The sequence below is a fragment of the Zoogloea sp. genome (assembly GCF_017302315.1).
Lineage (GTDB): Bacteria > Pseudomonadota > Gammaproteobacteria > Burkholderiales > Rhodocyclaceae > Zoogloea.
Window position 1 is genome coordinate 1 of the sequence record NZ_JAFLDT010000035.1, and the last position, 40,488, is coordinate 40,488.

At 63.2% G+C, this 40,488-nt stretch carries 38 protein-coding genes, 2 tRNA genes, 1 other RNA gene and 2 pseudogenes; 22 read left to right on the plus strand and 21 right to left on the minus strand.

The window, feature by feature from the left end:
• Positions 1-446 precede the first annotated feature (446 nt).
• The 6 genes from J0L98_RS11790 to J0L98_RS11815 all read right to left on the minus strand — a co-directional run bounded on the left by J0L98_RS11790 (position 447) and on the right by J0L98_RS11815 (position 9,422).
• Positions 447-3,617 carry a type I restriction endonuclease subunit R gene (locus J0L98_RS11790; protein ID WP_296411986.1) on the minus strand — a complete coding sequence of 1,057 codons (3,171 nt, stop codon included), beginning with the start codon at positions 3,615-3,617 and terminating at the stop codon, positions 447-449.
• A 245-nt stretch (positions 3,618-3,862) separates the two neighbouring features.
• On the minus strand, positions 3,863-4,825 hold the full coding sequence (locus tag J0L98_RS11795) for an Abi family protein (protein ID WP_296411987.1): 963 nt from the start codon (positions 4,823-4,825) through the stop codon (positions 3,863-3,865).
• Positions 4,826-4,832: 7 nt separating this feature from the next.
• Positions 4,833-5,867: an SIR2 family protein gene (locus tag J0L98_RS11800; protein ID WP_296411988.1), complete on the minus strand. Its 1,035-nt coding sequence runs from the start codon at positions 5,865-5,867 to the stop codon at positions 4,833-4,835.
• The gene (locus tag J0L98_RS11805) at positions 5,864-7,168 is read right to left on the minus strand and encodes a restriction endonuclease subunit S (protein WP_296411989.1); all 1,305 of its coding nucleotides are present in this window, start codon (positions 7,166-7,168) and stop codon (positions 5,864-5,866) included. Before J0L98_RS11805 ends, J0L98_RS11800 begins: the two co-directional genes overlap by 4 nt.
• A complete protein-coding gene (locus tag J0L98_RS11810) occupies positions 7,158-8,897 on the minus strand; it encodes a class I SAM-dependent DNA methyltransferase (protein ID WP_296411990.1) in 1,740 nt (579 codons plus the stop codon). The genes J0L98_RS11805 and J0L98_RS11810 overlap by 11 nt, the downstream gene beginning before the upstream one ends.
• Before the next feature lie 141 nt (positions 8,898-9,038).
• On the minus strand, positions 9,039-9,422 hold the full coding sequence (locus J0L98_RS11815) for a DUF805 domain-containing protein (protein WP_296411991.1): 384 nt from the start codon (positions 9,420-9,422) through the stop codon (positions 9,039-9,041).
• A 123-nt stretch (positions 9,423-9,545) separates the two neighbouring features.
• Between J0L98_RS11815 and J0L98_RS11820 the strand changes: the two genes are divergently transcribed.
• The 3 genes from J0L98_RS11820 (at position 9,546) to J0L98_RS11830 (ending at position 13,112) form a co-directional block, all read left to right on the plus strand.
• Positions 9,546-10,742 (plus strand): MFS transporter, encoded by a 1,197-nt coding sequence (locus tag J0L98_RS11820; protein ID WP_296411992.1) that lies wholly within the window; start codon positions 9,546-9,548, stop codon positions 10,740-10,742.
• 83 nt (positions 10,743-10,825) lie between these two features.
• The gene (locus J0L98_RS11825; protein ID WP_296411993.1) at positions 10,826-12,754 is read left to right on the plus strand and encodes a radical SAM protein; all 1,929 of its coding nucleotides are present in this window, start codon (positions 10,826-10,828) and stop codon (positions 12,752-12,754) included.
• 49 nt (positions 12,755-12,803) lie between these two features.
• A complete protein-coding gene (locus J0L98_RS11830; protein ID WP_296411994.1) occupies positions 12,804-13,112 on the plus strand; it encodes a hypothetical protein in 309 nt (102 codons plus the stop codon).
• 135 nt (positions 13,113-13,247) lie between these two features.
• Here J0L98_RS11830 and J0L98_RS11835 read toward each other — a convergent pair.
• Positions 13,248-13,332, minus strand: a tRNA-Leu gene (locus tag J0L98_RS11835).
• Between the two features lie 193 nt (positions 13,333-13,525).
• Between J0L98_RS11835 and J0L98_RS11840 the strand changes: the two genes are divergently transcribed.
• Positions 13,526-14,080, plus strand: a complete 555-nt coding sequence (locus J0L98_RS11840) for a flavodoxin (protein ID WP_296411995.1) — start codon at positions 13,526-13,528, stop codon at positions 14,078-14,080.
• Between the two features lie 20 nt (positions 14,081-14,100).
• On the opposite strand, the gene J0L98_RS11845 is transcribed toward J0L98_RS11840, so the two are convergent.
• From J0L98_RS11845 to J0L98_RS11855, 3 genes are all read right to left on the minus strand, one after another.
• Positions 14,101-14,868 carry an ABC transporter permease gene (locus tag J0L98_RS11845; RefSeq protein ID WP_296411996.1) on the minus strand — a complete coding sequence of 256 codons (768 nt, stop codon included), beginning with the start codon at positions 14,866-14,868 and terminating at the stop codon, positions 14,101-14,103.
• Positions 14,869-14,881: 13 nt separating this feature from the next.
• The gene (locus tag J0L98_RS11850; RefSeq protein ID WP_296411997.1) at positions 14,882-15,661 is read right to left on the minus strand and encodes an ABC transporter ATP-binding protein; all 780 of its coding nucleotides are present in this window, start codon (positions 15,659-15,661) and stop codon (positions 14,882-14,884) included.
• Between the two features lie 191 nt (positions 15,662-15,852).
• Entirely contained in the window at positions 15,853-16,884 is a 1,032-nt protein-coding gene (locus tag J0L98_RS11855; RefSeq protein WP_296411998.1) for an ABC transporter substrate-binding protein, read from the minus strand.
• A 415-nt stretch (positions 16,885-17,299) separates the two neighbouring features.
• Here J0L98_RS11855 and J0L98_RS11860 point away from each other — a divergent pair, with 415 nt between their 5' ends.
• Positions 17,300-18,163, plus strand: a complete 864-nt coding sequence (locus J0L98_RS11860; protein ID WP_296411999.1) for a hypothetical protein — start codon at positions 17,300-17,302, stop codon at positions 18,161-18,163.
• A 52-nt stretch (positions 18,164-18,215) separates the two neighbouring features.
• Here the strand turns inward: J0L98_RS11860 and sfsA are convergent, their stop codons facing one another.
• Together sfsA and J0L98_RS11870 are read right to left on the minus strand one after the other, a co-directional pair.
• Complete coding sequence (gene sfsA, locus J0L98_RS11865; protein WP_296412000.1) at positions 18,216-18,935, minus strand: DNA/RNA nuclease SfsA; 720 nt, start codon at positions 18,933-18,935, stop codon at positions 18,216-18,218.
• Positions 18,936-19,010: 75 nt separating this feature from the next.
• On the minus strand, positions 19,011-21,605 hold the full coding sequence (locus J0L98_RS11870; RefSeq protein ID WP_296412001.1) for a chemotaxis protein CheW: 2,595 nt from the start codon (positions 21,603-21,605) through the stop codon (positions 19,011-19,013).
• Between the two features lie 224 nt (positions 21,606-21,829).
• On the opposite strand from J0L98_RS11870, the gene rquA reads away from it, so the two are divergent.
• Complete coding sequence (rquA, locus tag J0L98_RS11875) at positions 21,830-22,516, plus strand: rhodoquinone biosynthesis methyltransferase RquA (RefSeq protein ID WP_296412002.1); 687 nt, start codon at positions 21,830-21,832, stop codon at positions 22,514-22,516.
• 24 nt (positions 22,517-22,540) lie between these two features.
• Here rquA and J0L98_RS11880 read toward each other — a convergent pair whose 3' ends face one another.
• From J0L98_RS11880 to cbiB, 5 genes are read right to left on the minus strand one after another with little or no spacing between them, the layout of a single operon-like run.
• Positions 22,541-23,344 carry a cobalamin-binding protein gene (locus tag J0L98_RS11880; protein WP_296412003.1) on the minus strand — a complete coding sequence of 268 codons (804 nt, stop codon included), beginning with the start codon at positions 23,342-23,344 and terminating at the stop codon, positions 22,541-22,543.
• Between the two features lie 29 nt (positions 23,345-23,373).
• A complete protein-coding gene (locus tag J0L98_RS11885) occupies positions 23,374-24,399 on the minus strand; it encodes a hypothetical protein (RefSeq protein ID WP_296412004.1) in 1,026 nt (341 codons plus the stop codon).
• A complete protein-coding gene (locus tag J0L98_RS11890) occupies positions 24,396-25,280 on the minus strand; it encodes a cobalamin-binding protein (RefSeq protein WP_296412005.1) in 885 nt (294 codons plus the stop codon). Before J0L98_RS11890 ends, J0L98_RS11885 begins: the two co-directional genes overlap by 4 nt.
• Positions 25,281-25,301: 21 nt before the next feature.
• Positions 25,302-26,273 carry a threonine-phosphate decarboxylase CobD gene (gene cobD, locus J0L98_RS11895; RefSeq protein ID WP_296412006.1) on the minus strand — a complete coding sequence of 324 codons (972 nt, stop codon included), beginning with the start codon at positions 26,271-26,273 and terminating at the stop codon, positions 25,302-25,304.
• On the minus strand, positions 26,266-27,204 hold the full coding sequence (cbiB, locus tag J0L98_RS11900; protein ID WP_296412007.1) for an adenosylcobinamide-phosphate synthase CbiB: 939 nt from the start codon (positions 27,202-27,204) through the stop codon (positions 26,266-26,268). Before cbiB ends, cobD begins: the two co-directional genes overlap by 8 nt.
• 39 nt (positions 27,205-27,243) lie before the next feature.
• On the opposite strand from cbiB, the gene J0L98_RS11905 reads away from it, so the two are divergent.
• The 4 genes from J0L98_RS11905 (at position 27,244) to ssrS (ending at position 29,529) form a co-directional block, all read left to right on the plus strand.
• Complete coding sequence (locus tag J0L98_RS11905) at positions 27,244-28,755, plus strand: cobyric acid synthase (RefSeq protein ID WP_296412008.1); 1,512 nt, start codon at positions 27,244-27,246, stop codon at positions 28,753-28,755.
• A gap of 31 nt (positions 28,756-28,786) precedes the next feature.
• Positions 28,787-29,014, plus strand: coding sequence for a hypothetical protein (locus J0L98_RS11910; RefSeq protein ID WP_296412009.1), 228 nt, complete (start codon positions 28,787-28,789; stop codon positions 29,012-29,014).
• Position 29,015: 1 nt separating this feature from the next.
• Positions 29,016-29,312, plus strand: coding sequence for a cell division protein ZapA (locus tag J0L98_RS11915; protein ID WP_296407402.1), 297 nt, complete (start codon positions 29,016-29,018; stop codon positions 29,310-29,312).
• A gap of 35 nt (positions 29,313-29,347) precedes the next feature.
• Positions 29,348-29,529: non-coding RNA, 6S RNA (gene ssrS / locus J0L98_RS11920), on the plus strand.
• A gap of 101 nt (positions 29,530-29,630) precedes the next feature.
• Here the strand turns inward: ssrS and J0L98_RS11925 are convergent.
• A complete protein-coding gene (locus J0L98_RS11925; protein WP_296407406.1) occupies positions 29,631-30,014 on the minus strand; it encodes a c-type cytochrome in 384 nt (127 codons plus the stop codon).
• 212 nt (positions 30,015-30,226) lie between these two features.
• Between J0L98_RS11925 and J0L98_RS11930 the strand changes: the two genes are divergently transcribed.
• Positions 30,227-30,303: transfer RNA gene (locus tag J0L98_RS11930), tRNA-Arg, on the plus strand.
• A gap of 124 nt (positions 30,304-30,427) precedes the next feature.
• Here the strand turns inward: J0L98_RS11930 and J0L98_RS11935 are convergent.
• A complete protein-coding gene (locus J0L98_RS11935; protein WP_296412010.1) occupies positions 30,428-30,679 on the minus strand; it encodes a helix-turn-helix transcriptional regulator in 252 nt (83 codons plus the stop codon).
• Between the two features lie 136 nt (positions 30,680-30,815).
• Between J0L98_RS11935 and J0L98_RS11940 the strand changes: the two genes are divergently transcribed.
• From J0L98_RS11940 to J0L98_RS11955, 4 genes are all read left to right on the plus strand, one after another.
• Positions 30,816-31,049, plus strand: a complete 234-nt coding sequence (locus tag J0L98_RS11940) for a hypothetical protein (protein WP_296412011.1) — start codon at positions 30,816-30,818, stop codon at positions 31,047-31,049.
• Entirely contained in the window at positions 31,042-32,280 is a 1,239-nt protein-coding gene (locus tag J0L98_RS11945; protein WP_296412012.1) for a site-specific integrase, read from the plus strand. Before J0L98_RS11940 ends, J0L98_RS11945 begins: the two co-directional genes overlap by 8 nt.
• A gap of 115 nt (positions 32,281-32,395) precedes the next feature.
• On the plus strand, positions 32,396-33,244 hold the full coding sequence (locus J0L98_RS11950) for a metal-dependent phosphohydrolase (protein ID WP_296412013.1): 849 nt from the start codon (positions 32,396-32,398) through the stop codon (positions 33,242-33,244).
• A 140-nt stretch (positions 33,245-33,384) separates the two neighbouring features.
• Entirely contained in the window at positions 33,385-33,987 is a 603-nt protein-coding gene (locus J0L98_RS11955; RefSeq protein ID WP_296412014.1) for a hypothetical protein, read from the plus strand.
• Here J0L98_RS11955 and J0L98_RS11960 read toward each other — a convergent pair.
• A complete protein-coding gene (locus J0L98_RS11960) occupies positions 33,975-34,136 on the minus strand; it encodes a hypothetical protein (RefSeq protein WP_296412015.1) in 162 nt (53 codons plus the stop codon). The two genes, J0L98_RS11955 and J0L98_RS11960, sit on opposite strands and share 13 nt — an antisense overlap.
• Positions 34,137-34,147: 11 nt before the next feature.
• On the opposite strand from J0L98_RS11960, the pseudogene J0L98_RS11965 reads away from it, so the two are divergent.
• Positions 34,148-34,326, plus strand: a pseudogene (locus J0L98_RS11965) (IS3 family transposase); the annotation flags it as partial.
• 146 nt (positions 34,327-34,472) lie between these two features.
• Here J0L98_RS11965 and J0L98_RS11970 read toward each other — a convergent pair.
• Positions 34,473-34,706 (minus strand): helix-turn-helix transcriptional regulator, encoded by a 234-nt coding sequence (locus J0L98_RS11970; RefSeq protein WP_296412016.1) that lies wholly within the window; start codon positions 34,704-34,706, stop codon positions 34,473-34,475.
• A 180-nt stretch (positions 34,707-34,886) separates the two neighbouring features.
• On the opposite strand from J0L98_RS11970, the gene J0L98_RS11975 reads away from it, so the two are divergent.
• The 6 genes and pseudogenes from J0L98_RS11975 to J0L98_RS12000 all read left to right on the plus strand — a co-directional run.
• Positions 34,887-35,537: a hypothetical protein gene (locus J0L98_RS11975; RefSeq protein WP_296412017.1), complete on the plus strand. Its 651-nt coding sequence runs from the start codon at positions 34,887-34,889 to the stop codon at positions 35,535-35,537.
• A gap of 30 nt (positions 35,538-35,567) precedes the next feature.
• Positions 35,568-35,942 carry a hypothetical protein gene (locus J0L98_RS11980; RefSeq protein WP_296412018.1) on the plus strand — a complete coding sequence of 125 codons (375 nt, stop codon included), beginning with the start codon at positions 35,568-35,570 and terminating at the stop codon, positions 35,940-35,942.
• A gap of 150 nt (positions 35,943-36,092) precedes the next feature.
• Positions 36,093-36,752, plus strand: a pseudogene (locus J0L98_RS11985) (ISAs1 family transposase); the annotation flags it as partial.
• 113 nt (positions 36,753-36,865) lie between these two features.
• A complete protein-coding gene (locus tag J0L98_RS11990; RefSeq protein WP_296412019.1) occupies positions 36,866-38,074 on the plus strand; it encodes a DUF6361 family protein in 1,209 nt (402 codons plus the stop codon).
• Position 38,075: 1 nt separating this feature from the next.
• Positions 38,076-39,863: a phospholipase D family protein gene (locus tag J0L98_RS11995; RefSeq protein WP_296412020.1), complete on the plus strand. Its 1,788-nt coding sequence runs from the start codon at positions 38,076-38,078 to the stop codon at positions 39,861-39,863.
• Positions 39,860-40,488: DEAD/DEAH box helicase family protein (locus tag J0L98_RS12000; RefSeq protein WP_296412021.1), on the plus strand; the 629-nt coding region annotated here is incomplete at its 3' end. The genes J0L98_RS11995 and J0L98_RS12000, both read left to right, overlap by 4 nt.

Below are 40,488 nucleotides of genomic sequence, written 5' to 3' on the forward strand. Positions count from 1 at the left end.
GACAACACCCACAGCCTGGCGGAAAGGCTGTTCGCGTTGATGATCCTGGGGGATGAGAGATGCGTGGTGGCGACGCATGTGATGGGGGAGAGGGCTTCGCCAGGCTGAGGCCGGCAGGCGACGGACTTTGTTTGGCAAGTCCTGCAAGGGTGCAGATTGAAGTCTCGTCTATGGCTTATTTCTGGATCATGCAAACGAGACGAGCCAAACAAAAAGTGTTTCGTAACAGGGGCGTGCAAGTCCCCCCGTTCAGCTTGGCCCATAGCTTTGGTTCAAGCTTGCTCGATAAACGTCGTTTTGCGCCAAATCAAGGTCGTCGAAACAACAAGCGACTTGGCTCCACCCACCTCGCCGAAAGGCCATTCGTGCCAATGCCCCTGAGGGAGTCACCCTGAGTGGTGGCAAAACGCGTGATTGGGAGCGAGTGTGGCCCGCTGCCGAGCAGCCTACTTAGACCATTCGCCAGCCAGCAACTCAGCTTGGCTCAATACCAGCTCAACTGCTGCAGCTTGAAGATCGGGAGGATATTTCCACCTCTGAAGAGTACGACGTACCAGGATCCTTATCTTGGCTCGCACGCTTTCACGCACCTGCCAATCCACCGTTGTGCTGGCGCGCAGTTTCTCCGTGATCTCAATGGCAATCTTCTTGAGCACTTCGTCGCCCAACTCGCGCACTGCGCTTTCGTTGTTGGCCAATGCATCATAAAAGGCGATCTCATCGTGGCCCAGACCGAGCGCCGCGTCCCGTGCCAGCGCGGCCTGAAACTCCTTGGCCATCTGAATCAGCTCTTCTATAACCTGGGCCGTCTCAATTGCCCGGTTGTGATACTTGCGCAGCGTCTCCAGCAAGCGGTCACCGTACTTCTTCTCCTGCACCACGTTGTTACGCGCACGCGCCTTGATTTCATCGCGTAGCAGCTTTTCCAGCAGCTCGACTGCCAAGTTACGGCTGTCCATCTTCCGCACGTCTTCGAGGAACTCGTCCGAGAGCAAGCCAATGTTCGGCTTGTCCAAACCTGCCAACGCAAACACATCGGCCACGCCATCGGCAATGATGGCGTTATCCAGAATCTGCTTGAGCGCACTGTTCTTCTCGGCATCACTGCGCTTCTTGTCCACCGTGGTGAATTTGGCGATGGCCGCTTTGATCGCCGCGAAAAAGGCGATTTCCTTGCGCAGGGCTCCAGCCTCATCCAGGGTGCCACACAGCGAAAAGGCCTTAGCCACCGCCACCATGGTGTCGAGGAAGCGTGTCTTGCCATCCTTCAAGCCCAGAATGTGGTTGGCCGCAGGGACCAACAATGGGATGGCCTGGGTCTCGAACGCGCTGTAGTCAAAGCCGTGCATCATCCCGCGCACGATGTCCATCTTCTCCAGCAGCACTGCCAGGGCTTCGGCAGCGTTGTGTGTTGGGTCGCCCTTCCCCTTGGCATCGGTGTAGATCTTGAGCGCGGCCTTCAATTCACTGGCAATCCCGATGTAATCGACCACCAAGCCGCCCGGCTTGTTCTTGAACACCCGGTTGACGCGGGCGATGGCCTGCATCAGGTTGTGGCCCTTCATGGGCTTATCGATATACATGGTGTGACAGCACGGCGCATCAAATCCCGTCAGCCACATGTCGCGCACGATCACCAGCTTTAGCGGGTCTTTCGCGTCCTTGAAGCGCGTTTCCAGGCGCTTTTTGACCTGCTTGCTGTAAAGGTGCGGCTGCAGCAATCCCTTGTCAGCAGCCGAGCCAGTCATCACGACCTTGATGGCACCTTGCTCCGGATCGGTGCTATGCCATTGCGGGCATAGTGGAGGGTTGTTCTCGTCACCCAGGCAAATGACGTTGTAAAGCTGGACGCAGATGTCCCGGCTCATGCACACGATCATGGCCTTGCCGTCCACCACCGAAACGCGCGCCTCGAAGTGCTCAACCAGGTCGCGGGCCACTTGCTGCAGCCGAGGTTCGGAGCCAACCAGCTTTTCCAGCGCGGCCCATTCACTCTTGGTCTTTTCGCGGTTGGCGATGTCCTCTTCGTCTTCGACAACTTCCTCGACCTGCTCGTTGAGTGTGTCGATCTCGGCTTGGTTCACGTCCAGCTTGGCCAAGCGGCTCTCATAGAAGATCGGCACCGTGGCGCCATCGTCCACCGCATCCTGGATGTCGTAGATGCTGACGTAGTCACCAAACACGGCACGCGTGTCTTTGTCCTCCAGCGCAATCGGCGTTCCAGTGAAGCCGATGAAGGTGGCGTTCTTGAGGGCGTCGCGCAGGTGCTTGGCATAGCCGAACACATACTTGCCGGTTTTGGTATCCAACCGCCCTTTGGTGCCGTACTGGCTTCGGTGAGCCTCGTCCGAGATCACCACGATATTGGTGCGACCGGAAAGCAGCGGATGTGCCTCTTCACCCTCCAGCAGCGCGAACTTCTGCACCGTGGTGAAGATGATGCCCCCCGCTTCGCGTGAAGCCAGCATTTCGCGCAGTTCGTCCCGGTCTCCGGCTTGAACCGGGGTGGTCTTGAGCAGATCACTGGCAGCGCTGAAGGTCGCAAACAACTGGCCGTCCAGATCGTTGCGGTCGGTCACCACCACCAGCGTCGGGTTCTTCATTTCGGGCTGTTGCAACAGCTTGCCCGCATAGCAGGCCATGGTGATGCTCTTGCCCGATCCCTGCGTGTGCCACACCACGCCCGCCTTGCGCGAACCCGGCTTGACCTCCTTGCCATAGGTGGCGCGTTCTTCGTGCACCTCCAGCAGGCCCTTGCCGACATCCTGCGCGGCAATCACCGTGGCGCGCACTGCCTCGCGCACTGCGTGAAACTGGTGGTAGCCGGCAATCTTCTTGATGATCTGGTCGCCGTCCTGCTCAAACAAGACGAAGTGGCGCACGTAGTCCAGAAATAGCTCGGGCTTGAAGAAACCACGCACCACGGTTTCCAGTTCCATCTGCAGGCGCGGCCGGTCGTCTTCGTTGGCGATGGTGCGCCAGGGCAGCATGCGCTCTGCATTGACCGTAAGCGAGCCCACGCGCGCTGTCCAGCCATCGCTCACCACTAGGGCGGCATTGCTGTTGAACAGGTCGCCGATCTCGTCCTTGTAGGTCTGCAGCTGGTTGAAGGCATCCCACACATCGGTTTGCTCGTTGGCGGGGTTCTTCAGCTCCACCACCGCCAGCGGCAAGCCATTCACAAAGGCAATGACATCCGGCCGGCGTGGCTGCTTGGTGCCGGTGATGGTGAACTGGTTCACCACCAGAAAGTCGTTGTTGCTGGGCTGCGCAAAGTCGATGAAGTGCACCAGGTCGGTCTTCTTCTCATCGCCCACCGCGAACTCCACCATCACCCCGCTCAGCAACAGGCGATGCACGCTGCGGTTGCGCACCACCATCTGCGGTTCGCTCACCATCTGCAGCGCATGCGCGGCCTGCTCCAGTGCGGCCGGTGGAATCTGCGGGTTGATCCGGGCCAACGCGCTCAGCAGACGTTCGCGCAGAACAACCTGCCGGTAGTCGGTGCGCTCTGGCATGCTGCTGTCCGGCGCAATGCCCGGGCCGTGGGCGAAACGCCAGCCAGCCTCCTGGAACCAGCCCAGGCAGAGGTCTTCGAGTTGTTGTTCGTTCAGCATGTTGGAACCCCTGAGCCATTCAGGGCTGCCTGGCAACCGGCTCGGTTTGCGATGAAATAAGAAATTCGTTCTAAATCAATGAGTAGCTCTGGCATTGGAAACGCCCTCCATTTGCGATGAAATGGCGACTACGCCCACGCCGAGCTTGACCATAGTGGTCGGCAGGCCTATCATTTCGCTCAATATGACCGACGCCTCTGCACTCTGTGTACGCGTCGGTTTTCATTTGTGGCCCACCTGAGTCATCACGGCTGCGGCCATAGCGCCCACCCCTCCCAACCCGGAAACGCCCCCAGCTCCAACAGCGAGATAGTCTGGTTGGCCACCACGGGGAATTCATCTGCCAGCAGGTTCTTGAAGCGCTGCCCCCAGCTCGAATTCGGGCAGATCACGCGCAGCAACAGCTGCATGAGGCAGAAGTAGAAAAACGGCTTCGCTCTGTTCAGGGCGGCGGGCCAACCAGCGGGAACAGAGGACAGCTCCAGCACGTTGATATTCCACAGGCGGCTGTGGTGCGCCGACACATTGCGGATGAAGTTCAAGCTGCGCAGCCATTGCGCGAATGCCTGGCCTGATGGTGCGCCGTACAAGGCTGCAATCGTCTGCTGATCAGCGTACTGCATACCGGCGAACAACTTGGACAGCAGACCAAAGTCCCACACTTCAATGGCCGCCCAGATCGGCAAGGCCCCGTACTGCTGCTGATGGTGCGCAACGAAGGGCTCCTTGCGCGCCCGGTAGAGCATGGACTGGTACTTGGCCAGCCAGACTTGGTGCTGCGTCTTGCCTGCGTCCGCCCCCCTGGCGATCACCTTTTTCGTAAAATTGCCGTGCAAGCATGCCGGGTTCTCGTGGGCACGCGAATCGCGTTGGCCCAGCAAATGCGCCACATCCACGCGCACCGCCATCTCGATGCGCTCCAGTGCATCCAAGGCCAGCAACCTCAGCTTCTTGTCGAACACATACAGACGCACCACGTCTTCAAAGCAGCAGCCCGGCACAAAGCTGTCTAGCCGCACCGCCTTGCCCTGTGCCATGGACGCCACCGGATCAATGGCGCGCAGGGGATACCAGTAACCACTCAGGCGGTAGTAGCCCAAGCGCTCTAGATAATCGAGCGCCGCAGCGGGATTGTCGACCTGCAAGCCACGGCTCTGCAGCTGCAGCAGTTGGTCTGCGAATGTGAGCCAAGGCTTGAGTGGTTTCATCGCCGAACTACTCATCCATTAATGCCAGTAGGAGCGCCTCGATAGACTCATCATGCGCCCCCGCCGGATACCAAATCGGATAGACATTGCAAGCGACCAGCGCATCCCGACAAGCATTCTTCTCCACGTCATTATTCGGCGCAGGCAAAAATGCATAGTGCCGTGCGATGTTGTCGTGCCCATTAGCTTGTACAAATGACTTTATCGCCGTGAGGGTGCGGTCGACCGTAAGACTGCAGCCAATAAATAGCAAAGTTCTGGAGCAGATTGCTTCGATTGCTCTTTGTAAATTATCGCCGTCACCGTAGTGTTGCTGGTATTCGGCTGCGGTCAGAATCCGGCCGCGTGGACTAGTGGATGTTCCGTGCAACTTGAGCAATATCCTTTTGCCTTCGGCCAGCTTCCTTGGAAGCTCTCTAGAGTGCTCACCTGACAATTCTTCCGAAAACGGCTTTCCAGCTGACTCGTAACAACGTTTCGTGACGTCATCAAAATTCGTCGTGATTACACAAGAGTCAAAGACGTATGGAAGCAGTTGCACACAGCCGGAGATGTCGCGTGAACGACCGAAAGCATTTTCCACTGCTTCGTTGAAAGCGGGGCCAAGCGCATCAGCCAGCCTTTGGGCCGCTTCCTCATATTGACCAGCGCGCAGAATCTGATCGAATTCGTCAGGAGTTATGGCTGTCTCACGGACGTGTTGCCTGAGGAAAGCAGTCCATCCGGGATAGCCACTTGATACCGACAAGCCTGCACCGACGAATGGCACTACAGCGCCTCGACCGTAGACCTCCTTGAGCTTACCAAATCTGTCTTGCAGGCCGTACTCATCCAGTATGGTCTTTGCAGACTCGATGAGCTCTTCTTTGCGTTCCAGGACCCAATCCAGAAACAGATCGTTGTAGGCGTCAGGGTCAAGCAACCCTTCCAGAATCTCATCGGGTGCCCAGTGCTTGTTTCGTATGTGCACCCGCCCTCTATCGACAAAAAGATTCTGCTCCTGCGCAAGTGCATCAGCGAATATCGGCTTGAGATGCTTCATGCGGGCACCTCAATCTCGCCAGAGAGCAGCTTGGGCAACAGCGCATCGCGTGTTGCACACAGCGATGCAATCTCATTCTGCCGGCTTCGCATTTCCTCAAAATGTGGAACAACTGTCCTCGTGAATCTCACAATAAGGGTGCGTTCCGCTACAGCAATTGGCAATCCGCGAATAGTCTTCGAATTAACCGCATCAGCAATGGAGGAGGTGCTACCGAGGGTCGAGTAATCGAAGCTCTTCAGGTATAGATATAAATATTCAGATGAAATTGCAGCATCGTTGGGCAACTTGAAGTGCGCGATGGCCTCATTCGTCACCATCGGTCCTTCAGTGATAGCGACTCTGCCTATGGTCAACTTGAAGCTGAGCAGCACCGTTCGGTCTGGGACAACCCTGACATTGAAACGCGAGACTGCTTCAGCTGTGAGGAATTCCGAAGACTTCTGTTGAAAAACACCACTTGCGCCCATGTCCTTGATGGACACCCAGCGCCAATCTCCGTCACCTTCGGTGAACCATTGCGGTTCCTTGCGCGGTGGGGTTTTGCCAATGCCGACTTCTGCTAGGGATTCAGCAGAATGAACTGCCCACCCCTTCGGAATCTGTCCCAACTCCGACTCTTCCATCTCATCCGGGAACAGCGCGGCCGTGGCGGCGAGTTGTTCGAAGGCTTCGGGCGGCAAAGCATCGAATTCAGCGTCGGCCTTGCCGCTGATGGCGCTCATCGCGGCACGCAGCGGGTCGCGGCCTTCGGCGAGGGCTGCCATCTTGGCTTTGACCGGATCAAAATCGACAAACCACGATCTGAAGATGGCTTGCGCCATGGCTTCGAGGGTTTGATTGATGCGGCGGTTGAGGTCGATTTTGGAGTCAAGGCAGCTCAGAACCCTGGCGATGCTCCTTTGAGCTGATTTCCCGGGAAGGCGGACTTTCGCGAGATGTAGGTGGTTCCTGTTTAGCCCAGGTACTGCACCCTTGTCTGAGTAGGCCTGAAAGTCGAGGGTCTTCAGGAAGTAACTTATGAACCTAGGATCGTTGCCCTTGAAGTCACGGACGTAGAGAGTCGTATTCAGCGGCCAATAGTCCTCATTAACGTAGAACACCTCACCTATCGTACCGTATCGGCCAGTTACCACTCCGGGACCTTTGACCATGGCCTCTGCGTGAAAATCGCTCACGCCAGATGAGGAAACGATGGGAACGCTCCCAGGAGTGCGCTTGTCCTTGGGCAGGTCGTAGCCGCGTTTCAGCTCGATCACTTCGCCGAGCGAGACTTCTTTCCAGTCAACGTCAGAAGCCATAGCCCAACCCCGCCAAGTTCTTCTTGATCTCGCCCTCCAGCTTGGTGCTCTCTGCAAACTGCTCCGCCAATTGAGCGGTCAGCCGCGCCATCTTGTCGGCAAAGGCTTCGCCGTCTTCCTCCTGCTCCTCGGTGCCCACATAACGCCCCGGCGTCAGCACATGCTCATGCTTGCGGATGTCGGCAAGCGACGCTGAGTAGCAAAAGCCCGGAACGTCTGCGTAGCCCTCGCCGTGCTGCCAGACGTGGAAGGTGTCGGCCACCTTTTCGATGTCGACCGGCGTGAAGTCGCGCAGCACGCGATCCTTCATGTAGCCCAGTTGGCGGGCGTCGATGAAAAGGAACTGACCACGGCGGTCGCGCTTCTTCTTGTCGAGGTTGAAGCCGTTGGCCTTGTCTTTGGTGAGGAACCAGATGCAGGCCGGGATCTGGGTGTTGGTGAACAGCTGGCCAGGCAGCGCGACCATGCATTCCACAAAGTCACGCTCGACCAGTTGCTTACGGATTTCGCCCTCGTTGTTGGTGTTGCTGCTCATCGAACCATTGGCCAGCAATAGCGCCATGCTGCCGGCGGGGGCCAGGTGGTAGAGCATGTGTTGCAGCCAAGCAAAATTGGCATTGCCTTGCGGTGGCGTGCCTGCGATCCAGCGCGGGTCGTTCTCCAGCTTGACGTTCCACCATTCCTTCATATTGAAGGGCGGGTTGGCCATCACGTAGTCGGCGCGCAAGTCTGGATGTAGGTCGTTCAGCAGGGTGTCGCCGGGCTGGCCGCCAAAGTTGAAATCGAGGCCGCGGATGGCCATGTTCATAGCAGCCAGTTTCCAGGTGGTGGGATTGCTTTCCTGGCCGTAGACGCTGATCTGTTTGGTGTGCTCCTTTGCGTTGGCGTGCTTCTTGGAGTGGTTCTCGATGAACTCCTCGCTCTGCACGAAGAAGCCACCGGAGCCCATGGCTGGGTCGTAAACCCGCCCCTTGAAGGGTTGCAGCATCTCGACGATCAGCGTAACGATGCTCTTGGGGGTGTAGTACTGGCCGCCCTTCTTGCCTTCGGCCAGGGCGAATTGGCCGAGGAAGTATTCGTAGACGTGGCCGAGGATGTCCTTGCTCTTCAGGTTCAGCGGCTGGCCGTTGTAGCTGGGCTGGCTGAAGTTGGTGTCGGAGAAATGGGCAATCAGGTCGGCCAGCTTGTGACTTTCGATCTGGGTTTCTGCGAATTTCTTGTTGAGCACGTTCTTGAGCTTGGCATTCTCGCGCTCAATGGCCTCCATGGCGTTGTCGATGAGCCAGCCGACGGTGCGCATCTTTTCCGGTGTGTCCTTGCCCGGCACGTTCCACGGCAGGGCGTCGCCGGACGGCAGTTGCGCCAGGTCGCGCAGGGTCTGCCAGCGCGCTTCAAACGGCACCCAGAAGACATTTTTCTCGGTGTAGTAGTCGCGCACCTCCAGCTCGGCGGCGAGGTTGGCTTTGTATTCTTCCGTGCCAGCGCCTCCGTATTCGTCGGGGGCCATGTAGTAGTCGTGGTCGGGGTTCTGGAACTGCTCGCGCAGTTCTTTCTGCCGTTCTTCGAACGCGTCAGACACGTACTTCAAAAAGATAAGACCCAGCACCACGTGCTTGTAGACCGAAGCATCCAGGGCGGAGCGCAGCTTGTCGGCTGCAGTCCAGAGCTTTTTTTCGAGGTCTTGGAAGAACTGCTGTTCGGTGGAGTTCATTGGGGAGGTACGTTGCATCAGGACAGTGGAAAAATGGCTGTGCCATTTGCATGCATTGCAGCACAAATGGCACAGCCATCAAGAATATCGAAGTACTGCAGGTACGACAAAACTCTGTCGGGCCGTCAGCTTAAGGCTCAACTGCCCTCCAATCCAAACTCACATCGGCAAGCCAGCCCCCTTCGGATTCGGCCCATACTCGTTGCTCCCCTCCTGGCTGTCCTGCACCGCAAAGTAGATCAGCACCAGCGCACCGATGATGGGCACGATCATCAGCAGGGCCCACCAGCCGGATTTGCCGATGTCGTGGAGGCGGCGCACGGTGACGCCGACGCTGGGCAGCAGCACGGCCAGGCTGTAGATGCCCGACAGCACGTCGCCCATGCCGCCCTCACCACCGCCGCCCACCAGTTGCAGCACGACCATGATGATCAGGTTGAAGAGGGTGAACATCCAGTATTCCTTGCGCTGGGCACGCCCCTTGAAGTCGGCGTACTGCTTGAGTGCTTTCAGATACCACTGCATGGAGATCTCCCTGTGCATGTCAAAAGGATGGGTATGAGGGAAAGATAGCATGCTCCGGATGACGGGTTGCCGGGGCGGATGGGCTTTCCTTCGTCCGCCAGCCGGGCTACCTTCGGGCACCACCCCGTTCTGCCGCCCTCCATGCCGCCCATCCTCCGTGCCCTTGAGTCCCGCAACTACCGCATCTACTTTGCCGGCCAGCTGATTTCCCTGGCGGGCACCTGGATGCAGCAGGTGGCCATGGTGTGGCTGGCCTACCGCCTCACCGGGTCGGCGTTGATACTGGGCGTGGTGGGCTTTGCCAGCCAGATCCCGATCCTGGTCTTCAGCGCCATCGGCGGGGTGATCACCGACCGCTTCGACAAGCGGCGCCTGCTGCTGGCCACCCAGGCCCTGTCCATGGTGCAGGCCCTCGGGCTGGCGGTGCTGGCCTGGCAGGGCAGCGCCACACCGGCGCACCTGATCGCGCTGGCCTTTGGGCTGGGCCTGATCAATGCGCTGGACGTGCCGACCCGCCAGGCCATCGCGGTGCAGCTGGTGGACAACAAGGCCGACCTGCCCAACGCCATCGCCCTGAACTCCTTCCTGATGAACGCGGCGCGCTTTGTCGGCCCGAGCCTGGCCGGCTTTGTGGTGGCGCTGGCCGGCGAGGCGGTGTGCTTCCTGCTCAACGGCTTGTCCTATCTGGCCGTGCTGCTGGCGCTGCTGGCCATCCGCCTGCCGGCCGGCGAGGCGCGCAAGCCCCCGGCACCGCCCCTCCAGGCCCTGCGCGAGGGCCTGGCCTACGCCGCTGGGCAGGCGGAGATCCGCGCCTCGCTGCTGCTGGTGGCCACCGTCAGCTTTCTGGCCGCGCCCTACGTGGTGCTGATGCCGCTCTTCGCCCGGGAGATCTTCGGCGGTGACGCCCGCCTGTACGGGCTGCTGCTGGGCTGCTCGGGCGCCGGCTCCCTGCTCGGCAGCGCTTACCTGGCCAGCCGCCAGGACACCACCGGCCTGACCCGCAAGGTGGCCCTCGCGGCACCCGCGGTGGGGGTCTGCGTGGCCCTGTTCGCCCTGTCTCCGGCCCTGTGGATGGCGGTGCCGGTGCTGCTGGCCCTGGGCCTCGTCATCATCATCACCGTGGCGGGCAGCAATACGCTGATCCAGACCCGGGTGGACAACGCCTTCCGGGGCCGGGTGATGGCCCTGTTCACCATGGCCTTTCTGGGCGTGGCGCCCCTGGGCAGCTTTGTGGTGGGCAGCCTGGCCCATGCCTTCGGCGTTCGCCCAACCCTGGTGCTGTGCGGCCTGCTGACCGTGGCGGCGGGCCTGGCCTACCGGCACCGCACGGCGGACTGACAAGCGCAGGGACTCGGCCCGGCGGGCCATCCCCGCTATCATTCCGGCCTCACCCCTGCAGGCCCGCGGGCCGGACACCAACCATGACCGAAACCACCGGCGCCCCGGCGACACCCCGGGCCGCCCCGCGCGTGCTGTCGCTCATCCCGCCGATGACGCAGCTCAACACGCCCTATCCGTCCACCGCCTATCTCACCGGCTTTCTGCGCAGCCGCGGCGTGGACGCGGTGCAGGACGACCTGGCCCTGAAACTGGTGCTGGCCCTGTTCTCCCCGGCCGGCCTGGATGCCCTGCGCGAGGGAATGCAGGCCCTGCCGGGCAGGAAGCGCTCGGCCACCCTGGCCACCTTCGACGCCGCCTTTGCCCGCTACCGGGCCACCGTGGGGCCGGTGATCGCCTTCCTGCAGGGCCGCGACCCGACCCTGGCCCACCGCATCGCCAGCCGCAGTTTTCTGCCCGAAGGGCCGCGCTTCGCCTCCCTGGATGCCTACTACGACCCGGACGGCGGCGACCCCCTGGCCTGGGCCTTCGGCGCCCTCGGCGTGCAGGACAAGGCCCGCCACCTGGCCACCCTCTACCTCAACGATCTGGCCGACGTGCTGCGCGAAGCCGGCGACCCGCGCTTCGAGTTCGTGCGCTACGCCGAATCCCTGGCCATGGCCCAGCCCACCTTCGCCCCCCTGGCCGCGGCCCTGGCCGCCCCGCCGACCCTGGTGGATGCGCAGCTGAAGGCCCTCACCCTGGAGACCATTGCCCGCCACCAGCCCCAGGTCGTGCTGCTGTCGGTGCCCTTCCCGGGCTCGGTGTACGCCGCCTTCCGCATCGCCCAGACCCTCAAGGCCGCCCACCCGGCCATCGTCACCGTGCTGGGCGGGGGCTTTGTGAACACCGAGCTGCGCGAGCTCAGCGAACCCCGCGTCTTCGACTACTTCGACTACGTCACCCTGGACGACGGCGAGCGCCCCCTGCTGGCCCTGCTCGAACACCTGGACGGCAAGCGCGGACGTTCGCGCCTGGTGCGCACCTATGTGCGCGAGGAGGGCGTGGTGCGCTACATCAACCTGGTGGAACCGGACGTGCCCTTTGCCGAGGTCGGTACCCCCACCTGGGACGGCCTGCCCCTGGATGGCTACCTGTCCATCCTCGACATGCTCAACCCCATGCACCGCATGTGGTCGGACGGGCGCTGGAACAAGCTCACCGTGGCCCACGGCTGCTACTGGAAGAAGTGCAGCTTCTGTGACGTGAGCCTGGACTACATCGGCCGTTACGACGGGGCCAGCGCCGAGCTGCTGGTGGACCGCATCGAGGCCATCGTCGCCGAAACCGGCCAGACCGGCTTCCACTTCGTGGACGAGGCGGCCCCGCCCAAGGCCCTGAAAGCCCTGGCCGAGGAGCTGCAGCGGCGCAATCAGTCGATCTCCTGGTGGGGCAACATCCGCTTCGAAAAATCCTTCACCCCCCAGCTTTGCCAGCAGCTCGCCGACAGCGGCTGCATCGCCATCTCCGGCGGGCTGGAGGTGGCCTCCGACCGGCTGCTGACGCTGATGAAGAAGGGTGTCTCGGTGGATCAGGTGGCCCGGGTCACCAAGGGCTTCTCTGACGCCGGCATCCTGGTGCACGCCTACCTGATGTACGGTTTCCCCACCCAGACCGTGCAGGACACCGTGGATGCGCTGGAATACGTGCGCCAGCTCTTCGACGCCGGCTGCATCCAGTCGGGCTTTTTCCACCGCTTCGTGTGCACCGTGCATTCGCCGGTGGGCCAGAACCCCGACGAGTACGGCGTGAAGCTCAAGCCCCTGCCGCCCATCAGCTTCGCCAAGAACGACGTGGGCTTCATCGACCCCACCGGGGTGGACCACGACGCCCTCGGCGTGGCCCTCAACAAGGCCCTCTACAACTACATGCACGGCATCGGCCTGGACGAGGACGTGCGCAGCTGGTTCAACATGAAGGTGCCCAAGGCCCGCGTACCGAAGAACTTCATCGGGCGGGCACTGGGGTATTGAACCCCTGCAGGCACCGGAATCCCGCCCTCCTTGACCCACGGCCCCACCCATGAAGATCAATCTCCTCCCCATCGGCGCCCGCTTCGAATACGACGGCCAGATCTACACCAAGACCGGCCCCATCACCGCGACCGCCGAGAAGGGCGGCCAACGCATGATCCCGCGCCATGCGGTGCTGCGCCCGGTAGACGGCCACACCCCGCCACCAGCACCGGCCGCAACACGGCAACTGGATGAAGCGCGGGTACTAGCCGCCTTCGAGGCCTATCACGCCACCGCCCTGCGCCTGACGGAAGGCCTTGGCAAGGCCGAACTGGAACAGGCACGGATGAGGTTCCTGGCAATGCTGGAGGAATGACGGGAACCGCCGCCGGATCGGGATTCGGTCGGCGAAAGAACACAAGAGAGGACGCAAAAAAAGGCCGGAACCCTCGATTTCTCTGGGCTTGCCGGCCTGCTTTGATACTGCATCGGACTACTTCGGAACAGCTATTGGTGCCTTGGGCGAGACTCGAACTCGCACGACTTGCGTCACTACCCCCTCAAGATAGCGTGTCTACCAATTTCACCACCAAGGCATCCCTGCGTGGGCGGCTTTCTGGCTGGAAGGCCGCGTTTCCCTGAAATCCAAGGGCGCAGAAGGGGGCGGATTATAGCCGAGCCAGTGGAGAGGTCAACCCGGTGCGGGTGCCGGCGGGGGGGGGGCAGCGGCACGCATTCTGCTTGATCTGCCGGCATTTCCCTCTCCCTGTCGCCTTTGCGACACACACCATGAAAACCATCGGCATTTTCTTCGGCACCGAAACCGGTACCACCCGCCTGATCGCCAAGAAGATCCAGCGCAAGCTCGGCGACGGGATCGCCGCCAAACCCCTGAACGTGAACCGCATCAGCGTGGACGACATGCTGCAGTACGATGCGTTGATTCTCGGCACGCCGAGCTATGGCGTGGGGGCGATCCCGGGGCGCACTGCCGGTTGCCAGGAGGCGAGCTGGGAGGAGTTCCTGGCCAAGGCGGGCACACCGGACTTCTCGGGCAAGCGGATCGCTTTTTTCGGCCTGGGTGCCCAGGAGCGTTACGCCGAGCGCTTCGCCAACTCCCTGTTCCGGCTGTACGAGGTCTTCAAGGGCTTCGGGGCGGAGATTGTCGGCAGCTGGAGCACCGAAGGCTACACCTTCGAGCAGTCTGCCTCGGTCCAGGATGGCCGCTTCGTCGGCCTGGTGATCGACGAGCGCACCCAGGGCATGCTGACCAATGAGCGGCTGGATGCCTGGCTGGCAGAGATCACACCCCTGCTGCGGGAGAAGCTCGGCGAACCGGCCTGACCTTGCCTCTCCCGGCCGCGTTACGCGGCGCCGTCGGGCTTGCGGTGTGCCCAGCTGGTCATGCGCTTCTCGACAAAGGCGAACAGTTCGTACATCACCACCCCCATCACGCCGATCACGATCAGGCCGGCAAAAACCAGGGGCATGTTCATGGACGAGCTGGCCGACATCATCAGGTAGCCGATGCCCAGGTTGGAGGCCACCGTCTCGGCGATCACCGAGCCCACGAAGGCCAGGGTGATGGCGACCTTGAGGGACGCGAAGAAGTAGGGCATGGCCCTGGGCAGCCCGACCTTGCCGAGGATGTCGATGCGCGAGGCGCCGAGGGAGCGCAGCACGTCTTCCAGCTCCGGCTCCAGGGTGGCCAGGCCGGTGGCCACGTTGACCACCACGGGGAAGAAGGAGATCAGGAAGGCGGTAAGGATGGCCGGCACGGTGCCGATGCCGAACCACACCACCAGCACCGGCACGAAGGCCACCTTGGGGATGGAGTTGAAGCCCACCAGCAGCGGGTACATGGCCCGATAGAGCAGGGGCGAGGAACCCACCGCCATGCCGATCAGCAGCCCCACCGCCACAGCGATGGCAAAACCAGCCAGGGTGGTGATGAAGGTCTGGGTGGCGTGCATCATGATGGGCTCGAACTGTTCGACGCCCACCTTCCAAACGGCGCTGGGTGCGGGCAGCAGGAACTCGGGCACCGCGAAGCCCACGCAGATCAGCTCCCACAGCAGGAACATGCCGGCCACCACCAGCCAGGGGGCGGCCTTCACGAGATTCACTTTCATGCTCTGACTCCTTTCAGGACGCGCGCACGCGGCCGATGTGCTCGCGCAGTTCGTGCACATGGCCGGCAAAGGCATCGGTGTAGGTGACGTCCAGGTCACGGGGGCGTGGCAGCTCGATCTCGCGGCGCACCAGAATGCGCCCGGGGCGCTTGCTCATCACGTACACGGTGTCGGCCAGGAAGACGGCCTCGCGCAGGTCGTGGGTGACGAGAATGACGGTGAAGGGCTGCTGCTGCCACAGGTCGCGCAACATGCACCACAGCTCTTCCCGGGTGAAGGCGTCGAGGGCACCGAAGGGCTCGTCGAGCATCAGCAGGCGGGGCTGGTGGATCAGTGCGCGGCAGATGGAGGCACGCTGCTGCATGCCTCCGGAGAGCTCCCAGGGGAATTTATCCTCAAAACCGGCCAGCCCCACCCTGGCCAGCAACTGGCGGGCCTCGGCCTCGTAGCGGACACGCTCCTTCTTGAGGGTGGAGCGGTAGGGCTCAACGATCTCCAGGGGCAGCATCACGTTGTCCAGGGTGGTGCGCCAGGGCAACAGGTTGGAGTTCTGGAAGGCCATCCCGACGATCTTCAGGGGCCCGCCCACTTGGCGGCCGTCCACGTACACATAGCCGCCGGAGGGCATGCGCAGACCGGAGATGAGCTTCATGAGGGTGGATTTGCCGCAGCCGGAGGGGCCGACCACGGCGACAAACTCACCCTCCTTCACCTCCAGGCTGACATCCTGGATGGCCAGGGCACCACCCGGCGCGTAGGCGAGATCGACGTTCTCGAATTTGACGAAAGACATGGGGGACTTTCTGGATGGGATGGAACGGAGCCAGGCTGTGGGACGCTGCGGGGCCTTGTGTAGGGGCGACTTCTCAGTCGCCCGCGGACTTCGAATAACGGTTTGCCTGTGATCGACGCGCGGATGGGCGACTGAAGTCGCCCCTACAGTCACCCCAACACGGAGCCCACAGCCCGATGGCGCGAGCCGGGCTACAGGCTGCGGTCGGCCCGGGCGGGCAGGAAGGCCGGGTTGAACAGCTCGGCGGCGGTGGGCACCTTGGGCAGGGCGTAGGCCTCGGCGGTCTCGGCGATGGAGCGCTTGAGGCGGTCTGCAGTGACAGCCCCCAGGCCGTTCTGCCTGACTTCGGCCGTGACCACACTGGTATCGAGGGCCAGCTTGAGGCGGCGGGTTTCGAGGGCCAGATCGATCAGCGGATCACGCTCCTTGACGGCTGGAATGGCGGCGTCGGGCTTGGCGATGGTCTCCTTGAGGGCCTTGTTGAAGGCGCGCAGGAAACCTTCGATGGCTTTCGGCTTTTCGGCGATCAGCTTGGGGCTGGCGATGATGGCGTTGCCATAGAGTTCGACGCCAAAGTCGGGGTAGCGCAGGGCCACGATGTCGGCCGGCTTGACCCCGCGGGCCTCCAGGTTGAGCAGGCTGGTGAAGTAGAAGCCGGTGATGCCATCCACATCGCCGCGGGCCAGCAGGGTTTCGCGGATGGCCGGGTCCACCGACTGCCACTTGACCGCATCCACCGCCAGACCGTTGGACTTGGCAAAGGCCGGCCAGGCCTTGCGGCCGGCATCGAAGATCGGCGCAGCGAGGGTCTTGCCGGCCAGGTCGGCGGGTTTGCTGACGCCACTCTTCTTCAGGGTAAAGACCGCCGCCGGAGTGGCGTTATAGACCATGTACACGGCCTGGATCTTGGAGCCCGGAGTCTTGGCGTCATATTCGACCAGCGCATTGAAGTCGGCAAAACCCATCTCGTAGGCGCCGGTGGCAACGCGGGTCACCGCCCCCGCCGAGCCGTTGCCGGCGTCGATGGTCACGTCCAGGCCTTCGGCCGCGAAGTAGCCTTTGCTCTTGGCCAGCAGGAAGGGTGCCGAGGGGCCTTCGAAGCGCCAGTCGAGGGTGAACTTCAGCTTGACCGGCTCGTCCGCGAGGGCCGGGGCGGCAATCAGGGGGGCAACAAGGGCGGCAGCAAGCAACAGGCGACGGGACGCGCTGAAAGGGTGCGACATGGCGGACAACTCCAGGAAGTGAAAGGCAGGAAGAAGCGGGGACTACATGCCCGGCTCACTCTGCAACCTCCGTGCCATCTCGTAAGATCATGATTTCAATGACAGTTTTTTGACAGGCCGGAAACCTCTCGGAAAAAGGGCCGGTTCAGCCCGCGGAATGGGGCTCAAACGACGCCCCGGCGTGGTGCAAGAGGCTATTTCATGCACCCGTCGCGTGCATGCGAAAACCATATACGGATATGTAAAGAGTGTTTATTTTCAAATGGATATAGTGATGTGAAGTATATCCATCGGGTGATGAAGGATATCGCCAAGGCAGCCCTGCTCCCCTGCTAGATTCAATCCCAGGACTTGCCCGTCCCTTGCTGGGCGGGTCAACCGACCGATCCTTGCCAACATGAATCAGGAGCTCACCATGAAGTTCTCGAAGAAGAAGTGCCTCGCCGCAACCCTGCTGGCCGCCTGCGCCGGCACCGCCAGTGCCGCCAACTGGAGCGACACCTATGTCGGCTATCGCTGGGGAGCCAACTTTGCCGAGCCCTTCGGCAAGACCGACATCTCCAAGAGCATCGTCAATCTGGCGCATGTGAGCGGCTACAAGTACGGCACCAACTTCTTCAACGCCGACCTTCTGATGTCCGACAGCAAGGATCCGTCTGCCCCGGGCTCCAAGTCCGGCGCTCAAGAGATCTACATCGTCTATCGCCACACCCTGGACCTGGGCAAGGTCACCGGTAGCGACTTCAAGTTCGGGCCGATCCGCGGCTTCGGCCTCACCGGTGGTTTCGACGTGAACACCAAGAACGATGCCGGCTACAACTCCAAGAAGCGCATGATCGTGGCCGGCCCCACGATGATGATGGACGTACCCGGCTTCCTCAACGTGAGCCTGCTCTACCTGTGGGAGAGCAACGCCCCCTACAGCAAGTTCAGCCACACCCAGACCGACCGCTACAGCTACGACGTGCACCCCATGCTCAACCTGGCCTGGGGCATCCCCTTCAATCTGGGCCCGGTGCCCCTGTCCTTCGAAGGCTTCGCCAACTTCATCGCCGCCAAGGGCAAGAACGAGTTTGGTGCCAACACTGCCGCCGAAACCAACATCGACATGCAGGTCATGTACGACGTGAGCCCGCACATCGGTGCCGCCGCCAAGACCTTCAAGGTCGGCCTTGAATACCAGTACTGGCGCAACAAGTTCGGCAACAACCACAACGGCCCGGCCGGCGACGGTGCCTTCGCCAAGACCACCATGATCCGCGCCGAGTACCACTTCTGAGCGCTCGCTGACGTCGAGAGGTTGGCCCGGCGGGTGTCGGGTCTCGACCTCCTCAACCCGGCGTGCGAGGGAGCTCCACGCCAAGCCGGCGCACCATTTCGATACCCCGAAGATCCACGCGCGCGCCCAGCGCCAGGACCTCCACCCCCGCAGCCAAGGCCGCCCGCAGGGCCTGACCATAGTCCGGATCGATGTGATCGGCCGGACGCACGGCATCGACATCCTCCCGCTGCACACAGAACACCAGCACGGCCCTGTGCCCCGCCGCCACCATGGCGGACATCTCGCGCAGGTGGCGGGCACCACGGGTGGTCACCGCGTCGGGAAAGTAGCCGATACGCCCCTCCACGGCAGCGGTGACGTTCTTCACCTCCACATAGCAGTCAGGCCGCCCGGTACCGCTCAGGAGCAGATCGATGCGGCTGCCTTCGCCGTACTTCACCTCCGGCCGGATCGCCGCGTAGCCCGCCAACTCGGGCACCCGGCCCAGTTCGATGGCCTCGCGGACCAGGGCGTTGCTACGCCCGGTGTGCACGCCGACGATCACCCCCGGCGCGGTTTCCACAAGCTCCCAGGTCCAGGCCAGCTTGCGGGCCGGGTTGCTGGCCGGCGACAGCCATACCCGGCTGCCCGGCGCCTTGCAGCCCTGCATGGACCCGGTGTTGGGGCAGTGGGCCGTGATCACCCGCCCGTCGGCGGTCTCCACGTCCGCCAGAAAGCGCTGATAGCGGCGCAACAGACGCGCCTCGAGAAGGGGGGTGGGAAAATGCATGGCGAGCAAGCCGATCGGGGGAAGTTGCCATGATGGCAGGGCCGGCCGGTCGCCGGCCAGCCCGGAACGGCCGCCTTATTCTGCCGTGACGCTGCTTGCGTCGCCGAGCCGCGCCGACAGCTTGCCGGCCGATAGCAGCAGCAAGAGCTCGCCACCCTGGCCCCCGTCGGTCTTGACGATGCTATCCACCAGGCTGGCGCTGCCCTGAAACAGGCCGGCCACCGGCTGGATCAGGGACACCGGGACTTCGGGAATCTCGCCCAGTTCATCCACCAGCAGGCCGAGACGCTGTCCGTTGGTGGCACCGCGGACAATGACGATCTGGCTGGGCTTTCCCGCGCGCTCGCCATGTACGTAGTCACGCAGATCCACCACCATGATGGGATCCCCCTCGTACATCACGCAGCCGCGCACATGGGCCGGAAGCCCGGGCAGCGAGGTGATGCGCTGGACATCGATCGACTCGACGATATCGCTGGAGTGCATGCCATACCAGCTACCACCGATGTGGAAGGTGGCGAGCTCCACCCTCACCTCGCCCGGCACGCCCTCAAGGTGGCGAACCACGCCACTGCGGACAGGCGTGGGTTCGCGCTCGATGGTGTCTTCGCCGGCATCGGTCAGCGGTACGAGAACCAGTGCGACCACGTCGTTGCGATAGGCATCGCCAGGCCCCTTGTATTCCCGATAGCCGGCCGACATGCAGGCCGCCACCGCATGCAGGCGCCCAGAGTGGGCCACGATGCCACTGCAGGAAGCGCCGGGGGCCAGATCGAAGTACTCGATGGGCAACTCGAGCCGGCTGCCCGCGGCGGGGGCATCCGGGCCGGCGCTGGCGATGACCAGTCCATCCGGCCCGACGAATACGGCGATGCCCTCATGGGGAGCACCGGCTGTGGTCTCGGGCAGGCAGTCGGCCAGCATGGCGGCCAGTTGGGGCGCCGAATCGAAGACGATGGCGATGCCACCGACCACCCGATGGCTGCGCACAGGATCACGCACTGCGGCGCAGTAGATGTAGGTTGGACGCCCTCCATACAGGGGCGTGGGCATGAAGGCCGAAACGCAGTAGGCCTGGGGGCTGTCCAGGGCTAACGTGCGGGCCACCCACTCGTCTCCGAGCACACGGCCGACCAGTGAGGCATCCCCCTCGGCAGACACTGCCACCACCTGACCCGTTGCATCAAACAGAATGAGGTTGGAGTACACCGTGTATAGCCCGTTGATCGTGCTCAGGATGGGCGTAAGACGGACCGCAGCCTCGGCCGGTGATTGGGTCAGGACAGTCTGGATGGCCGTGCTCAGTGCCCACCAGCGGCAGTCGTTGGCGCGCTCGTAGAGATTGCGGTCCATGATGTCGATGGCCAGTCCGGCCCGGGCGGCGCAGTCGCGCAGGATGGTGGACACGACGGTTTCATGCAGATTGGCGATGGAGCGCTCGAAGATGTCCTTGGTACGGACACCCGTGTTGCTGATTTCCCACAACAGGGTCTTTGAGAAGGATGCATTGACTCCCTGGGCCGCCCGCCGCTGACCGCAGCTCTGGCGCACGTTGCCGTTCCACACGGCGCGGTTGAGCTCGCGCTGGATGGCTTCGGCCTGGCGGGGAATGAGCTGCAGGGCTTCGGAGAAGAGGGCGGGGCTGTCCATCACCCGGCCGAGCAGCGTCGGCGGGATGTTCTCGAGCGCCCGTGCCGTCGGTGTCTCGAAGGCGTACTCGATGGGAATCATGACGTGCCCCTTCCAGCCAGGCCCGGAATAGCCCTGGTAGCCCCGGGTCGCACGGGTTGCCGCCAGGTATTCCCGACCGGCAAAACGCAGCAGCCGTGACGGGGCGGCGGCATCGGCATCCAGAGGGGCACCAACCGGCACTTGCCATGGATCACTGGAGGCCATCACGACACCCTCGGCATCCAGCAAGGTGATGACCGCCCAGTCATCATCGGAACAAAGGTTGCGGAAGATGCGCTCGCACTCGTTCTGGAAGCGGAAAACCAGACACAGCACACCCACCGCTTCGCTTCGGTCAGCAGGACAAACCCGCCAGGCGTAGATCAGGGCCGGCCCGCCAGGCCGCAGATCGGTCAGCCCGAAATACTCCACATAGGCACCCTCACTGCTCAGGGCATCGTGCAGCAGGGGATCGGCCGAATGCGCTACGGGATGGGTCTCATCCAGCTGACACAGAACCTTGCCACACCGGTCAAGCAGCAGGATGTCGGCATAGACCGAGTACTTTGCGACGTATTCCCTGAAACGGTCGACGATGCGCCGGTGCTCCTCCTCGTCCCGGGCGCCCCCCCTGCTGGCCGCCTCCGCATACGCACACAGGTCGCTGTCGGTGGCCAGGAAACCGATGTCGGCGGTGCGTTCGAAGAGGTTTCGCACCAGGATGTCGATGCTCACCTGGGCGCGGGCCGACAGGTCTTCGGCCACCTTCCGTCGTGACTCGGTGGCCAGACTGTTGAGCAAGGTGCCGGTGAGCTGGGCGAAGGCGGCACGCATGCCGGTGATTTCCGTGCCGGTACCCGACATTTGGCCCAGCACGGTCAGGTTGTCCCAGACGGCCTGGAGCGTCTGGAGCGATTCCCGATAGGTCTCAACCTCCGGCATGTGGCGCACCACACGCGCCAGATCACCCGCGAAATCAATGCCTTTCCAGTTCGCCATGTCTTGCCTCATCGTTCAGGTTTGCCGGGACAGCCCATCATTACGGCCCGGCTCCGGACGGGTTGAGGCTGGGGAGGAAATATTTCCGCGATGCAACAAATTTGCGCGGAAGACCTCCCCGCCGGGCGCTCATCGCCGTATCATCTGGTCGAGAAGCAGACCGGACGCGGCTTTCGGGCCTCCAACCGGCACTGCGGCAGATCCGACTTCAGCCAGGCCAAGCCATGCGTGAATCCACCTCTGCGGTCCCCCGCGAATTGCCGGACTACCTCCGGGATACCTACACCTGGGCCTATCTCGATCACCGCACCCTCCCCTGGCTGGACCGACCGGTGGTGGTATCGGCGATCCTGTGGGGCAATGCCGGTCGGCTGATGAGTCGGGCGGTAAGTGAGTTCAAGCCCGGTCAGCAGGTGCTGCAGGCCGCCGCCGTATATGGTGACTTCTCACCCCGTCTGGCCCGCCAACTGGGCGAGGGCGGAGAACTGCTGGTTCTCGATGTCGCCCCCATCCAGATCGCCAACACCCGCCGCAAGCTGGCCCGCTGGCCGCTCACCACCCACGCCCAGGTGGCGGATCTCACCGAGCCGGTGGGGCGCCGCTTTGACGGCGTGTGTTGTTTCTTCCTGCTCCACGAGGTTCCGTCCACCGCCCGTCGCTGCATCGTGGCCAACCTTCTCGACGCCGTGGAGCCGGGCGGCAAGATCGTCTTCGTGGATTATCACAAGCCGCTCTGGTGGCATCCCATGGGGCCGGTGATGGCCTTGGTGTTTCGCTACCTGGAGCCGTTTGCCAATTCGCTGCTGGATGAGTCCATCGAAACCCTGGTGCCGGAAACAGCGGATTTCGAGTGGCACAAGGAAACCTTCTTCGGCGGGCTGTACCAGAAGGTGGTGGGAATCCGCCGCTGAGGCCGCCACCAGGCCCACCCCGGATCAGCCTGTCAGCCTGTCCAGGCACGCCGCGATGGCGGGCAGGCCTTCACGGATGGCCGCCGGGCCGGGGGCCAGCAGGATGGCCGACTTGATTTCATGCACCTGGGCGTTGCGCACCGCCGGGATGGCATCCCAGCCGGGCCGGGAGGTCACGTGGCCGGGCTGGAAGTGCTTGCCGCACCACGAACCGATGATGAGGTCCGGCGCCCGCGGAATGACCACCGATGCATCCGCGAGGATGCGTTCCTTGGCGTTGGGATGCACCGACAGCTCCCCGAAACAGTCCTCACCACCGGCAATGCCGATCAGCTCCGACACCCAGCGGATACCGGTGATCAGCGGGTCGTTCCACTCCTCGAAGTAGACCCTGGGCCGCCGACCCAGCCGCGCTGCGCGAGCGTCGCCCGCAGCACGCACGGCCGCGATGCTCTGCTCCAGTTCGGCCACCAGCGCCAGGGCACGGGCCTCGGCCCCCACCAGGCGGCCCACCGTCTCGATCATCGCCAGGATGCCGTCCACGCTGCGATGATTGAACACATGCACGGCCACGCCGGCCTTCACCAGGTCACGGGCGATCTCGCCCTGCAGATCGGAAAAGGCCAGCACCAGATCGGGCTCCACCGCCAGGATGCGTTCGATTTTGGCGCTGGAGAAACCGCTGACCTTGGGTTTCTCCTTGCGTGCCCGGGGCGGATGGGTGGTGAAGCCGGAGATGCCGGCGATGCGGGCTTCCTCACCCAGCAGGTAGAGCACCTCGACGGTTTCGGTGGACAGGCAGACGATGCGCTGGGGCAGACGGGACATGGGCGTTTCCGGGAAGTGAGCGGCGGTGTTCAGCGGGGAAAGGGGGACGGGCAGGCCTGGCGGTCCCGGGCCGGGTTGCATAGCTGCACTGCGTCCAGGAAGGCCTCGGCGGCGAGCCTGGGCTCCCGCGCCGCTGCCAGCACGGCATCCGCATCCCCGGCCGGAAGGCGCCAGGCGCGCTGCACCACGTAGAGCCAGTCCGGCCCTTCGATGGCCTTCACCACGGCCAGCTCGGCATAGTTGGTGTCAAGTACCCGGGGACACACCAGGAAAGTCTGGGCCACCACGCCATGGGGGGCGTTGGCACCCGGCGGCAGCAGACTCACCTCGCCGGCGGGCACGCCGCAGCGCGTCGCCCGGCTGCGCTGCATGCCCTCCAGGAGCATCAGGGCCTGACCACTCGACTTGCTGCGCGGCAGGCCCTGCACGGAGACGAGCTGGGTCCACTCGCGGAGCGTCTCGCCCAAGGGAACAAAGTCGGCACCCCAGCCCCTGGGGGAGCTTTCATTCGCCGCAGGCAGGGTGTCAGGGGGCAAGGGCAGATTTAGCCAGCGCACGCCACCGGCGGCCTCCTCCTGGCGGCGTGCGGCGGCCAATTCGCGCAGACGACGGTAGGGTGGATCGAGTTCGCTCTGGAATTCGGCCCCGGCTTCATCGACCACGATAACCCGGGACGCGCCCTTCTCGAAGCGATACCACACGTCGTATTGGCGAAGCGCCCCACAGGCACGCACCGTCCATCGCTCAAGGGCATGGTGCGCCTTGCCGGAACGGGTTTCGAGGAGGTCGGGCGCGGCCTGCACCGTATCGGTGACAGTGACGTCCCGGCACGCCGGTTTGGCGCGGGCCTCCTGGGCGCGGATGGCGTCGAGCACCTGGCGCTGCGCTGCGGCCATGCGCCAGGCACCGGCATGGCCCGGCACCACACGCTCGTCCGCCGGAATGGCCGCCACCTGGCCGATGCGGGTGACGATCTCGCCGGGTAGGGGCCCGGGCTCGGCGGCCCGGACTGTTACGGTCGAAAGGGCAAGCACGACGGCAAACAGGGGTTTCATCGCCGTGACCGGGCCTCTTCAAGCTGACCGCACAGGCGCTCGGCGCCGTCGAGGATGCGCGGCGTGTGGCGCTGGATCTGGTCCGGCGGGATGAAGAACAGGTTGCCGCGGCTGACCGCCTGCAGCTTGGTCCATTGGCGCCAGTCGTCCAGCCATTCGGGCCGGGCCTCGCCCATGCCGCTGGCGACGATCACCTCCGGCGCGGCGGCCAGCACGGCCTCGGTATCGATGGTGGGGGCCAGCACCGGCAGACGGGCGAAGACATTCTCGCCGCCACACAGGCGGATCACGTCGGAGATCAGGTGTTCGCCGTTGATGGTCATCAGCGGGCGGTTCCAGATCTCGTAAAAGGTGCGCACCTTGGGGCGACTGGCGTACTTGGCCTGCAGGGCGGCGTGGCGCTCGCGAAAAGCCTTGGCGGCAGCTTCCGCCACCGCGTCGGTGCCAGCCAGCTTACCCAGCTGCGACAGGCTGCGGGCCACGTCCTCGATCTTGCGCGGCTCATTGATGAACACCGGGATGCCCAGCCCGCGCAGCTTGTCCAGGTGGGCTTCCCGGTTGCCGCTCTTCCAGGCCACCACCAGGTCAGGCTTGAGGGCCACGACCTTTTCCATATCCACCGAGGTGTATCCGCCCACACGGGCCACCTTCTTGGCCGCCTCCGGGTAGTCGCTGTACTGCACGACGCCCACCACCTTGTCGCCGGCCCCGGCGGCGTACAACAGCTCGGTCACGTGGGGCGCCAGACTGACGATGCGACGGGCGGGCTGGGCCAGGCGAACGTTCTGCCCCTGGTCGTCGGTGACATCAACGGCAGCGCTGGCAGCGCCGATCAGGCCGGCTGCCAGCATGAGGCCAAAGGCCAGAAGGGTGTGCTGCATGGGGCGGATCTCCCGGTGGAATCAGGTTTCGGCGAGGGCTGCGGCGAGGCGGGCCCATTGGGATTCGGACGCCGGCAGGCCGAAGCGCAAGCCGCTTGGTGCCTCGAACAGCCGGGTCAGGATGCCCTTTGCAGCAAGGGCCTCGTGGATGGCCTGCGCGTGGGGAGTCGGACGCCACTGGAACAGCGCAGTTCCCGCGCCACCGGCCAGACCATGCTCATCAAGGAGACGGGCAAGCCGACGACTGTCGCGGGCCAGGCTGCGCCGGGCTTCGGCCTGCCAGGCCTTGTCCGCCAACGCCGCCGCCGTCACCTGACGGGCCGGGCCCGACACGGCCCACGGCCCGAGCCGTTCCGCCAGCGCATCCAGCACGGCGGTCTCGGCAAAGACAAAGCCCACGCGCGCGCCGGCCAGACCGAAAAACTTGCCCACCGAGCGCAGCACCACCAGGCTGGGCAGGCCGGCGAGGGGCACCAGGCTGTCAGCCGGCTCCACATCAATGAAGGCCTCGTCGACGATCAGACAGCCACCTCGGGCCGCCAGCTCGGCGTGCCAGGCGAGCAGCCGGGCCCGGGGGAAACGCTGACCATCCGGATTGTTGGGCTGGACGAGGAGCAGGATGTCGGCCTCACCCAGTGCGGCGGCGATCTCCTCGGCGGCGACGGCCCGGATCTGATGGCCACGCCACGCATGGGGATGTTCCGCGTAAGTCGGCGCCAGGGTGAGTACCCGCCCCGGCGCAAAGCAGGCCGGCAGCGCCTGGATGGCGGCCTGGGAGCCCGCCACCGGCAGCAGATGGGGGCTACCGTAATACGCTGCGGCGGCCGCCTCCAGTCCGTCGTCCGTCTCGGGCAGGCGCTGCCATACCTCCGGCGCCAGCAGCGGCGCAGGGTAAGCATGCGGATTGATACCGGTGGACAGATCCACCCACTCCGCCAGCGGAATGCGGTAGCGCCGGGCAGCCTGGCGCAGACGCCCGCCGTGTTCAAGCATGGATCAGGGCACTCACTCCCGCCACGGCCAGCACCCACAGCCACACACTGTTGTTGACCAGGGCCAGGGCCTTGTCAATGTCGGTGCCCCGGGCCGGAGCGCCGGCCCCCAGGGGCGGGCGGCTTTCGAGCTGACCATGGTAGATCGCCGGACCACCCAGGCACACATCCAGGGCGCCGGCGCCGGCCGCCATCACCGGGCCTGCATTGGGGCTGTCCCAGGCCGGCGCCTGGGTGCGCCAGCAACGCAGTGCGTTGGCGGTGTGGCCGAGCAGGGCATAGCTCAGGGCCGTGAGCCGGGCCGGGACAAAGTTGAGCACATCGTCGATACGCGCGGCAGCCCAGCCAAAGCGCAGGTAGCGCTCGGTGCGGTAGCCCCACATGGCATCCAGGGTATTGGCCAGACGGAACATCAAGGCACCCGGCCCGCCCAGCAGGGCAAACCAGAACAGGGCACCGAAGACCGCGTCATTGCCATTCTCGAGCACGGACTCCACAGTCGCCTTGGCCACGCCGGACTCATCCAGCTCCGCCGTATCGCGGGAGACGATCCAGGACAGGCGCTGGCGGGCACCGGCCAGATCGCCCTGCACAAGAGGTGCCGCCACCGCCCGCGCATGCTCGGCCAGGCTTCGCCCCCCCAACGCAAAGTAGAGCAAGCCGATGTCGAGGGCCAATCCCAACCACGCATCCGCCTCCCGCAATGAGCCCGCGAGGGCCACCCAGGGCAGCACGGCTGCGCTCCAGGCCAACAGACCAACACCCCGGTGATTGCCTAAGCGACGCAGGAGACGCTCGACAGCCGCTGCGTAGCGCCCGAACCCGACAAGGGGATGGAAGCGACGCGCCTCCCCCAGGAGACGGTCGAGCAAAAGGCCCAGCAGCATGGGCAGGACAACGGGAAACAGGGCGGCGAGGAGCAGGGCGAGCATGGGATAATCAAGGGCTTATTGCACCCTGGATTGTAAATCATGCGTCAAGCCCGCACCCTGATGGTTCAGGGCACCACCTCCGATGCCGGCAAAAGCACCCTGGTCGCCGGCCTGGCCCGCCTGCTGTGGCGGCGTGGCGTGCGGGTCGCCCCCTTCAAGCCCCAGAACATGGCCCTCAACTCGGCGGTGACAGTGGACGGGGGCGAGATCGGCCGGGCCCAGGCCCTGCAGGCCATTGCCGCCGGCCTGGAGCCCCACACCGACATGAACCCGGTGCTCCTCAAGCCCTCCACCGACATAGGCGCCCAGGTCATCATCCACGGCCGCGCCGTGGCCAACCTGTCGGCGCGGGACTATCACAACTACAAACCCCGGGCCATGGCCGCCGTGCTGGAGAGCTACGCCCGCCTCGCCGACGCCTACGAAGCGGTGCTGGTGGAAGGCGCCGGCAGCCCCGCCGAGATCAACCTGCGTGACCGCGACATCGCCAACATGGGTTTTGCCGAAGAAGTGGACTGCCCGGTGATCCTGGTGGCCGACATCGACCGGGGCGGCGTCTTCGCCCACCTGGTCGGCACCCTGGACCTGCTCTCCCCCACCGAGCAGGCCCGCGTCAAAGGCTTCGTGATCAACCGCTTCCGGGGCGACATCGGCTTGCTGCAATCGGGCCTCGACTGGCTGGAAGCACGCACCGGCCGCCCGGTACTGGGGGTGGTGCCCTACCTGCACGGCCTCTTCCTGGATGCCGAGGATGCCCTCGCCGATGCCCGTGCCGAAAAGGGCGAGGCCCGCCTGCGCGTCGTCGCGCCGGTATATCCGCGCATCTCCAATCACACCGACCTGGACGCCCTGCGCCTGCATCCGCAGGTGGACTTCAGCTGGGTCGGCCCCGGCCAGCGCATGCCCCCGGCCGACCTGATCGTGCTGCCCGGCTCCAAGGCCGTGCAGGCCGACCTGGCCTGGCTGCGCCAGCAGGGCTGGGAAGAATCCATCAAACGTCACCTGCGCTACGGCGGCAAGGTGGTCGCCATCTGCGGCGGCTACCAGATGCTCGGCCGCCAGCTCCACGACCCGCTGGGGCTGGAAGGCAAACCCGGCAGCGTGGCCGGCCTGGGCCTGCTCGACACCGAGACCGAACTCGAGGCCGAGAAGCAGTTGCAGACCGTGACCGGCAGCCTGTGCCTGCCCGGTGGCGCCCCGGCGAATGGCTACGAGATCCACATGGGCGTCACCCGCGGCCCGGCCCTGGCGCGGCCCGCCGTACAGCTCGCCGACGGGCGTGCCGACGGGGCGCTGTCGGAAGACGGCCAGATCCTCGGCACCTACCTCCACGGCCTCTTCGACCACCCGGATGCCCTTGCTGCTCTCCTCGCCTGGGCCGGTGTCAGTGATGCGGAGCGGATTGATCTGTCGGCCCGCCGCCAGGCCGACCTGGACCGGCTCGCCGACAGTCTGGAAGCCAGCCTTGATCTGCCCCGCCTGGCCGCCTGCTTCGGCCCAGGCATTGCTGCCGATGCACTCCTGGCCGCCGCCCCCGCCAAGCTTGCTTGACCGCTCAACCGCCGCTCTCTACCATTCCCCCATGGACGCCGATCTCGCCTCTCTCGAACAAAAGCTCGAACAATTGCTCAGCCGTCATGCCGCTGATCACGCCCGGCTGAACAGCCAGTACGCAAGCGCGCTAGCCGAAAAACGCGCATTGCAGGAGCGGGTCGACGCCCTGGAATCCGCCAATCGCGAACTCAATGACAAGCTCGGGCTGGTGGGCAGTCGCCTCGAAGCACTGCTCGCCCGCATCCCGGAGGCCTGATATGGAACAACTCGACATCAAGCTTCTGGGGCGTGAATACCGCGTCGCCTGCAAGCCCGAAGAGAAGGATGGGCTGCTGGCAGCCGTCACCTACCTCGACGAAAAAATGCGTGACCTGGCCGACAAGACCAATTCAGCCGGCGAACGCCTGGCCGTGATGACGGCCCTCAACATTACTCACGAATTTCTGCAATTTCAGCGTGCCGGCGGGTTTGACATCCCGACGCTCAAGCGTAGAATCGAACGCATCAACAGTCGTCTCGACGGTGCCCTGGCAGAGCAGGAAACGCTCTTCTAGCCCGGCCCGGGCGGCTGGGCAACACAGGTTTGATTAATCCCCTGCGGTGTTGGTCAAGGCTTAAAACTCCTTGAACCAATGTCTACGTGACATGGGTCGCTGCCCATTGAAACCGCTGGTGTGCGCGCTCCTCGTCGAGTGTGCCTGATGCGGAAGGAATGCGGCCCCCCTGAACTCCGGTTCAGGATGAAGGCCTGACGGCATGCGCGGGGGACCCAACAAAAAAGCGCAGATTTCGGTCTGCGCTTTTTTACGTCCATTTTTTGCGTCCTGCCCCGGCCCGCAGCCCGAAAGGCTACGAACCGGTACGGAGAAAACTCACTCCGGCGCCTTGAAGCTCGCGCCCGCCTTGTTGGCCAGGAAGGCCACGGCACGCTTCAGCTCATCATCGGTCAGGTCGGCCGCGCCACCCTTGGGCGGCATCGCGCCCTTGCCGGCAGCGGCAGACTTGGCCAGACCATCAAGACCTGCACCGAGGCGGGGGCCCCAGGCGCCCTTGTCGCCGGCCTTCGGCGCACCGGCAGCACCGCTGTCGTGGCAGGCGCCACACACGGAAGCGTAAATCTGCTCGCCCTTGCGGCTACCCGGAGCCGCCGCCGGGGCTGCCACCAGGGCAACGCTCGCGACCGGCTGGATCAGCTTGGCCGCCAGTTCTTCATCGACCGCGGCCTTCTTGCCACAACCCACGAGCTGGGTCGCCATCGCGGCAACACCAAGAGAAAGCGCAATCCGCGCATAGGAACGGACGGGGGAACAACGAAAATCCGACATGCTGAATTCCTCGAGAACGGGCAAGATTTAGTAAAGCATTGATTATAGCGGGGGTATCCGCTTTCTGTCAGGCAAAGCATGGACTCCGTCCGAGATTCGCGCTATTCTGCGCGCCTCGCAACGCAAAGTTGCCTGTACTCCGCGCGCCCGTAGCTCAGCTGGATAGAGTACTGCCCTCCGAAGGCAGGGGTCGAACGTTCGAATCGTTTCGGGCGCGCCACAAATTCAATGGGTTGGATCGAAAGATCCAGCCCATTTTTGTTTCCACTCCCCGCCGTGACCATTCTGTGACCAAAGTGCGACCAGCCTGTGACTGGCCGCGCGCCCTGGCCTCACCTCTCCCCTTACTTTTGAGTTGTGCTTCCCGTGACTTGATCGTCAGGGATGTGCTCGACCAGTTGCTCGATACGACAACGGAAGTAGGTACAGAGCTTGTCCAACACGTCCCCCGTCGGGTTGTACCCACGGTGGTTGGCAAGCTTGGAGAGGGTCATCCGGTGCACTCCGGTTGCCGCAGCGATCTCGACGAGCGTAACGACCCTGTTCTCCCGAAATTCTTTCTCTGCAATCAGCTCCTTGAGCCTGAACCTGAGCATGACTGTGGCTCCATAGCTGCATGTGATGCGTAAGAGTATCAAAAAAACTTGACAGGCTTCACAGCATGTCTACAATGAGCTTTGTGTGATGCTTTTACGCATCATACGAACTCAATAAACAACATGAGGTGACGCCATGAACAACAAAACCTACCTGACAACCGACGAGTTGTCTGAGCGCATCAAGTACGACTCTCGCACGATCAGAGAACGCCTGAAGGACAGCGTTCTGCTTGAAGGCATCCACTACTTTCGCCCTTTCGGCGGCCGGAAGATTCTGTACATCTGGGAAACGATCGAGCGCGACATGCAGCTCGCAGCCCCGAGCTTTGGCATCCCCATGGCAAACGGAGATGTGTGCCATGGCTAGTATTCAAATCCGCAAGGAGACGGGTTGCCTGATCATGGACTTCTACTTTCAAGGCTTCCGGTGCCGTGAGCAAACCGCTCTCACCGACACGGCTGCCAACCGGAAGAAAGTCCAGAAGGTCCTCGACCGCATCGAAGCTGACATCGCTGCCGGCACATTCGACTACCGTCGCTACTTCCCGGCCAGCAAGAACGCCGCGCGTTTCGACGCCGCACCGGCGGGGACCGCTACTGTGACCATGGCAGCACCAAGCGCACCCGTGGCCTCCCCGACGCCCCTCTTCAAGGACTTCGCGGAAACCTGGTACCTGGAGAAGGAAGTGGAGTGGCGCAAGTCCCATCGGATCACCATCCGTCGGGAACTCGACAGCCTGATTTCCCGTTTTGGGGAGATGGCGGTCGGCCAGATCACCAAGGCTGACGTACTTGCCTACCGCGCCGAACTCGGCAAAGTAACCGCGCGGGGCAAGGAAACCAAACTGTCTGCTGCACGGATCAACAAGATGCTGAACCCGCTTAGGCAAATCCTCAACGAAGCGGCCGACCGCTTCAATTTTCCCACGCCTTACCAGAACATCAAACAGCTTCGCATCAAGCGGACCGATGTGGATCCCTTCTCCCTTGAGGAGGTGAAATCGATCCTCACCACCGTACGCGAGGATTTCCGCGACTACTTCACCGTACGCTTCTTCACTGGCATGCGCACCGGAGAGGTGGATGGCCTCAAGTGGAAATACATCGATTTCGAACGCCGACTGATTCTGGTCCGCGAGACGGTCGTCCTCGGCGACGAGGAGTACACCAAGACCGACGGCTCTCAACGGGACATCCAGATGAGCCAGCTTGTGTTCGACGCCCTGAAGCGCCAGCACGCGGCGACAGGGAAACACTCGGACTTTGTCTTCTGCAACCGCCTGCACAACCCGCTGGATCACAAAAACGTGACCAACCGGGTCTGGTATCCGCTGCTACGTCATCTGGGCCTCAAGAAGCGACGCCCCTACCAGTGCCGCCACACGGCCGCGACCCTGTGGCTTGCCGCCGGCGAGGCACCGGAGTGGATTGCCCGGCAGCTCGGCCATACCACCACCGAGATGCTGTTCCGGGTCTACTCCCGCTACGTCCCCAATCTCACCCGTCGTGACGGCTCAGCCTTCGAGCGGCTGATCACTCAATCAATCGCCAGCCAGGCCCTGCCCGTTGAAGCGCTCAAGGAGAACTGCGATGTCTGAGGTCAAAGTCACTTTCAGTACGAGCCGCCTGCCGGGAGCAGATCAGGTTGTGGATCGGCTCCCACCGGTACTTCGCATTCAATCGATTGCGCGATTCCCCTTCGATGAGCGCCATATGCTGTGTCAGGCCGTTCTGTTTCACGATCAGGCAGGCCTGAAGGTGGAGTGGTTTTGCCGCCAGCCCGACAATCGACTGACGGCCGGCGCGCTGGTGTCGATCCGCTGGCTCGGTCGCCCAGTGTCGGCGACGGGCGCCATCCGGATCTCCCGCCTCGTCAAACTGGAGCGACCGGAAGCCAGCTTGAATCCCTTTGCCACCATCCCCCACAGTTGGGTCAAGGACAGACCTCTGGTGGCACGTGCAGCCCAACTCTGGGAAGGCCTGGGACGACCGCTCCAGCACCTCTTCAATGCGATCTTCTGGGACCACCACCGCTTCGAGCGCTATCTGGATGGACCGAGTTCTCTGGCGGGGCATCACAATGGACGCAACGGCAATTTCCGGCACGCGGTCGAAGTCGCCGAGCGGGCGCGGGCGCTCGCCAGCCATCATTCGGAAGCGCATCTTCCTGTCCTTCTCGCCAGCAGCCTGCTGCACGACGCCGGCAAGGCCGAGGAGTACCGTTTCAATGGTCGCCACCGTCGCTTCGAGATGACCGAACGCGGCACCCTCCTCGGCCACAAGCACACCGTGCTCGAGTGGATCGCCGCCGCCCGCGCCCAGCACCGGGTGATCGTGCCGGAAGCACACTATCTGGCGCTCCTGCACGCCATCACCGCCGCCAAAGGGGCGCCAGACTGGCTCGGGTTGCGCGAGCCGCTCAGCCTTGATGCCCACATCCTTTCCATGGTCGATCGCCTATCCGGCCAGGCAGATCTGGTCGCCCGCAACGCGCCGACACAAGGCGGGTTCGGTGCCTACCACCGGCACCTGGGCGGGCGGCCTTATGTCCTGAGGGAATGAACTCAGCCCGGATCGGCTGCAAGGCAAACGCTCAGTAGCAGGTCGCATCTTTCGCTTAGGGTTTGGGGACGATTCGCTATGCTGTTCATGACAGCGGACGTCCCGTCACTCCCCTCCCCCGACATCGCTTGGAGACGCTCATGAATCATCATGAGGACGACGCTCGTCCATCAATTCCGCCACTGCGTGGCACCCGTATTTCCCGTTCAGTCCTCCTCTCCAATCCACGGCTGATTGGGATCTGGAGAAAGCACTTCGACGAAACCAGCTGGCGCCTCTACGCCATCTGCGTCTTTGCTCCCCACGTCCTGGGCCAACGTTACGCTCTGGAAGAACCCCGGTACCTAAAGGCCTACGTCCAGCAGCAGGCCCGCAAGGTCGAGAACATGATCGGCTGGGCTCGGAAGCAGCTCGAAGCGAACGGCTTGCAGGAAGGTGAGCCAGGCGCATTGGAACATCTCGACACCGACATCCGCAGCCCTCTGGCCAATGCCTATGCCGATCTCTTCATCCGGGCAGATCTGGCAATCCGACTGCTTGACGCCTTGTGGGTGCAAGGAGGACTGACTGACTCCGGGCACCAGGAGAGAACGCGTGCAGTACACGGCGCGGCACTCGGGATTCTGGGGGAAACCCGAAGAGCTCATGCGCGGTGCCGGCACAGAATCGAGGTGCAATACCTCGGTCGTGAGGCTGCGGCGCCGACGGGCACTCGACCTAAACCGTCAGCTCACCCCTCCTGAAGCTGGGTGAGCAACTCGCGGAGTCGATCCGGGCTGCATCCGCCGAGAACGCGGATCAGTTCCGCCAGGTCGTCATCTGGCTCGTACAGGTAAGAGACAGGGACATGGAGTTCGGCGGCAAGGCGCTGGGCCATCTGCAAGTCGGGCACATGCTACATGTGCCTTGGCCACGCGTAAGCCCGAGAGCGTAATTCATCGCTCAGACCAGAGCAGTCGATACGCCTTCCGGCCTTCGGCCAGCACTGCCAAACGATGGGCGTGCTCCGATCAATGAGAAGCTGGGGCAACGCCTACGACGACGCAGAGGTCGAGAGCTTCTTTGGCAGCCTCGAGTGCGAGTGAATCGAACGGCGTAGCGTCAAGCCGCTACCTATCCACGGGATAGGGACAACTGCAGACTTCGGTCGCGCACATGAACTGCCGGACTCACCCATGCTGCCGCTGCGTGGAAATGTTCTGGGTAAAGACCAGCCAATATGACAACGCTATAGGCCAGCCTCATCCAGTAACTCTGATGCTTTGGCTCCGAGAGTGGAGGCCACAAGAATCAAGTTTCGCAGGGAGATGTTCTTTTCTCCCCGCTCAAGCACCCCAATGTACGTGCGGTGCAGCCCTGACTCGAACCCCAAGTCTTCCTGCGACCAGCCACGCACCTTCCTGCGGTTGCGGATGGCGAGGCCGAGTGCTTGTTCAGGCGTGGGAAGGAGTTCGGTGGTCACCCACCGAGTAAACCGTCATGCGCTCTTTGAATCGACACTCTAAAAGTAGCATAATGCCAATCGAGTTGGCTTTCCTTCGGTTGTTTGATTTCGGCCTCCAGGCTGCTTGGCAAAGAAGGAGTGAGGGCTCGTCAGGCTCCGGTACGCCTGCCCGTAGTGACTACCCCAGAGGATTCAAGATTGAAGAAACTGATACTGGCCACGGCCGCCGCCTCCCTAGCGGGCTGTGCTTCCATGCAGCCTACCTACCAGACTGAATCGACCTTCGTGATCTACGATGTGCAGCCTGCGAGTGTGGATCGCACCAGGTTGTTGAACGCCGTACTTGAAGCAGTTCAGAAGCACTCGAGTCAGGTGCGAGTGAACCGGGACATCCCACCTGCGGTGCTACCCGAAACCCCTGGGCGCTTTGAGCTGAAAGATCCGTTTGGCGGCACAAAGATGGGAGCCCTACTGGCAGCCCAAGCACAGAACGTACGTGTTCCTGTCTGCAAGGATGCGCTCATGACGCTGGCCTCGGACAGTACGAGCATGGCGCAGTACGGCGAGAGAACGAGCTTCTTCGCCTGCGTTCTGCCGTACAAGAGTGGCTACCAGATCGATGTTTATGCGACCTTTGTCAAAGCGAGTGGCGGGATGACTCCTCAGGCCCTCGGATCTGCGGCAGCCCGCTCCCTGGTCGGGGATTCAAGCCAGTTAATCCCCCGCGCGATGAACGATCTGCGCTTGGCGGCAGAGTCTGTTGGCGGAAAGGTGACTGTCGTGGACAGCTACATTCCAGAGTCCTTCAAGGGTGCATTTGTGAATCAAGCTGGCAGTGCCAGTAAGTGAAGAGCATCTGACGAGACGGAGTACGATGATATGGATAAGCGTGTCGTGGGGACGTTGTTGGGTATTGGGTGTATGTGGCTGTGGTTCATGCCCTGGCGTCAGTTCTCGATAGAAGCGTTTGACTTCTACCAAACGGGGAGCCACATGGGAGGCGTTGCGTACATGCTTCTCATGAGCTCCTTTGCCTACGCCGTACTGGCATGGTTTCCCCAACCCCTTCCTCGCATCATTGTGGCAGCCGTTGCGACACTTCTCGCGGGGCTCTTTTGGTTGAGCTACGGCGAGAGCGCAGCATGGGGATTGGTTGGTCTGTGTCTTCTCAGTGGAGTCAGCCTTATTGAGGCAATCCAAGAACATTCCACCTTCAAACGCACGGAGCAGGCCAAGGCATCGAAGGGGAGTTGATCCGATGAAGTCTCTTGTCTGTCATCGTTGGGCTCAATGCTTGGCGAAGTACTCTTTGGCAACGACATCACTTACATCCGCGTCCACGAAGTGTGGCTGTACCTGCCGGTGGTACTGGATCTGCTCTCGCTGCAGATCGTTGGTTGGTCGATGAGCGATCCGCGCAGCCCCCGGCAAGTCAGGCACGATCTGTCCGAATTGCTCACGGTAGCGGTGTGTGCGGTGCTGTGCAGCGCGGACGAGTTCTCCGACATCGAGGCGTGGGCCAAGGAACGTATCGACTGGCTGCGGGGCTTTTTATTGCTTGAGCACGGCATTCCCTCCCACGACACGTTTGGACGCGTGTTTGCAGCGATTAATCCGCACGAGTTCGAAGCTGCGTTTCGGCGCTGGGTCGGGCAGTTGATCCCGGCCCTTGGCGAGGATGCGGTGGTCGCCATCGATGGGAAGACCAGCCGGCGCAGCACGACCAAGGCGGCGGCAAGTCCCTTGCACCTGGTCAGTGCCTTCGCCGCCGACATTGGCCTCGCGCTCGGTCAGGTCGCGACAGCTGAAAAGTCCAACGAGATCGCGGCGATTCCCGAGCTGCTGGCGACGCTGGCGCTCGAGGGCTGTGTCGTCACCATCGACGCGATGGGCACCCAGACGGGCATTGCAAAGGCGATTCGTGACGGCGGCGCCGACTACGTGCTGTGCGTAAAGGACAACCTGCTGCGCCTGAACACGTCGCGCAAGGGCAGCATCAAAACCAAACGGATGCTGGCCGCCACCTCCGACACGTTTCGGGCTGAGCTGCTCGGTTTCATGACGTGGAGGTGCAATTGCCCTGGGCCTAACGGCCCTCTGCGGAATTGGCTTATCATCGTCTGGCTTGCGCCGGACGATGATAACGGGGTTTTTCAAGGGAATTTACGAAATAAAATATGCCTTCTTCATTGACCTGGCTTGATCACGATCACTCGGCCAGCGACCGTAGCCTGCGCATTCTGGCCTTGTTCAAGGAGAAGGAGAGCCGCGACGAACTCGGCATCGGCGGCATTCGCGACGCCATTGCCGATCGGCTCTTTCCCGGCACCTCGACGATTCAGACCCGCTTGCGCTACATGTTGCTCATACCCTGGATTTATGAGCGTCTGGAGAAGCGCCAGATCAAGAGCACCTATTTCCCCGCCCAGGCCCGTCAGGACGAGTTGGCTCTGGTGAAACCGCTGCTCGATGAACGGGAGGCCGGCGTCTTCGGAGCCCAGTCCGGCAGCGGGCTGAAGCGTCTTCCCAGCTCGGTGTATTGGTCCGGGCTGGGGAGTTGGGGAATCCGCCGCTTCGCAGGCTCCCAGCAGGAATACCATCGGGCCGTCGATGGGCTATATCGCCGCCGGGCGCACCTGCGACCGGGCCTCGACGATCGGCGTGACCCAGAAGACCGCCACGCCGATCCCGCCTCGCAGTCCTGGCATCCCAAGCTCCCCGCGCCACCCGAGGGTTTCCCCGGACAGCTCGACCTGAAGGTCACGCCGGACGAGGCGATTTTCCTGACCGACCGGATTACCGCGAGCTGCACCGACAGCCTCCTCGCCTGGCTGGTCCTCCACGCCCGGCCGGCCGATGTCGTGGAGCCCTGGTTGCACCCGCAATTCAGCGACTTCCCGCGGCCGATGCGGGAACTCCTGCAGCACGCCCGCCTGTTTGCCGACATGGTGGAGGGGGCCGCGCGGCTGTACAACCTTATGCTCGCGGAGTTGGCCGAAAACACCTCCCGCCGCGAAGCACACCGGCAAGCGCTGGCCGAGTGGGCGCAGGGCCTCGACACGACGGCGCTGGCCCACTGGTCGCTGGACGCTTTCTGGCACCAGACGGAGGGCTTCGGTCACACCATCACCTTAGCCACCAAGAACTTCGTCGAAACCTGGGTCGAGCGGGTGCGGGCCGACCCTGCCGGAATTGCCGACGATGAAGCCGCGCGCAGCCTCGTGCGTCACCGCGAAAGCGCCCTCAAGGGCGCCCGCTCGCGCTTTGTGAACCGCGGGGCGCTCGCCCAGTGGAGTGGCAATGCGGGTATCGGACGCCTCGTATATCGCTGGCCCACAGTGCGCACCCTGCTCGACGATCTGTTCGTCGCTAACGGAATGAAATGACATGCTCAGTCCCGATGATCGCAGCCTCGTCACGACGCTGCTGACGCCCCCCTGCGGCATGCTGCTCGACGCCGCCATCGCCACGACCTATACGCTCGACCCGGTCGCCTTGCTGACGATGCCTCTCCACCTAGCCTGGTTGGCCAGTGGTGAGGACAAGCGCCTTCTCGGCGATGGCATCCGGCTTTTCGAAGCACTCCGTCGGGTCGGAGAAAAACTGACGGTTTATGCAGACCGCGGACGCATCCAGGCACCAGAGCAGGCCCATCCTCTGTATTGCCTGCTCGAGTCGATGATCGTCGAAGTCCGTGCTCCGCGGGGTGGCGCCTTTCACCCCAAGATTTGGGCCCTGCGCTTCGTCACCCCTGACGCGGAACCCACCGTTTGCATTCGCCTCGCGATACTGTCCCGCAACTTGACTGCCGACCGCTCGTGGGATCTCTCCCTGCTGCTCGAGGGGGCGCCGGGAGGCAGTTACATCGCCACCAACCGCGAAATTGGCGAACTCGTCCGTGACCTCCCGAGCTTCGCGGTGGGCCCGGTCCCGAAAGCACGTGCAGACGAAGCCGCCCGCCTTGGTGACGAGATCCGTCGCACCCACTGGGAGCTGCCGGCGGGCTGGGACAAGATCCGTTTCCATGTGTTGGGGCGCAAAAGGCACGCGTGGTCGCTGCCTGAGTCGAAGCATCTGGCAGTGGTTTCTCCCTTTGTCACGGACGCGGCGCTGGCGGCGCTCTGCAAGACTTCCAAGACCCCTGTTGCGCTCGTGTCACGCTCCCCGGAGCTTGCCGCCCTGGCGCCCGCAACCCGCGCCCTTTTCGACCGCTGTCTGGTGCTTGAGGAAGCCGCCGAGTCCGAAGACGGCGAAGACTCCACCCGGCACGACACGCTCGGCCTGCATGCCAAGGCTTTGGTCTTGCGCTCTAGCTGGGATACCCGGCTCTTCGTTGGTTCGGCGAACGCAACGAGTGCGGCGATGCTGAACAGCATGAACATCGAAGTGCTGGCGGAACTCGTTGGAAAGAGCAGCAAGGTGGGGTGCGTCGAGGAACTGCTGGGCAGCAATGGATTTGGTGGCGTACTCACCGATTTCGACCCGGCAACGACCGTTCCGCCGGAGAACCACGCACAGATCGAGGCTGAAGCAGCCCTCGATGCAGCCCGTTGTGCATTGGTCGACGCAGCGTTGTTAGTGCACTGTGATCCGCACGCCGAGGACTGGCGCCTGAGTCTACGCACGGCTGCAGGGGTCGAGTTCGGGGGCGTGGAGGTTCATGCGTGGCCGCTTTCGCTTCAGGGTGCTCAGGCCGTAGCGGCCAGCGGCCTGGAAAAAGGTCTCGATGTCGATCTCGGTGTGACGGCCACCTCCGATGTCACCGGCCTGACCGGCTTCGTGCTCCGCAGGGATGGCGTCGAGACGCGCTTCGCCCTGAACCTGCCGCTGGAAGACCCACCCTCGGACCGCGACGGAGCCCTCGTCCGCCGTATCGTCCATAGCCAGGCCGGATTTCTGCGCTACCTGCTTCTGTTGCTCGGGGATGCGGAAGGCGGCGAAAGAGAGCCACCGGAGGAGGTGAAGAAGGGGAGGAGCTCGACAGCCAGCGGTGGTATGGGGCCGACCTTGCTGGAAGAGATGGTCCGCGCCTTCGCCCACGATCGCGCGCGCCTTGCCGACGTGAAACGCATCGTCGAGCGCCTGCAGGCCGGCGAAGCCGGAAACGACGTCGTTCCACCCGAATTCCTGGAGGTGTGGAGAATATTCCTGCAAGCCATGGAGGTAGCAGCATGACCCGCTTTTCGTCGGCGCAGGTGCTTGCGCAATTGAAGGATTTCCAGCGTCGCACGGTCGATCATGTGTTCCATCGCATGTATCTCGATGCGGCACCGACGCGGCGCTTCCTCGTTGCCGACGAGGTGGGTCTCGGCAAGACGATGGTGGCCAAGGGCATCATCGCGCGAACGATCGAACACCTCCAGGATAGCGTCGAGCGCATCGACATCGTGTATGTCTGCTCGAACAGTGCCATTGCGCAGCAGAACGTAGCGCGTCTCAAGGTGGACGGCGGGAGCGAATTTGCGCTGGCGAGCCGCCTGACCCTGCTGCCTACCGAGGTGCACAACCTGCGAAAAAACCGAGTGAATTTCGTCAGCTTTACCCCGGGCACCACCTTCGATCTCAAATCCCGCGCGGGCCTGATGCGGGAGCGGGTCGTGCTGTTCCGGATGCTGCGTGGCGAGCGCTGGCTCGACGCGGGGGGTTTGCTGAACGTTCTGCAGGCGACGGCCGGGCGTGAGCGCTGGCAGGAGTGTGCCTGCAAGGGAGAGCTCCCCCTCGACGCCGACCTGACGGAAGCTTTCTGTGTGAGCCTGCAAACGGATGAAGCCTTCCGGAAAAAACTGATTGATCTGTGCAG

Excerpts from the sequence above, each read along its gene's own strand:
- J0L98_RS11790 (WP_296411986.1), bottom strand. The coding sequence starts at position 3,617 with ATGCTGAACGAACAACAACTCGAAGACCTCTGCCTGGGCTGGTTCCAG.
- J0L98_RS11795 (WP_296411987.1), bottom strand. The coding sequence starts at position 4,825 with ATGAAACCACTCAAGCCTTGGCTCACATTCGCAGACCAACTGCTGCAG.
- J0L98_RS11800 (WP_296411988.1), bottom strand. The coding sequence starts at position 5,867 with ATGAAGCATCTCAAGCCGATATTCGCTGATGCACTTGCGCAGGAGCAG.
- J0L98_RS11805 (WP_296411989.1), bottom strand. The coding sequence starts at position 7,168 with ATGGCTTCTGACGTTGACTGGAAAGAAGTCTCGCTCGGCGAAGTGATC.
- J0L98_RS11810 (WP_296411990.1), bottom strand. The coding sequence starts at position 8,897 with ATGCAACGTACCTCCCCAATGAACTCCACCGAACAGCAGTTCTTCCAA.
- J0L98_RS11815 (WP_296411991.1), bottom strand. The coding sequence starts at position 9,422 with ATGCACAGGGAGATCTCCATGCAGTGGTATCTGAAAGCACTCAAGCAG.
- J0L98_RS11820 (WP_296411992.1), top strand. The coding sequence starts at position 9,546 with ATGCCGCCCATCCTCCGTGCCCTTGAGTCCCGCAACTACCGCATCTAC.
- J0L98_RS11825 (WP_296411993.1), top strand. The coding sequence starts at position 10,826 with ATGACCGAAACCACCGGCGCCCCGGCGACACCCCGGGCCGCCCCGCGC.
- J0L98_RS11830 (WP_296411994.1), top strand. The coding sequence starts at position 12,804 with ATGAAGATCAATCTCCTCCCCATCGGCGCCCGCTTCGAATACGACGGC.
- J0L98_RS11840 (WP_296411995.1), top strand. The coding sequence starts at position 13,526 with ATGAAAACCATCGGCATTTTCTTCGGCACCGAAACCGGTACCACCCGC.
- J0L98_RS11845 (WP_296411996.1), bottom strand. The coding sequence starts at position 14,868 with ATGAAAGTGAATCTCGTGAAGGCCGCCCCCTGGCTGGTGGTGGCCGGC.
- J0L98_RS11850 (WP_296411997.1), bottom strand. The coding sequence starts at position 15,661 with ATGTCTTTCGTCAAATTCGAGAACGTCGATCTCGCCTACGCGCCGGGT.
- J0L98_RS11855 (WP_296411998.1), bottom strand. The coding sequence starts at position 16,884 with ATGTCGCACCCTTTCAGCGCGTCCCGTCGCCTGTTGCTTGCTGCCGCC.
- J0L98_RS11860 (WP_296411999.1), top strand. The coding sequence starts at position 17,300 with ATGAAGTTCTCGAAGAAGAAGTGCCTCGCCGCAACCCTGCTGGCCGCC.
- sfsA (WP_296412000.1), bottom strand. The coding sequence starts at position 18,935 with ATGCATTTTCCCACCCCCCTTCTCGAGGCGCGTCTGTTGCGCCGCTAT.
- J0L98_RS11870 (WP_296412001.1), bottom strand. The coding sequence starts at position 21,605 with ATGGCGAACTGGAAAGGCATTGATTTCGCGGGTGATCTGGCGCGTGTG.
- rquA (WP_296412002.1), top strand. The coding sequence starts at position 21,830 with ATGCGTGAATCCACCTCTGCGGTCCCCCGCGAATTGCCGGACTACCTC.
- J0L98_RS11880 (WP_296412003.1), bottom strand. The coding sequence starts at position 23,344 with ATGTCCCGTCTGCCCCAGCGCATCGTCTGCCTGTCCACCGAAACCGTC.
- J0L98_RS11885 (WP_296412004.1), bottom strand. The coding sequence starts at position 24,399 with ATGAAACCCCTGTTTGCCGTCGTGCTTGCCCTTTCGACCGTAACAGTC.
- J0L98_RS11890 (WP_296412005.1), bottom strand. The coding sequence starts at position 25,280 with ATGCAGCACACCCTTCTGGCCTTTGGCCTCATGCTGGCAGCCGGCCTG.
- cobD (WP_296412006.1), bottom strand. The coding sequence starts at position 26,273 with ATGCTTGAACACGGCGGGCGTCTGCGCCAGGCTGCCCGGCGCTACCGC.
- cbiB (WP_296412007.1), bottom strand. The coding sequence starts at position 27,204 with ATGCTCGCCCTGCTCCTCGCCGCCCTGTTTCCCGTTGTCCTGCCCATG.
- J0L98_RS11905 (WP_296412008.1), top strand. The coding sequence starts at position 27,244 with ATGCGTCAAGCCCGCACCCTGATGGTTCAGGGCACCACCTCCGATGCC.
- J0L98_RS11910 (WP_296412009.1), top strand. The coding sequence starts at position 28,787 with ATGGACGCCGATCTCGCCTCTCTCGAACAAAAGCTCGAACAATTGCTC.
- J0L98_RS11915 (WP_296407402.1), top strand. The coding sequence starts at position 29,016 with ATGGAACAACTCGACATCAAGCTTCTGGGGCGTGAATACCGCGTCGCC.
- J0L98_RS11925 (WP_296407406.1), bottom strand. The coding sequence starts at position 30,014 with ATGGCGACCCAGCTCGTGGGTTGTGGCAAGAAGGCCGCGGTCGATGAA.
- J0L98_RS11935 (WP_296412010.1), bottom strand. The coding sequence starts at position 30,679 with ATGCTCAGGTTCAGGCTCAAGGAGCTGATTGCAGAGAAAGAATTTCGG.
- J0L98_RS11940 (WP_296412011.1), top strand. The coding sequence starts at position 30,816 with ATGAACAACAAAACCTACCTGACAACCGACGAGTTGTCTGAGCGCATC.
- J0L98_RS11945 (WP_296412012.1), top strand. The coding sequence starts at position 31,042 with ATGGCTAGTATTCAAATCCGCAAGGAGACGGGTTGCCTGATCATGGAC.
- J0L98_RS11950 (WP_296412013.1), top strand. The coding sequence starts at position 32,396 with ATGCTGTGTCAGGCCGTTCTGTTTCACGATCAGGCAGGCCTGAAGGTG.
- J0L98_RS11955 (WP_296412014.1), top strand. The coding sequence starts at position 33,385 with ATGAATCATCATGAGGACGACGCTCGTCCATCAATTCCGCCACTGCGT.
- J0L98_RS11980 (WP_296412018.1), top strand. The coding sequence starts at position 35,568 with ATGGATAAGCGTGTCGTGGGGACGTTGTTGGGTATTGGGTGTATGTGG.
- J0L98_RS11990 (WP_296412019.1), top strand. The coding sequence starts at position 36,866 with ATGCCTTCTTCATTGACCTGGCTTGATCACGATCACTCGGCCAGCGAC.
- J0L98_RS11995 (WP_296412020.1), top strand. The coding sequence starts at position 38,076 with ATGCTCAGTCCCGATGATCGCAGCCTCGTCACGACGCTGCTGACGCCC.